Consider the following 57,037-nt stretch of genomic DNA (forward strand, 5'->3'; position numbering starts at 1 on the left):
GGTGAAAGCCCGTGTTGGCAAGTGGATCGAGTTCTACAACCGCAAACGCCCCCAATCCGCCCTTGGCGGCAGACCTCGGGCCGTGGTCTATTGGCTGAGAAAGACAAAACCCAACCCGATCAGCAGGAGCAGAGAGTAGCTTAAGTTACGCCGGATCTTGTCCAAACATTGGGGAGTAGCTCAGTAGTGCCAATCGATGCATGTATCCTGCACCCACTTCAGAATTGCCATGCTCGCGAACTCGGTACAATTATCCGAGACAATCGTCTTCGGCATGCCACGCTCAGAGATGCTGCGGTCCAGCTCACGCGCAACCGGTTGGCCCGACAATGATGTATCCGCAACCAGTACAAGGTCCTCGCGGTTGAAGTCATCGACAACCGCCAAGATGCGGAAACGACGTGCGTCTGCCAGTGCGTCTGACACAAAATTTAAGCTCCAGCGTTGGTTTGGGCCATCCGGGACCACCATCGGCTTTCTCGTGCCTAAGGCGCGTTTCCTGCCGCCCCTGTGCGGTACTTGCAGCGTCTCTTCGATATAAATCCGCCTCACCTTCTTATGGTTCACAGCAAAACCTTCCCGCGTGACCATCACTTGGACACGGCGGCAACCAAACCGCCGCCGTTCCCTCGAAACGCGCTTGATGGCATCCCTTAGCTCGGCATCATCACCACGGAGCGACAGGTATCGCGCCGAAGACCGATCGATTTGCAGCACTTTACACGCCCGCCGTTGGCTGACCTGATGAGCCTCCATCAAATGCACCACAGCTTTTCGCTTACGCCCATGTTTGCCCAACGCCGACGCCAAAACCATCTGGGATCCAGAAAACGGCGCGACGTTCTTAGCATCTGTCTTTGAGCATGCGCGCAGCCTCAAGCACGTAGATGCGCCCTGGGTGCACATCTCCAAATCAGCACAAAGGCTGAAAATCAGCCCCGCACCGATCATTCGTGCCATACAGACGGGCAGGTTTGCGCACCTGGGTTATTCAGCGCAACATACTGGATACGCGGCGCTTTTTGTCGATCACGGCGAAGTATCCAGCTTTCTCAAAGCACAAAAGAACAGGGCCGGGCAAATCCAACCCAGCCCTAAACTCAAGAAACGCCTTGACAGTCAATTGGCACGCTTATGCCCAAAACGGGCACTGTTATGCTGTAAGAACAACACCCCGCCGCTACATCAGCCACATTTGGAATGACCGCAACTGGTGCAGGTCATACAGCCTTCGACCATCTGCAAGGTAAATTCACCACAAGCTGGGCAGGCTTTACCGCGTGGCGCGTCTAGGTTCACGACCTGTGCCTGCGGATCCGTTTTCAACCCCATGCCCTCACCTTCGATAAAGCCGATTTTGACCATATGGGTTTCAATCACACCGCCAATAGCCGCCAGGATAGAAGGAATATACTTGCCCTTCACCCAGGCTCCGCCGCGCGGGTCAAACACCGCTTTCAGCTCTTCAACAACAAACGACACATCGCCGCCACGACGGAACACCGCCGAAATCATCCGCGTCAGCGCCAGCGTCCAGGCGTAATGCTCCATGTTTTTGGAGTTGATGAACACTTCAAACGGGCGCCGATGACCGCCAATGATGATGTCGTTGATGGTCAGATAGATCGCATGTTCGGAATCTGGCCACTTCAGCTTGTAGGTCGACCCCTCCAGCGACTGCGGACGATCCAGCGGTTCAGACATGTAAACCACTTCTGCGCTCTCATCAGATTGGGGTGCCTCTGCCCCCTCGCCTGGTGCCTTTTCCGAGCTTTCCGAAACCGACAGAACCGATCCGGTCACATCATTGGGACGGTATGTAGTGCAGCCCTTACAGCCCTGATCCCACGCCTGCATGTAAACGCCTTTGAAATCATCAAAGGAAATGTCTTCGGGGCAGTTGATGGTTTTGGAAATCGAGCTGTCGATCCATTTCTGCGCTGCGGCCTGCATTTTGACATGCGCCGCTGGAGACAGCGTCTGCGCGTTGACAAAATACTCTGGCAATTCTGCATCTTCACCGAATTTCTCACGATACATTTTGACCGCGTAATCCGCCACTTCTTCCTCAGTCCGGCTGCCATCCTTTTGCAGCACCTTGCGCGTATAGGCATAGGCGAAGACTGGTTCGATCCCGGATGAAACATTTCCTGCATAAAGGCTGATGGTGCCGGTGGGCGCAATCGAGGTAAGCAACGCGTTGCGAATACCGTGTTCACGGATCGCATCACGCACGTCATCGTCCATGTTCATCATATTACCGGACGCTAGGAATTTCTCGGCGTCAAACAAAGGGAACACGCCTTTTTCCTTCGCCAAATCCACCGACGCCAGATAGGCGGCGCGCGCGATAGCATGCAACCAGCGCTCGGTCTGACGCGCTGCTTCGTCCGTTCCATATTTCAACCCAAGCATCAGCAAAGCATCCGCAAGCCCGGTAACTCCAAGCCCGATGCGGCGTTTTGCCTGCGCTTCCTGCGCCTGTGCCTCAAGCGGGAATTTTGAGACATCAACCACATTGTCCATCATGCGAACTGCGGTGGCGACCAGCTTCTGCATCGCCTCTGGATCGAGCTCTGCATCTGCCTCAAACGGGCGTGCAACCAACCGCGCCAGATTGATAGAGCCTAGAAGACATGCGCCGTAGGGCGGCAAAGGCTGTTCACCGCAGGGGTTGGTTGCGCAGATATCCTCAATGTAGTTCAGGTTATTGGCTTTGTTGATCCGGTCGATAAAAATCACGCCGGGTTCCGCATAATCATAGGTGGCCTGCATGATCTTGTTCCAAAGATCACGCGCCTGCACCGTGTGATAGACCTTGTCGCCAAACACCAGCTCCCAGGGGCCGTCGGCCTTGACCGCTTCCATAAACGGATCGGTGACCAGCACCGACATATTGAACATCCGCAAACGGGCCGGATCAGATTTTGCGGTGATAAAGGCCTCAATGTCCGGGTGATCGCAGCGCATGGTCGCCATCATAGCGCCCCGGCGCGAGCCTGCCGACATAATGGTGCGGCACATCGCGTCCCAGACATCCATAAACGACAAGGGGCCCGACGCATCCGCAGCCACGCCTTTGACATCGGCACCACGTGGGCGAATGGTCGAAAAATCATAACCGATGCCACCGCCCTGCTGCATGGTCAGAGCAGCTTCTTTCAACATGTCGAAAATTCCGCCCATGCTGTCTGGCACCGTGCCCATGACAAAACAGTTAAACAGCGTCACCTGACGCGCGGTACCTGCCCCTGCGGTGATCCGACCTGCGGGAAGGTATTTGAAATCTTCCAAGGCAGTATAAAACGTCTTTTCCCAGGCTTCGGAGTTGCTTTCAACCCGTGCCAGATCACGGGCGATGCGACGCCAGCTGTCTTCCACCGTCAAATCAATCGGCGTGCCATCCGCCTCTTTGAAGCGATATTTCATATCCCAGATCTGTTCAGCGATGGGGGCAGCAAAGCGGGTCATGCAGAGGTTCCTATGAATCGGGTGCCAAGAAGAGACAGGGTCGATACTACAGTGTACGTCAGGATCTCAACGGGAAAAAAATGGTCAGCAGGATTTTACCGACAAGCATACCACAAGACCTTGCCCCCACCAAATCGCGACCTACAATATAAGGGCTTTATTTGGGACGACTCTGTGGGGAAGCTGTGGATAAGACCGTCAATCTGGTGAAACTGTCGGTGGGCAGCGAAAGCGTGGAGACTTTAACCGTGTGGCAGGCGCAACATGCTGCGCGTTGGCCTGATGGTCTTCCCCGCCATATTACCCGCATGTGGCCCAAACGTGAAAAAGAGCTGCTGAATGGTGGTTCAATCTATTGGGTCATCAAAGGCCAAATTCAATGCCGTCAACGCATCTTGCGGCTCGAAGAAGTGATGGGCGAAGATGAGATCCGCCGCTGCGCTATTGTGCTGGAGCCGGAAATTCACTTAACCCAGACTGCGCAGAAACGACCGTTTCAGGGCTGGCGCTATCTTAAGGTTGAGGACACGCCTGCCGATCTCAGCGGTGCGCGGCGCGAAGAAGAGGCACTGCCGCCAGAGCTGTCGCAGGCCCTGGCAGAAATTGGTGTCATCTAGGCCGTGCGGCTCAGGATGTCAGTGTCTCGTTAAGGGCGGTGTCAAAGGCCGCCCAGAGCTCTTCAACGGGCTCCACACCAACCGCAATACGTACAAAACCCGGCTCAACCGCGTCGCCCCAACGGGCGCGGCGTTCGGCCGAGCTGTGCACACCACCAAATGAGGTGGCCGGACGCAGCAAGGTACAGCTGTTGATGAACTGCTCAGCGCGTTCCGCATCAGACAGTGTTACCCCGATCAAAAAACCAAAACGCGCGCATTGCGTGCGGGCGATCTCATGCGCTGGATCAGTTGCGAGCCCCGGAAAACGCACCTGGTTTACCGCTGAATGCTCAGCCAGGCGCGCTGCAATCACCTCTGCATTGTTGCACATGCGGTCATAGCGCACTTCCAGCGTTTCCATCCCGCGGTGCAGCAACCAAGCGGTATGCGCCCCGGCGATAGAGCCAGACAGCTTGCGCCAGTCTTCCACCCGCTGCATCAGGTCCGAATTGCGGCTGGCGACATGGCCTGCCAGAAGATCCGAATGCCCACCAAGCGCTTTGGTGTCAGACGAAACCACAATATCAATGCCAAGATCCAGCGGCCGCTGGCCCAGCGGAGTGAGCGTGGTGTTGTCGGCAATAGTGATGCCGCCAGCTGCGCGCACCTGCGTTGCAACCGCGCGCAGATCCGTCATGTCGAGGCCGGGGTTTGACGGCGTCTCTACAAACACCACATCAAATCCTTCAAATCCCCCTTCGCAGAACTGCGCGGTGGGCCGTTCCACAAAAGTCACCCCAAGTGGTTCAAGGAACCGTTCAGCCAACAACCGGGTGGTGTAATAGCCATCTGAAGGCAACAGCAGACGCGCACCGGCCCGTAGCGTTGCAAACAGCGCCGCAGAAATCGCGGCCATGCCCGACGGAAACAGCAGCGCAGGCGCATCTTCCAAGGCGCCGATCATCGCCTCAGTACAACTCCAGCTGGGGTTGCCCGCGCGGCCATAGTGATAAGAACCATCAGGATCACCGGGCAGATGAAACATCGAAGCCGAGGTAATAGGCGGCGCAATAGGCGCGCCTTTTTCGAGGCTCTGGCCCCGCTTGTGTAGCAAAGCACCGCTGGCCAGGCTTGAACCCATCATTGCAGACCCTTTATCAGATGTATCGGCCATCAACGCTCTCCTTTTGAATTAGAAACATACGATAGGGGGGAGCACGGTCGCAGCGCAAGAGCTTGAACGCAAACGCTTCCGCCCCTGATCACATATTAAGATACGCCCAATACTTTGGCAGATTGAGATCAGCCTTGCAGCAAATCTCGCAGCTGGTTCAGTGTTGCTTTTTCCTCAGCTGAGTATTTGGCAACACGGCTGCGCCAAAGGGTAGCCTGAGATTTCAGCACCAGACCATCGCCAAGAATCTTCAGGTGATTGGCCCGCAGAGTTTCACCGGTTGAGGTGATATCGGCAATCATCTCGGCGGTTTCATTTTTCACCGTGCCTTCGGTTGCCCCCTGGCTGTCGACCAGCTGGTAATCCGCAACGCCCGCGTCTGTCAGGAACTCACGCACAAGCCGGTGATATTTGGTGGCAATGCGCAGACGGTGGCCATGTTTGGCCCGGAACCCCGCCGCCACCGCATCCAGATCATCCAGTGTTTCCACATCGATCCAAAACAGCGGCACCGCCAGAATAAGATCCGCATGTCCAAAGCCCAGCGGCTCCAGCTCTTCGAGCTGTTGCTCCCAACGCGGAAGTTTTTCCTGAATAAGATCAGTACCGGTCACCCCAAGGTGAATGCGGCCTTCGGCCAACTCGCGCGGAATTTCACCAGCGGATAGCAGCACAAGTTCAACACCGTCGATACCATCAACCCGACCCGCATATTCGCGATCAGATCCAGTACGAGACAGGGTCAACCCACGTTTTGCGAACCAGTCAAAGGTCTTATCCATCAACCGCCCTTTGGAGGGCACACCCAGTTTCAAGCTCATGATTGGGCCTCCGCTTCCAGAGTGAGGATCAGATCAGGGCGCAGCACGCCCCCCACGGCGGGGATTTCTGTCCCCTGCCCCAGATGACGGGTCAATGCATCATAACGCCCACCCGTGGCTACGGCCGGAAGATCAGGACGCTGGCTTGCGTAAAAGCCAAAGACAAAGCCATCATAATATTCCATAGAGGTACGCCCGTAGGAGGCCTCAAAATCCAGCATATCCACATCAATGCCCCGGGCGCGTAGTGCCGAGACCCGCTGATCAAGCAAATCCAGAGCCGGTAAAATCTGTGGCAGATCCACAGCAACATCGCGCAGCTGCTCCACCGCAAACGGGATGGTTTCACGTACAGACAGAAGGGTTTCCAGCGCGAGGATTTCGTTTTCCGAAATCGGCGCAACATCCGCATCCGCGCGCAGCGCATCTACCCGTTGATCCACATCCACTGCGCGGCGTTTACCAATTTCTGGAGCCGATGCAGACAACGACCCCTGGGTGGTGAGCAATGACCGGCGATGTTCGCTCAGCTCCGCGCGACCAGCAAATTGGTCAAGCAGTGATTTGAACCGGCGCGGCCGCCAAATGTGGCGCAGCAACGCGGCTTTGCGCAGATCAGACGTCTTCAACCCCTGCACTGCCGCCATCAGGATACCAATGTCACCACAGGCAGCCCGCACAGGCAGATCGCGCAACTGCATCGCAATCAGCGCAAAGACCTCGGCATCAGCGGCAGCCGGGTTTGTGCGATCAAACACTTCATAGCCGACCTGCATATATTCATTGGCACGGTCGGGGTCATGTTCCTGACGGCGAAAAACCTCACCCGCGTAGGTATAGCGCGCGGGCTCCGCCCCCTGACGCATATGCATTTCCACCACCGGTACGGTGAAATCCGGGCGCAGCATCTGTTCGCCGCGCAAAGCATCCGAAGTTACATAGGCACGGGCCCGAATGTCTTCGCCATAAAGATCCAGCAGCGTTTCCGCAGATTGCAGGATCGGCGGTTCGACCAAACGGGCACCGGCGGCTTCAAAATTCATCCGCAACCGCTGAGCGCGGGCCTGAATATCAGAAGGATTGGCCATGGTTACTGATCCTGACTGTCAAGAATTTCACGCACCTTCGTGACCAAATCACCACGGGCAACGGTGAACTGGCTGGGGCGTTCTTTCCACTCTTCCAAAGTGGCGTTTTCAGCGATCTTAGCACCCAGGATCAGATCCTTGATCTGGATGATCCCCTGCGCTTTCTCATCACCACCTTCGATCACTGCAATGGGAGAATTGCGCTTATCGGCGTATTTCAACTGATTGCCAAAGTTCTTGGGATTGCCCAGATAAACCTCTGCACGGATGCCCGCATTGCGCAGCTCCGAAACCATGGCCTGATAATCCGCCATCCGGTCACGATCCATAACTGTCACAACAACCGGTCCTGTTGGCGTTGCCGACAGACGCCCCTTCTCGCGCAGCGCCGCAAGCAGACGATCCACCCCGATAGACACCCCAACTGCAGGAACTTCTTGACCAGTGAAGCGCTTCACCAGCCCGTCATAGCGCCCACCTCCAGACACAGAGCCAAACTGACGCTTGCGCCCTTTTTCGTCCAGGATCTCAAAGGTGAGTTCTGCTTCAAAAACCGGTCCGGTGTAATAGCCCAGGCCACGGACGATGGAGGGGTCAATCAGCACCCGATCCGCGCCGTATTTAGATGCGGCGAGCAGCTCACCGATTTGTTCCAGCTCGGCGATGCCATCTTGGCCCACTTTGCTGTCACCAACCGCAGCGCGCAGATTTGACATTGTGCCTGCAACATCATCCGCCTTGGATGTGAGGAAGGCAATCACAGGATCAGCCTGCGTGTCGCCAAGACCAACGCCATCAATGAACGCGCCGGACGCGTCCAAACGTCCTTTGGTCAGCAACTCGCGTACGCCTGCCTCGCCCACTTTGTCGAATTTGTCGATTGTGCGCAAAACATCGTCACGTTTGGGGTCATCTTCTGCCAGCCCCATGGCTTCTAGCACACCGTTCAAAACCTTGCGGTTGTTGACGCGCACCAGATAGTCACCGCGCGGGATCCCCACGGTTTCCAATGTATCAGACAGCATCATGCAGATCTCGGCGTCCGCAGCCATCGACGCGGTGCCAACGGTGTCCGCATCACATTGGTAGAACTGGCGATAACGTCCCGGACCAGGCTTTTCATTGCGCCAAACCGGCCCCATGGCATAGCGGCGATAAGGCGATGGCAAATCATTGCGGTATTGGGCATAGACGCGCGCCAATGGGGCGGTGAGATCATAACGCAGGGCCATCCAATCGCCCTTGTCGCCTTCATCCGCCTCCTGCCAGGCAAAGACACCCGCGTTCGGGCGATCCACATCCGGCAGAAATTTTCCCAAAGCTTCAACTGTTTCCACAGCTGAGCTTTCAAGCGCGTCAAATCCGTAATGATGGTAAACACCAGCGATGGCCTGCAACATCTCTGTGCGCTGGCTCACCTCTTCACCAAAATAGTCACGGAACCCTTTGGGCGTTTGCGCCTTGGGGCGGGGCTGTTTCTTGGCTTTGGCCATAGTGGCCTCCTCGCAGGTGTCATTAGGTTACGGCTGGCGGAATAGCCCATGCACGGCCAAGCGGCAAGCCGCGCAAATGTGCCAAATCAAAACAGCGGCGAAATTAAGCACATCTTTTGCGTGTCCCCTGCCCCAATCAGAGGAAAACCCAGCAGCGCACAAAAAAACCGGCCCTCAAATGAGCGCCGGTTTCAATCTTGATCGGGATCTAACCCTTACAGACCAATATGGGTGCCCAGGGCTTCCATATCCGCCAAGAGCTTGGCCGCATCGCTAACCAGGTCGTGCTGTTCATTATCAACAGCTGCTTGGTGGGCTGCACGCGCTTCTTCAATGAAAGCGTCCAGCTGTTCGCGGGTCAGTTCACTGGTGGGTACGGCTTTCTCGGCGAGAACCGAAAGGCCCTCTACACCGATTTCCGCAAAACCGCCGGTGACCACATATTCCGAGTTTCCTTCCGGGCTTTCGACCTTCAGGAGACCCGGGCGCAGTGTGGTGATGGTCGGCGCATGCATCGGCATTGCCGTCATGTCACCGTCCGCGCCTGGGATCACAACCGCGCTCGCCGGGAGCGAAGCAAGGCTTCGCTCGGGGCTTACGAGGTTAAATTGCATGGTGTCAGCCATCGGGATACTCCTTAGGCCGCTTCAGCAGCCATTTTTTCGGCTTTTGCGAGCACTTCATCGATGCCGCCAACCATGTAGAAGGCGCCTTCGGGGAGGTGGTCGTATTCGCCAGCAACAACCGCTTTGAACGACGAGATGGTGTCTTCCAGCTGAACCTGAACACCGTCAGAGCCGGTGAACACTTTCGCAACGTCAAACGGCTGCGACAGGAAACGCTGGATCTTACGGGCGCGGGCAACGGTCAGTTTGTCTTCTTCTGACAGTTCGTCCATGCCGAGGATCGCGATGATGTCTTGCAGCGACTTGTAGCGCTGAAGGATCTGCTGAACGTCAGACGCAACTTTGTAGTGCTCTTCACCAACGATTTGCGGATCCATCAGGCGCGACGAAGAATCGAGCGGGTCAACAGCCGGGTAGATGCCCAGCTCAGAGATCGCACGGTTCAGAACGGTTGTCGCGTCCAAGTGAGCAAAGGTGGTTGCAGGCGCAGGGTCGGTAAGGTCATCCGCTGGAACGTAAACAGCCTGGATCGAGGTGATCGAGCCGTTTTTGGTTGAAGTAATACGTTCCTGCATCGCACCCATGTCGGTTGCGAGTGTTGGCTGGTAGCCAACCGCGGAAGGAATACGACCCAACAGAGCCGAAACCTCGGAACCCGCCTGGGTAAAGCGGAAGATGTTGTCGACGAAGAACAGAACGTCGGAACCAGATTGGTCACGGAACTGTTCCGCCAGGGTCAGACCTGTCAGAGCAACACGTGCACGCGCACCGGGAGGCTCGTTCATCTGGCCGTAAACCAGAGCAACCTGAGATTCTTCCAGGTTATCAGGTTTGATAACGTTGGATTCGATCATCTCGTGGTAAAGGTCGTTCCCTTCACGGGTCCGCTCACCAACACCCGCGAACACGGAGTAACCCGAGTGCACTTTTGCGATGTTGTTGATCAGTTCCATGATCAGAACGGTTTTACCAACGCCCGCACCGCCGAACAGACCAATTTTACCACCCTTAGAGTAAGGTGCCAGCAGGTCGATCACTTTGATGCCAGTTACCAGAACTTCCGACGCGGTCGACTGTTCTGCAAACTCAGGCGCTTCTTGGTGAATTTCGCGGGTCTCGGTAACCTTCAGCGGTTCACCTTCATCCACGGGCTCACCCACAACGTTCAGGATACGGCCCAGGGTTGCGTTACCAACGGGGATGGTGATCGCCGCGCCGGTGTCTACAACTTCCTGACCGCGAACCAAACCTTCGGTCGCGTCCATCGCGATGGTACGAACGGTGTTTTCACCAAGGTGCTGGGCAACTTCCAGAACCAGTTTCTTACCGTTGTTTTCGGTGGTGATGGCGTTCAGGATCGCGGGCAGTTGGTCGTCGAACTGGACGTCTACAACGGCGCCGATGATCTGGGTCACCTTACCTTTTGCATTTGCCATTTTATGGTCTCCGGTTGTCTCTTAGAGCGCCTCAGCGCCCGAAATGATTTCAATCAGTTCGCTGGTGATCACAGCCTGACGCGAGCGGTTATACTCGATGGTCAGCTTATCGATCATTTCACCCGCGTTGCGGGTTGCGTTGTCCATCGCACTCATCCGGGCACCCTGTTCAGAGGCGCCGTTCTCCAGCAGAGCAGAGAAAATCTGAGTGGCCACACCACGGGGCAGCAGGTCAGCCAGAATGGCTTCTTCGCTGGGCTCGTAGTCATATTCGGCCGCCAGACCTTCGTCGTCACCGCTTGCTTCGTAAGAAGCCGGGATGATCTGCTGCGCGGTTGGGATCTGGGTCACAACGTTCACGAACTCCGCATAGAAGACCGTTGCAACGTCGAATTCACCCTCGTCAAACCGTGTCAGCACGTCTTTGGCGATGTCCTGCGCATTGGAGTACCCAACCGACTTAAGGCCAGCTAGGTCCACATGACCAACGAACAGGTCTTCAAACTCGCGTTTCAGAGCGTCGCGGCCTTTTTTGCCAACTGTGAGAACCTTCACAGTTTTGCCTGCAGCCTGAAGCTCAGTTGCCTTTTGACGGGCAAGTTTCGCGATATTGGAGTTGAAGCCGCCACAGAGGCCGCGTTCCGCCGTCAGAACGACCAGGAGATGAACCTGATCGCTGCCGGTGCCCGCAATCAATTTGGGCGCGGTATCGCTGCCGCCGACCGAAGCCGCCAGCCCCGCCATTACGGCATTGAACCGCTTGGCATAGGGGCGTGCGTCTTCAGCAGCTTCCTGGGCGCGGCGAAGTTTCGCCGCGGCCACCATTTGCATGGCTTTTGTGATCTTCCGAGTGTTTTTCACACTCTGGATCCGGTTTTTAAGGTCCTTGAGAGAAGGCATGTCCTACTCTCTCCTTATGCGAAGTCAGCTGCGAATTCGTCGAGAACAGCCTTCATTTTTTCAACGGGCTCACCCTTCTTGAACTTCGGATCCTCAGTCTGGATCCAGTTCAGGAAGTCAGCCTTCTTGGTGCGCAGGAAGGTGAGCAATTCAGCTTCGAAACGGCCAACCTCTTTGAGGTCGATCTTGTCGAGGTAGCCATTGGTACCAGCAAAGATCACGCAGACGATTTCAGCGTTGGTCAGCGGTGCGTACTGCGGCTGTTTCATCAGCTCGGTCAGACGGGCACCACGGTTCAGCAGCTGTTGGGTTGCCGCGTCAAGGTCGGAACCAAACTGAGCAAACGCAGCCATCTCACGGTACTGAGCCAGCGACAGTTTAACCGGACCCGCAACCGAAGACATCGCATCGGTCTGCGCCGAGGAGCCAACACGTGAAACCGACAGACCGGTGTTCACAGCAGGACGGATACCTTGGTAGAACAGTTCGGTTTCCAGGAAGATCTGACCGTCGGTGATCGAGATCACGTTGGTCGGAATAAACGCGGAAACGTCGCCACCTTGGGTTTCAATGATCGGCAGCGCGGTCAGCGAGCCAGCACCGAAATCTTCGTTCAGCTTTGCCGAACGCTCCAGCAGGCGGGAGTGAAGATAGAAAACGTCACCAGGATAAGCTTCACGTCCGGGCGGACGACGCAGCAGCAGGGACATCTGACGATAAGCAACCGCTTGCTTGGAGAGATCATCATAGATGATCAGCGCGTGACGGCCGTTGTCGCGGAATGCTTCGGCCATTGCGGTCGCGGCATAAGGTGCCAGGAACTGCATCGGCGCCGGGTCGGACGCGGTTGCAGCAACAACGATGGAGTATTCCATCGCGCCGGTTTCTTCCAGCTTCTTCACCAGCTGCGCAACAGTAGAGCGCTTCTGGCCAACCGCAACATATACGCAGTACAGTTTCTTGTACTCGTCGTCGCCAGCGGCTTCGTTGTAAACTTTCTGGTTCAGGATCGCGTCCAGAGCAACGGCAGTTTTACCGGTCTGACGGTCACCAATGATCAGCTCACGCTGGCCACGGCCGATCGGGATCATCGCGTCAACCGATTTCAGGCCGGTTGCCATTGGTTCGTGAACCGATTTACGCGGGATGATGCCCGGCGCTTTAACGTCCGCAACTTTACGCTCGGCACCCTCAATCGGGCCTTTGCCGTCCAGCGGGTTACCCAGAGCGTCAACAACGCGGCCCAGCAGGGCGTCGCCCGAGGGAACGTCCACGATGGAGTTGGTGCGCTTTACGGTGTCACCTTCTTTAATGTCACGGTCAGAACCGAAGATAACAACACCAACGTTGTCAGCTTCCAGGTTCAGCGCCATGCCCATGATGCCACCGGGGAATTCGACCATTTCGCCGGCTTGGACGTTATCCAGACCGTGAACACGTGCGATACCGTCACCGACGGACAGCACGCGACCGATTTCGGCCACCTCTGCTTCTTGACCAAAATTCTTGATTTGGTCTTTCAGGATCGCAGAAATCTCTGCAGCTTGGATACCCATTTATCCGACCTCTTTCATTGCATTCTGTAGGGAGTTGAGCTTGGAGCGGATCGAGCTATCGACCATCTTCGAGCCCACTTTGACAACGAGACCGCCGATGATACCTGCATCGACGCTTGCGTTAATGGTAACTTTTTTGCCCACGCGCTCAGCCAAAGTCTTGGCCAGCTTTTCGCTTTGGGTCTTGGTCAGCGCCTTGGCTGAGATCACTTCTGCGGTCACTTCACCGCGGGCCTCAGCGAGGCGCGCGCGCAGCGCTTCGATCAACGCAGGCAGCACAAAAAGACGGCGTTTTTCTGCCATCAGCGCCAGGGTGTTGCGAACAGTGGGTTCAATACCCATCTTGTCTGCTACAGCGATGATCGCTGCCCCCTGCTCGGCGCGGGAAACGACCGGGGATGTGATCAGCTCAGACAGCTCGGGGCTGCTGGCCAATGCGTCGGCCAGATCGTTGATGCTTGTTTCAAGGCTGTCGAGAGACTTACTCTCTTCTGCAATCTCAAAGATCGCAGTGGCATAGCGCGCAGCAATACCTGCGGAAATCGAAGCTGGTTCGGACACGTCCACCCTTCCGATATTTAGGCCCCGGTTGGCAGGTGCAAACCAGCGTCCGGGGGCGTGAGGTAGCCCCTCCAGAGGTCGGCGAGGCATCGAAATCAGCGTGGATGTAGCAGAGCGTTACCAACCTAGCAACTGCCTTAACATCTTATTTCCGAGAGGTCGTTCACGCAATTTCAAGGAGTTAGGCGATATCTGTAGGTTTTCGTCAAATTAGTTTCGTGAAAAAGCTCATTTCGTAGCGTCATTTTTCGTGAACTGCAGTCGCTAACATGTGTCTTTCTTGCATGGAAGACCACTGAATTTGCGCCTCTCTCGCATTCCGGGAATCAGTTTTTGCTGCTGCACCACCTTCTGATTGCAGCGAAGCGGCGTCCTAACGCCCACATGTCCATGCTGGTTCCGGCAAGGGATTCGACAACCCCTCCAAAACCCGGATCCGACTGGGCTTGCTCGATTTGACCCGGCTTCCCGACTGCGGATAGGCTTGCTTGCGCACTTCGACCAAAAACACCCCCCCTGCGAGCACGGTCGGCAATTTTTGTCCGAAACGCTCGATCATCTGCGCAGATCGCAGCCAGAACCTCTTTTCGCTTGGCGGCAAATGCAGCGCAGATACATGGGTCTCAACTTCAAACTGATGACTGCGCAGCTGATGTTCGAGCTGCCCAAGCGTATAAGGACGGCCAAATCCAAACGGCGTGCGATCAGAACGCACCCAAAGCCCCGCGCGGTTGGGCACGATGAACATCGCGCGCCCTCCAGGGCCAAGCACACGCCAGCATTCCTCCAACAATTTACGCGGGCGCTCCGAGGTTTCCAGCGCATGCATCACAACCAGCCGGTCCACATGGCCTGTTTCCAACGGCCACATCGCCTCTTCGCACAAAACCGATACATTGGGCTGGCCCGCCGGCCATTGCATCACTCCCTGCGGTCCCGGCATCAAAGCCACCACCCGGCGTGCCTGGTCCAGGTAAGGTCTGAGCAGCGGAGCCGCAAACCCAAACCCGGCAACGGTTTCTCCGTGCGCGTCTGGCCATAGCTCCAGCAGGCGCGAACGGATCGACGCCTGCACCAAACGCCCGAGCTTGCTACGATAGTAGAAGTTTCTCAGATCTTGAACGTCGAGATACATTGCAGCCGCGCGCTCCTTTGGCCAAACTGACCCTAGTTTAGCCATCTTGAGACGAATGACCATGCCCCTGGAAATCCTAACCGTTCCCTGTCGCACAGATAATTACGCATTTTTGTTGCACAATGACGAAACCGGGGAAACCGCGCTCGTCGATGCTCCAGAAGCGGCCCCGATAGAAGCCGCGCTTTCTGCGCGCGGCTGGACCCTCGACTATATATTGATCACCCATCACCACTACGATCACGTTGATGCCGTCGAGCCATTGCGAAACCGCGACAACGCGCAGGTCTACGGCGCAGCAAACGATGCGCATCGCCTGCCCCCGCTCGATCAGACACTTAATGATGGAGAAACACTCAGCCTTCTCGGTGAAGAGCTCCGGGTAATGGATGTCTCGGGGCACACGATCGGCCACATCGCATTCCACTTCCCGCACTCAAAAGCGGTTTTTACGGCTGATAGCCTCATGGCGCTTGGCTGTGGGCGGCTTTTTGAAGGCACGCCCAAACAGGCTTTTGACAGTCTTTGTGCTCTTGCCAGTCTGCCAGAAGACACTATTGTATATTCAGGGCATGAATACACCCAAGCAAATGCAAAATTCGCCCTGACGATCGAAGCAGACAATCCGGCTCTTATTGAACGCGTTGCAGATATCAACGCCGCGCGTGAATCTGGTCGCCCAACGGTGCCATCTTCTCTGGTATTGGAGCGCGCGACCAACCCGTTTCTGAGAGCCGATCAGCCAGGGATCAAAATTGCCTTGGGTTTGGAAGACCAGGATGCGCTTGCCGTGTTTACCGAGATTCGGCAACGAAAGGATAACTTTTGACCCGTTTTCGGGGGCGTGAAACGCAATCAAAAGGTTTTGTGACCGTAAAAAGTGAGAAACCTCTTGAAGCCGCCGCTGGATCAACCAAACTCTAACAATATGGAGACAAGGTTGAATGAGGGCATATTGGTAAATACCTGTCAGTATGCTCAGCAACCCAAGACAGAGGAGCACGCCCGTGCCTTCATTCTCGAACACGCTTGAACAGGCCATTCACGCAGCGCTAGCGCTTGCGAATGAGCGACGTCACGAATTTGCCACGCTGGAACACCTGCTTCTGGCTCTGACCGATGAGCCCGACGCCGCCCGCGTCATGCAGGCCTGTAGCGTCGACCTTGGCGAATTGCGCAGCGCCCTGCTTGAGTTTGTCGATGAAGAATTGTCAAATCTCGTCACCAGCGTCGAAGGCTCTGAGGCCGTGCCCACGGCTGCTTTCCAACGGGTGATCCAGCGTGCAGCGATTCATGTGCAATCTTCTGGCCGCACTGAGGTCACCGGTGCCAATGTGCTGGTGGCGATCTTTGCCGAACGTGAAAGCGACGCGGCCTATTTCCTGCAGGATCAGGAAATGACCCGCTATGACGCGGTGAATTTCATCGCCCATGGCGTGGCCAAAGATCCAGCCTTCGGCGAGAGCCGCACTGTAAGCGGCTCCGAAGAATATGAAGAGACCTCACAACAGCAGCCACAAGCAGAGGGCGGCGAGAAAAAAGAGAGCGCGCTTGCCAAATATTGCGTCGATCTCAATGCCAAGTCCCGCGATGGTGATATTGACCCCCTGATCGGTCGTTCCCAAGAGGTTGAGCGTTGCATTCAGGTGCTCTGCCGCCGTCGCAAGAACAATCCGCTCTTGGTGGGTGATCCTGGCGTTGGTAAAACCGCCATCGCCGAAGGCCTGGCGCGCAAGGTCGTACAGGGCGAAGTGCCTGAAGTACTCTCTGAAACCACCATCTACTCGCTCGATATGGGCGCGCTTTTGGCGGGCACACGCTACCGTGGTGATTTTGAAGAACGTCTCAAAGCAGTGGTCACCGAGCTGGAAGATCACCCTGACGCGGTTCTGTTCATCGATGAAATCCACACCGTTATTGGTGCGGGTGCGACGTCTGGCGGCGCAATGGATGCTTCAAACCTGCTGAAACCCGCTCTGCAGGGCGGCAAGCTGCGCACCATGGGCTCCACCACGTACAAAGAGTTCCGCCAGCACTTCGAAAAAGACCGCGCGCTCAGCCGCCGGTTCCAGAAGATCGATGTGAATGAGCCTTCGGTCGAGGATTCGATTGCGATCCTAAAGGGGCTGAAACCTTATTTCGAAGACCACCACGGCATCAAATTCACCGCAGATGCGATCAAATCCGCGGTGGAGCTTGCCGCGCGTTATATCAATGATCGCAAACTGCCCGACAAGGCCATTGATGTGATCGACGAAGCCGGTGCTGCCCAGCATCTGGTTGCGGAAAGCAAACGTCGCAAGACCATCGGCGTCAAAGAGGTTGAGGCCGTTGTTGCCAAGATCGCCCGCATCCCACCCAAAAGCGTTTCCAAAGACGACGCCGAGGTTCTGAAAGATCTGGAGAAAACCCTGAAACGGGTTGTCTTTGGCCAGAACGACGCGATTGACGCGCTCTCAAGTGCGATCAAACTGGCACGTGCGGGCCTGCGAGAGCCGGAAAAACCCATTGGGAACTACCTGTTTGCGGGCCCCACTGGTGTTGGTAAAACCGAGGTCGCCAAACAGTTGGCTGATCAGCTTGGTGTTGAACTGCTGCGCTTTGACATGTCCGAATACATGGAAAAACACGCCGTATCACGCTTGATCGGTGCGCCTCCTGGCTATGTCGGCTTTGATCAGGGCGGCCTACTGACTGATGGCGTTGATCAGCACCCACACTGTGTGTTGTTGCTGGATGAGATCGAGAAGGCCCACCCCGACGTCTTTAATATCCTGCTGCAGGTCATGGATAATGGCCAGCTCACCGATCACAACGGCCGCACTGTGAACTTCCGCAATGTTGTGCTGATCATGACGTCCAATGCTGGTGCGTCCGACATGGCCAAATCCGCAGTGGGCTTTGGCCGTGACCGTCGCGAAGGCGAAGACACCGCCGCAATCGAACGCACATTCACACCGGAATTCCGCAACCGTCTTGATGCGGTGATTTCCTTTGGCGCGCTGCCAAAAGAGGTGATCCTGCAGGTTGTTGAGAAATTCGTGCTCCAGCTCGAAGCACAGCTGCTGGATCGCAATGTCTCGATTGAGCTTACCCGCCCTGCTGCAGAATGGCTCGCTGACAAAGGCTATGATGAGAAAATGGGTGCGCGTCCTCTGGGCCGTGTGATCCAGGAATACATCAAAAAGCCCCTCGCCGAGGAATTGCTCTTTGGCAAGCTCACCAAGGGTGGCCTTGTGAAGGTTGGCGTCAAGGATGGCAAACTGGACCTACGCATTGAAGGCCCAGCAAAGCCTCGGATCTCTGGCAAAAAACCCCCACTGCTCACTGCGGACTAACGCAATGAAATACGCATTGGCTCTGGCCATAACGCTCGCCTCCCCTCTGGGGGCGAGCGATTTTTCTGCGCCCTTGTTGGATTGGCCGGTGGATTGCGTCCTCAACCACTCCTGCCATCTGCAGCAATATGTGGATCACGACCCCGGCCCCGGCGCAAAAGACTTCCGCTGCGACGCTCTCAGCTATGATGGCCATAAGGGCACTGATATCGCTCTGCCCTCGCTTGCTGCAATGATGGCGGGCGTCAGTGTTCGCGCAGCCGCAGATGGCATCGTCGCAGGGCTACGCAATGACATGGCCGATCTACGATACGAAAACGGCACTGACCTACAAGGGCGTGACTGTGGCAACGGCGTGGTGCTGCAACACTCTGACGGTTGGGAAACCCAATATTGCCACCTGAAACAAGGCTCTGTTCAGGTTACGGTTGGCCAGTCCATTGCGGCAGGCACCGCCCTTGGTGAAATCGGCCTGTCCGGCAAAACACAGTTTCCACATCTTCACCTGTCCGTCCGCCACAACGGTGCAGTGGTGGATCCGTTTGCAGCGACTTTCAACACATGCGACGCAGCACAACAGAGCCTTTGGAGCACCTCTCTACCCTACGAGCCAGGTGGCTTAATCTCCGTTGGTTTCAGCCAAGCCGTCCCCAGCTATGACGCAATTCGTGCAGGCACCACCCGCGCAGATCTCACCACCACCTCACCTGCGATGGTGGTTTGGGGCTATCTCTATGGCGCACAAAAAAATGATGTGGTGCAGCTACAGATACACGGCCCCAAAGGGGAAGTGATCGCCCATTCTGATATCTTAGACAAAGATCAGGCCCAGCTCTTTCGCGCGGCAGGAAAACGTCTGCGGGCCCCAAACTGGCCGCAGGGCATCTACCACGGCACCGCCCGCCTCATCCGCGACGGGGTCCTGGTCGACAGCAAAACGATAGAGCTCACCTTGAACTAAGGTGAAACCGCCTTGCGCAGCAAGGCCACGCCCAACCGGTGCACTGCCCCAAAGGGGCACAGCGCACTGGGCGGGAGTTCTCCCCCTAGACCTTGCGCCCCACTAGTCAGCACCCAACACTCAACGCTCGGTAAATTTCAGCTCGATACGGCGGTTCTGCGCGCGCGCCTCAGCGGTGTCACGTGGGTCCACCGGTTGGAATTCGCCGAACCCATTGGCTGAAAGCCGCTCGGGCGGCAGGCCCAGGTTTTCAACCATATACCGTACAACCGACAACGCCCGCCCCTGGCTCAGCTCCCAGTTATCTTCAAACTTCGGGTGGTTGATCAGCGGATCATTGTCAGTATGCCCATCGACGCGGATCACCCAGTTCAGCTCAGATGGGATCGCAGCTGCAACGCTTTGCAAAATCCCTGCCACCTTTGCCACTTCGGCCCGGCCCGCCTCAGACAGATCCGCGCTGCCTGGATCAAACAATACTTCGGAGGCAAACACAAAACGGTCGCCCTGAATGCGCACCCCGTCTTGATTGCCCAACAGATCACGCAGCCGTCCAAAAAACTCGGAGCGATAGCGCGCCAGATCTTCGCTTTCGGCCTCCAGTGCCTCCGCCTTTAACGCCAGTGCCTCGGCTTCGTCCTCGGCGCGCTTGCGCTCTTCTTCTTCCAACAGACGGCGCTTGCGCTCTTCCGAGGCCGCCCGCGCCAGTGCAGTGTTCAGATCCTGGCCAAGGCTTTGCAACTGAATGGATTGCGCCGCATCCCGATCCTTGAAATCATCAAGCAGCGCTTGCAGACCACCAAGCTGCCCACGCAGGGCTGCAACCTGTTGATTGAGCAACGCTGCTTCGCGTTGTGCCTCAGCGGAAACAGCTTCTTCATTTGCAAGCGCAGCATTGGCTTGCGCCAGCAATGCAGCCTGCACATCCGTGGCATCCAAGGCTGCTGCCTCAGCCGAGCGCAATCGCTCCAATGCCTCGGAAAGATCACCTGACAATGTTTTTTCAGCAGCCTGCGCCGCCGCCAGCAATGTCAGAGTGTCCTCAGCAGCCTTGCGCTCCGCCTCAAGCGACAATGTCATTGCGGTCAGTTCCGCATCGGCATTCTGTAAACGCTCCTGCAACGCTTTTGCCGCCGCAGCCTCAGCCAAACGCGCGGCCTGCTCTTCTAGGCGCGCCGCTTCTTCGTCGCTCAGCTGGGTGTTCAGCTCAGCAATCTCGCTGTCACGCGCAGCCAGATCCTTTGTGCGTTCAGATCCTTCGCGCTCCAGATCCGCTACCAAAGCCTGCAGCGCTTCGCGTTTGGCCGCATCCAGTCGCGCAGCCTCTGTTTGGGCGTCTATTTCACCACGTGCTGTTGCCAGTGCAAGGTTGAGCCGCTCTTGCTGGCTCAGCAGTTCCACTTCTCGGGCGTCTTGATCGGCGCGCTCCGCAGTTAAGGTCGAAACCTGGCGTTCCGCATCATCACGGCTACTGATCAACGCCGCCACCTGCGCCTCAAAGCCCGAGATCCGGCTTTGGGCAATTTCCAATTCAGACGCGGTCAGATCCTGCTGCGCTGTCAGTTCCGCCAACGCCCGATTACGCGCATTCAGCTCAGACCGGGTGGAGGACAATGTTGTGTTCAGCGCACCAAGACGCGTTTCTAAACCGGTGCTTTTACGCTCTTCCAGTCCAAGCGCGGCAGCCAGTGCCCCAACTTCGCCTGCAAGGTCATCCAGTTCGCTTTCTTGACCGGAAATAGTTTCGCGCAACACAAATTGCACCATCATAAAAATGGTCAGAACAAACATCAAAACCAGCAACAAGCCAGTCATTGCATCCACAAACCCCGGCCAGATCGAAGCCTGAAATCGCTGACCCGTGCGCCGAGACAGAGCCATGGATCAGGCCCCTTCCTGCGGTGGCCGTGTTGTGTTCACCCGAGGTGGGTGGGCAAAGGCCTTGATCATCAGGTCGATATCTTTGCGCAGTTCAGCAAGGCTCTCTTGGCGCCCTGCCGAAATCTCCTCGAGGATGCGCAGCATCTGCACATCAATCGAGCGCAGCCGCATCCGGCTTTCGGCGTCAATGCCCACATCGCCCTGTGCGCGCATGATTTCGACCAGTGCCTCTTGCCCCACGGCGATCCGTTCGATCGAGGCAGACAAAGATTCGGTGCGGTCTTGGCGCGCATTCATCTGGGAAATCACTTCGATAAGCGCATCCATCTTGCGATCCACCTCAGCGCGCGACTGGGCCGTATCCATGAACATCGCCTGTAGCGCGTCCATTTGCTCAGCCATGGTATCTAGAACCTGACTGACCGCGCCACCTTCGCCGGTCGAATCTTCCGACGACAGGCTCACGCGGGTAAACGACGATAACCACTCTTCCAGTTCGCGGTAAAACCGGTTCTGGCCGTGCCCTGCAAAAAGCTCAAGCAACCCAACAATCAAAGATCCCGCCAAGCCCAGAAGCGATGAAGCGAAGGCCACGCCCATACCGCCAAGCTGGCTTTCAAGCCCGCTCATCAAACGATTAAAGACGGCGAGCCCTTCTTCGCCTTCCTGCGGCGCAAGGCTGCGAATGGTGTCCACAACAGCAGGAACTGTGGTGGCCAACCCATAGAAGGTTCCCAAAAGCCCCAGGAAAATCAGCAGGTTGACGATATAGCGTGTAACATCACGCTCTTCGTCGATCCGAGTTGCCACTGAGTCCAGAATGGAGCGTGTTGAGGAAGACCCCAGCTGCATTCGCGCTCCACGTGAGCGCAACAAAGATGCCAAGGGGGCCAACATCGACGGCGTGCGATCATCATCATATGTCTCGCCGCTGGCAAAACGTTCAATCCAACGCACAGACCCAATCAGCTGTCCCACCTGCCAGAAACACGCAAGCACCCCGATAACAAAGACAAACAGGATAAACCCGTTCAGCCAAGGATTGGCCTGAAACACCGGCAACACCCGCGGCAACGCCACAAAGGCGCCAAATCCGGAAAGCCCAAGCGCGATCAACATCATGATCACCTGTCGGACGGGTTGGGAAAACTGCGGTCTGGCCTCGCGCCCTGTTTGCGCCATCTTGGTCGGCTCCTGACACCTAATTTCTGCTCGCGCTCAACGGGTAGCCTATAAGGAAAGTGCCAGAACTGCCAAGCGTTTATACGCTCAATTCACGCACCCGTTGGGCCAGCCAGTTCAAATCGTGATCTTCCAAACCGATCTCAGCCAGATGCTCGGCAGTATTGTACAGATACTCGGGATTTGGCCCCCGTCCGCCCACCGCATGGGCGATCACATTGGCCTGCCGCTCAAGGCTGAGCCCACCGCAATATTGTTCGTGCTGGGGATCAATCACATAGGTCACCGCAGTCACACGTTCACCGCTGGCGAGTGTCACTTCAAGATCACGTTCCACATAGGCAGATGAAATCAGCTCGCGCTCACGCAAAGCTGCGAGCGTTGCCTCTTCGTGGCCAGCCTCAACCGAAAGTGCCATACCGGTGCATTCCGCGTCATCGGCCGCGTCCAGTGCCAAAACCAGACCCGGTTTTTCCTCGCTGCCCCGATGGTGGATCGACCACATGCAAAACGAACGGTGATAGCCCGCTAGCGTCGCTGCCTCACGCCGCGCAACTGGGAACCCGGGGTTCCACAGCAGCGATCCATATCCAAACACCCACATTGTCATCTTGCTGGTCCTTTTTGCGACCAGCTTATAAACAGCATTTCACAAGCGCGAAAAGGGGTGTGGCATGCGCAGGCTAATCAAATGTCTTATTGTGGCGTCCGTGCTGTGGGGGGGCTATTGGGGTCTGGCGGCCTGGGCACTGCGCCAAGGGTTTGAAACCTGGTTTCAGGAACGTGTCCGTGAAGGCTGGCATGCGGAATTTGAACAGCTTGATACCGCTGGTTTCCCCAATCGTCACATCACAACGATCGCTAATCCCGCACTGGCAGATCCCGGCACCGGCACCGCCTGGTCGGCTGATTGGATCAGCTTTGACAGCGCAGCTCTTTCCCCGACGCATCAAAACCTGCGTTTTGCCGAGACAGCCCAGCGCCTGTCCTATTTTGACCAAACACTGACGCTTCTGGCGCAGGGTCTTGTCGCCAGTCTGGATCTGGCTCCGGGCACCGCGCTTAGCCTGCAAGAGCTCCGCCTCGCCTCAGATGCTATCGCTCTGACGGATGCAACAAACTCCACGATTTCCGCCGAAGCGCTTGCGTTTTCGATGGTCGAAAGCGATGCGACGGCAACCTACGATATCTCAGGCGAAATTACCGGCTTCGCGCCGCAGGGTCTTTTGCGCGAACAGCTTTTGCCTGCCCTGCCTGCACAGGTTGACCGCCTCGCCCTGTCCGCCACCGTGGAATTTGACACGGAATGGGATCGCCGTGCGCTGGAACTACGTCGCCCGCAACCGCGCCAGATCTCATTACACGAAGCAGAAGGCAAATGGGGACCGATGCGCATTCGGGCCACTGGTGCGCTCACGATTGATGAAACAGGGCGTGCGGAAGGCGCCATCACGCTGCAGGCCGATCATTGGCGCGAGATGCTGACGCTTCTGGAAGAAAGCGGCGTGCTCGCCGCCAAAACCCGCAGCAATCTGGAACGGTTGATTGCCATTCTGGCCGGACGCAGCGGCCATCCGGACAAGCTTGAGGCAAAACTCGGCTTCAGTCGTGGTCAGATGCTTTTGGGGCCGCTCCCTTTGGGCCCTGCCCCGCGGTTCATCCTGCGCTAAAATCACGCTTGACCTAAACCATGGTTGAGCTTCCACAAACAGATCGCACTCACATTGGTGCGATTTGTTTTATAGGATCTCAATCATGCATGTCTTAACCGTTCTGGATCACCCGGATCCCAACTCCTTTAGCGCAGCACTGGCACAATCATTTGTCGAAGGCTGCAAAATCGCAGGTCACAGCACTGAATGCGCCGACCTTCATGCGGAAGGATTTGACCCACGCTGGACCCTGGCCGACGCCAAAGGCACGCCGCAAGCCGATATCATCGCAGAGCAGGATCGGATCGCGCGCGCCGATGCGATCTGCTTTCTTTTTCCGCTGTTCTGGTGGGGCATGCCCGCTATGAGCAAAGGCTGGCTTGAACGGGTCTGGGCCTGGAAATGGGCCTATGATCAACTCGATGATGCGGAAAAATCATTGCAAAGACCACGTTCGGGCCTCCTGCTTGTGCCTGCGGGTGCGCGCGAAGATGAGGTTGTTCAAAACGGCTACCGCGCCGCGCTTGATCGCATATGGCTCGATGGCACCTTTGGCTATTTCGGCTTTGCGCCGCGTCGGCTGGAACTGCTGTGCGGCGCTGAAGGCTCAGCCAAGCGCCGCGAAGGATTGCTCACACGTGCCCATGAACTTGGCCGTACCTTGCCAACACCTGCGCACAAATCATAAACGCCCGGCCGGAGCGCAACCGCACCACGCGAAAAGCGTGGTGCTCGGCCCAAGGCTCGAATGGGGCGCAAGCCCCCTTGAGGCGCGGGAGCCCGCCCTTAGCGGCAATAGGGCCCGCTGCGATGACTGGCCGTATCGAAATGGAAGTGATCTTGATGATACCGGTCTGCACGTGGTCCCAAAACAGTGCCAAACGGGCCACAGGCTGCTTTCCACACCTTTTCCAATTGCTTGCGGGTTTTGCGCTTCTTCCAGCCCTTCAGAACTGTAATGGTCTCGCCGTTTTTCAGAATGAAGCCGGAAATGTCGATTGCCTTCCCGCGCCCATGTTCTGAGATCTTCGCGCCCGGACGATTGTTGCGGGTTCGGCAGGAATAATGTGCTGCCACACGCAGCCCAACCACTTTCTTGCGAAACGCGGGCTGCACCCCTTTTTCGACCCAGGTCTTCAGCGCTTGTGCGGTCTCGCAGGTCATAACCGAATGCTGGCTGAGGCTGACACCAGACACCGCGCTGATGCGCACGGCATCCTGCGCTCCGCAGCCCTTTAGTTTTCCAGGCACAGATCCAACCACTTCACCGGTCAAATCGGGATCGCCACAGATCGCATTGCGCTTGCGTTTGCGGCGACCAAATAATGCGGGTTCTGAACCTTGATATGGCAAAATGCCTGTCGCGGCAGGCGGCGCAATCGCGGCCACATCAAACAACGGCAGGCTCTCCTCCGCAAAAAGCGGACCCGCCATCAACACCAATGCAGCAATCAAACGCGCTTTCATCAGGTGCTTTCCCGGCCAAAGTTTGGCTCGGCCGTATCCTGCCCCGCTTCAATAATGCCACGGCGAATGGCACGGGTGCGGGTGAAATAGTCGTGAAGATGCTCCCCGTCGCCGGTGCGAATGGCGCGCTGCAATGCAAAAAGCTCTTCGGTAAAACGGCCAAGTATCTCCAGCGTGGCTTCTTTGTTGGTCAAAAACACGTCGCGCCACATGGTTGGGTCCGACGCGGCGATCCGGGTGAAATCGCGAAAGCCCGCGGCTGAGTATTTGATCACTTCGCTGTCAGTCACCCGGCGCAGATCATCGGCCACGCCTACCATCGTATAGGCGATCAGGTGCGGCGCATGTGATGTGACCGCCAGCACCAGATCATGGTGATCGGCGTCCATCTCATCCACATTGGCACCCATCCCCTCCCACAATGCACGCAGCTTTGCGGTGGCTGCCGGGTCTGTGCCTTCAACAGGAACGAGAATGCACCAGCGGTTGTCGTAAAGCTCTGCAAAACCGGATTCAGGTCCGGAATGCTCGGTTCCTGCCAGCGGGTGCGCGGGTACAAAATGCAACCCCTCGGGCAGATGTGGGGCAACTGCATCAATGACATGGCGCTTTACGGATCCCACATCGCTGATGGTTGCGCCCGCCTTCAGGTGTGGTGCGATCTCTGCCGCAACGGGGCCCATGGCACCAACGGGAACACAGAGCACCACAAGATCTGCATCTTTCACAGCCTCAATCGCGCTGTCACAGATCCGGTCACACAGGCCAATCCGGCGCGCGGTCTCACGTGTTTCTGCGCTGCGGGCATAACCTGTCACTTCGCCAGCAAGCCCTGCACGTTTCATCGCCCAAAACATTGACGAAGCAATGAGCCCCAGACCAATCAGCGCAACGCGCCCGTAAACCTCGCTCATGCGCGCGCACCTTCCTTGAATGCTTTGATTGCAGCCGCCACCGCGCGGCAGCCTTCTTCGTCGCCGACAGTGATGCGCAGCGCTTCGGGTATGCCGTACCCTGCCACCTTGCGCACAATCACCCCACGCGATTGCAGCACTGCATCGCAGGCATCAGCCTCAGCCTGATCCGCAAACCGCGCCAGAATAAAATTGGTTTGGCTCTCATCTGATGCCACGCCAACCGCGGCCAGCTCTGCCGCAAGCCAGTCGCGCCATTTGGCGTTTTCCTGCTGGCAATGCGCAAGGTAGTCGCGGTCCAACAGTGCTGCCTCAGCCGTGGCCAGAGACAGGTTCGACAGGTTGAAGGGCTGGCGCACCCGGTTGAGCACATCAATGATTTCTCGCTGGGCATAGCCCCAGCCAACACGCAGACCACCCAGCCCGTAAACCTTGGAGAAGGTACGCGTCATGATCACATTGGGATGCGCATCGACAAAGGCCGCACCCCCATTAAATGGCACATCACCCCGTACAAATTCCGCATAAGCACCATCAATCACCAACAGCACATGCTGCGGTAGCCCCTCGATCAGCCGCGCCACTTCTGCATCTGAAATCATGGTGCTGGTGGGATTGCCCGGATTGGTCAGAAACACCAGCCGCGTGCGCTCTGTCACCGCGTTCAGGATATAATCCACATCCACACGGCGTTCCGTTTCCGGCACGCACACAGGCGTTGCCCCCGCCTGACGGGCCAGGATCGGATACATGGAAAACCCGTGTTCGGTATAGATCACCTCATCACCGGGCCCTGTGTAGGACTGCGCTATAAACTGCAGCACCTCATCACTACCAACACCGCAGATCACCCGATCGGCATCAAGCCCGTGCACGTCACCAATGGCTGCGCGCAGGGATGCGTGATCCGTGGTTGGGTATCGATGCAGATCCGGGGCCGCCGCCTGTGCTGCGGCAATTGCCTTTGGGCTTGGGCCAAGCGGGTTCTCATTTGCACTGAGCTTGATAACCCGCTCCTGTCCGGCCACATGGGATTTGCCTGCCTGATAGAGGGCAATCTCCATGATTCCGGGCTGCGGTGTGATCTGCGTCATAGCTTGGGCTCCTTTAATCGCCCCACTCATATCGACACCGCCGCAAATGGGAAAGCAGCAAGAGCACGCTTCCCCGCAATCTTGTGAAATTTAGCCGCGCCTGTTGCGCAAGTTAGTGACCAAAGACTGAATTTGGCACCCAAGTCACCCGCTTGCCGGCTCCTCCCATTCGCATATGCAGACAGGCGGTATTGAGGCGCTGAAAATAAAGTGCTTCCAGCGGATACCAGCCCGCCTTTGGCACTTCGACATCCACTGCAAACGTGGTGTCACAGGACTGGCGACCATCAAATTCACCCACAACCTGGCCGCCAACTTTGGCCAGCAGCCCATCATTGGTCAGGAAATCAATGGTATAGGTCCCGGCCGCCTCAAAATGCATATAGCCTTTAATGTCAGCAACCACGCGCTCTGAACGTTTCGAGGTCATCACCTTTTCACCGATGGCGGTGTCAGAATGATCAAGCCCCGCGATCGGAGCCCCCGCCTCGACCTGATACCGCAGTGCATTGGCAGCAGATTTCAGGCTCTTCACATCCGACGGATAGGCATATTGCACCGCAAGACCCGGTTTCAGATTGCTGGGTTGTGGATCCGCAGGCTCAAGCTTCAAAGGCGCGGCCAATGCCATCTGTGCACAGCCCAGCGCCCCCAGCACAAGGGCTATCATTTTCTTGGTCATATCATCTCCCCTTGGACGTGTTTCAGGCCAACCGGCCCCACCGTCTCTCTGTACATCCCGTTCGAGATTAGAAAGCCTATTCGATTTTGGCAAACGCCAAGGGTTGCGGCGCGAAAAACCGCGTATAGGTGCAACCGTCAAGGCACAGGGTGTGGACAGGCCGCCGTGCACGGGGCGCGCACAGGTTACCCAAAAGAAAAAGGGCCGCACCAAGGCGACCCTTTCGAAATCTTTTGAACGTCGGCGAAGATTAGTTCTTCGCGTAGAATTCAACAACCAGGTTTGGCTCCATGATGACCGGGTAAGGTACATCCGCCAGGCCAGGCGCGCGAACAAAAGTCGCGGTCAGCTTGGAGTGGTCTACCTCAACGTAGTCAGGCACATCACGCTCTGCCAGCTGAACAGCTTCCAGAACAACAGCCAGCTGCTTGGATTTGTCGCGAACAGAGATCACGTCACCTTCTTTAACGCGGTAAGACGGGATGTTCACTTTCTTGCCGTTTACTTCCACGTGGCCGTGGTTCACGAACTGGCGCGCCGCAAATACGGTCGGCACGAATTTCGCTCGGTAAACAACTGCGTCCAGGCGGCGCTCCAGCAGACCAATGAGGTTTTCACCGGTGTCGCCTTTTACACGCTCAGCTTCGGAGTAGATGCGGCGGAATTGCTTCTCGGTCAGGTCGCCGTAGTAGCCTTTCAGCTTCTGCTTGGCGCGCAGCTGGATACCGAAGTCGGACAGTTTGCCCTTGCGGCGCTGACCGTGCTGGCCGGGGCCATATTCACGACGGTTCAGCGGGGACTTCGGACGGCCCCAGATGTTTTCGCCCATACGGCGGTCAATTTTGTACTTGGCAGCGGTACGTTTAGTCATACGCTGATCTCCTTCGATAAAACGAGGCCAGAAAGGCCACTATGAAGGGCGTTGTCCTCTTGGGCAGATCTGAAAGACCCCATCCCATGACAGGCATCCCCTTGCGAGGGCCACCAACACCAATGAAGTGGCGCTTTTATCGGAAAGTATGGGGGAGTCAACAGCTATCTAGCTGCAACATCAGCGACTAACAGGCGGCATATGCCAGCACCGCGCTGGCGCCGCAGTTCAGCCCCCGGCGCGCATGACCGAAATTTCGGCGCGCCAGCACGTCAGCGAGGCGTGTAATGGTCCTGATCAGTCAACATTTTCAGATCCGCGTCACCGGGATTAAAGCCTTCGCTTTCCACCCCATCGGCCCCGATCAGCCTTCCTGCACAAACCGCCCCTGCTGGCCCTTAAAGAACGCAAGCGCTTCGCCATCGTCACGCAGGCTCGCGCGCAGCACCTTACCGACAAAGATCGCATGATCACCGCCATCATAGGTGGCATAGCTGCTGCACTCAAACCGGGCGAGCGCGCCATCAATCAACGGCACCCCCTCGCTATTTTGCGCAAGATCCATGCCCTGCAGCGCCTTGGCGTCTTTGGCCACCTGCCAGCAGAGATCACATTGATCAGCGCCAAGGATATGGATCGCAAAATGGTCTGCAGCTTCAAAATAGCCAAACCGGCCCGCCTCCCGGCTTCCGGACCACAGTACCAATGCCGGATCCATCGACACGGATGAAAAACTATTGGCGGTGATCCCGATCGCCTTGCCTTCATGAGAGGCTGTAATGATGGTGACACCGGTGGCGAAACGCCCAAAGGCATCCCGCAGCAATCGGGCGTTTTCCGCATTGGGAGTAAACTGCAGCATAACCGGCACCAAACCTCAAAGTTCCAACATTGGACATGATAAATCAGGATTCGCCCCGCACGACTAGAGCAAGCAGGCAGGTTTTAACACCAATTGGCATTTTCTCGACTGTAAGGCTCGGATATATATCGCTTTTGTGCTCGAAGATGTCGCTATCGCGCTGCGGTCAATGGGATGGCTTCCGGGTGATCCAGCGCCCCAGCCATGTGGCGTGACAATTTATCGATTGCCGCCATCAAACCTTCCAGCTCCTGCGGGCTCAAAATGTCTTCGAACATCTTCTGACGGGTCTCAAAAAACGGCTTTTCCCGCGCCAGCGCCGCCTGCCCCATTTTACTGAGGCTCAAAAGCTTGCGGCGACGGCTGCGCGGATCGCCACGCTCTAACAAATGCCCAGCGCGGATCAAGGCCCCAACTGATCGGCTGATCTGCGCCCGATCAATCACCATCAGACGCGAAAGATCCGCCGCACTGGTTTCACCAAACAAGCTAAGCACCAAAAGGATACGGTAATCGGTCAGATTGAGATCGGATTGCGTCAAATTGCGTGTGGCATGCATATCCAGCAGCTTGTTCAACCGTGACAGACGAAAGGACAGGTGCTCTTCCAACTGCGCCAGCGCGGCTCGCCGCGTCTCATCCATTTCTTGATGATCTTGTGTCATGTCGCGCGCCCTCTCCTCCTGATCCCGCCCCGCTGTAGCATTCAAGCGGGCAGGACAAAAGCCAAAGAACCTCCAGAGGCCAGGCGCGCGCGTGTATTTGTCAGGAGAACATGAGGATATTCGAAAAGCCGGGATTAGAAGTATTGGCAAATCTGAGTGGCGGGCCGAATGGGATAAAAGTGAGAACTACTATGCCGTTGAAATTAAAAAGCCTTTCCCGTGGGAGAATGTCCGTTCACCCAAATTGAGCCTGCAAAGAACAGAGGCCGAGAGGCTGGTTAGAAAACTGGGTGTCGAAAAAGCCCTGGCCGCCAGAAAGGAAGTAGTAACAGAAGTTCAAAGAGCCACAGGTGTGAGTAGAACGCAGGCGAGGAACGCGGTGGACAAGGCCATCAGGAATGCCACGGGCTGAAAATTCCGAACGTCAAGTGAAGGCGTGCTTGCTCATGGGTGCCCAAAAGCTCAGTACAACTCTGTTGGAAGCCAGATAGTTCAGCTTAACTGCTAACCCAGATTTACCTGCGCTCGAAAGGAACTTTTCGGTGACTGATCTGGTGCTGTTTCAGAAGGGCTTTTATTTCGCCAGGCGGATCAGTTTCTGTAACCAGTATCGCTTCAACGGGTACATTCTCACGCACATCCATTGCGGCCTTAACAGCACGATACTTGACGCACTGGAACACTCCGCGCCGGAGGTCCACGTCATTCGAGATCCGCGACTTGACTTCAAGTACGATTGTTCGATCCTTGAGATGGTAAACGACATCGATGCGATCGCCAGAATCCAGTGCGACTTCGGTGTCGGTTCGAGCACCAGAAAATGATCCCCGAATTTTTTGCGGGTTCCTGGTCACCCAAAGGCGAAGCTCCTTATGGAATTTGCTTTCGCCACAAGATCCATATTTTCTGTCTCCTGCCCCGAAGTCATCCTCTTTGCCGTTTTGGCGTTTCCTCCGTTCGATCGCAATCTCACCTTTGGACAACTCCTCGTCGAAAACCCTCTCATATAGCTGCGCCCACTCTTCGCCCGACGTGGCGTACACCTCCGCAGCGGCACGTTCAAAGTAGCTCCGCCACTTTTCAGGTGAGCACTGTTTGTAGTTTGAGATTCTGAGTTTTGGTTTCTTGAACCGCGCAGCCATGAAAGAACCGGCACCTTCGCTCGGCATTCGATCTTCTTGGTTCACCACCAGAACGTTGATAAGCGGCGCATTGGCATCCACTTGCTGAATTCGCTCCATCAGCGTGCCAGCTACAAGGCCAATTCGTGTCGCAAACACTGTCGAAAAACCTTCTTCAGCCTCGAGTCTTGCTTTGACCGCGCCATAGGTCATGGTCGAACCATCAAGCGCCGTCGCAATCAACCAACGCATAGTTGGCGCGAGCGCATGCTGGAAAAGGTTTTCATTAGTAGCAGAAAGCTCTTGGGAACCCATTTTGATAGCTCTTCTTCGCGCAGCAAGTTAAATTCAAAAAAATTACGTGTGACCCACGTCACCCAGCGGCGTTTCGTCGAAATTCCACACCTTTGTATTTTCAGGATCTAAATATCATTTAGGCATCTTCCTCTTTCGGAAATTGAGCTTGCTCCCATTGTTGGTAGCTCTGACCTGTATCGGCAACCTTCCAGTCTGTCGTCCCGCGCACAGTTCGTCCCGCAATGACCGCGCCCGCCGCACTTGGACTTGAGAATCTGTAGTCAGCAGCAAAGCGAAGTACATCCCCGTCCGGTACCAATACCCCTTGCTTTATAAGGCTTTCGTGGAGAGCCGAGTAACTCAGATGGCTTTCTGGGCTCTGCCACTCTTTTTTCGCAGTAGATTCCTGCAATACAATGAAATGCCCGCCTTCTCGCACGGCTCTTGCAGCGACACCTGATTTCTTTACCGCGAAAACGAACTCAACCCGATCGGTTCTTTCAGCTTCAGAGACTTTTAGGAGCTCCGAGCGATTGGTTCGATCATCCAAGAAATGGTACCCCAACGCCTTTAGGATCATTTCAAGGTTATCCAGGAAGCCGTCCATATGCGCTTGCGCTGCTTTGCTGAGCGGGCTTTCGGTCGTGGTCTTCGCGTTATCGACATTGGCCACCCCAACGTTCAGAGCCTTTGTGTGGACCTGATACTCGAGATAGCGAGCATGTGCCTTGTTCAAGGGTTCACCGATCGCCGTTACGAAAATTGCGTCATCCCACCAATCTTTTTTTCCTTCCTGAATATGTTGTTTGATCCGCTTTCGGATTTCGTCGGTCTCCCCAACATAGAGGTTGGGGCCTTCAGTGGAATTTCCGCTTAGGATGTAAATTCCCGGCTGGTTGGCTTCAGGTTCCTTCAGCCCTTCATCAATTTTTCCGCGTGGGACACGGAGCACGTGCCCGGTCCATTGAAAGGGAATGGTAGCTGTCACCATGCCATCTGGATCACCATCGTGGAAGAATAATTCAATGGACCGACCTTTCCTCGGGCTCATGCGATCGCCTTTCTATTGCGGGTATTGCGTAGCTCAAGCCGCCTCTGCGCGGTTGATCGATTGCACAATTTTGATGATCTCCTGAGCTTGAGAAGCGGAAAAAACTCCTGCGATTCCCATATCATCCAGGTCTGTGAATGGGCTGTCATAAAACAGCCTTGGGTCAATCGAACCGTTCTCGCAAAGGAAATCAATCAGCAAATCGATGAACTCGTTCTGATCCCCGCTGAGTTGGTGGTGAGAGGCGAAGTCAGAGAACGCGGACTTGGCAGCTGAGCGATCAAGACCAGTCAACGATCTCAAAAAGCTTGCCAAGCCGCTTTCAGCCTTGATCTGTTCCAAATTGACTTCTTCGGCTACGCCCAACTCAACAAGCATTCCCTCAAGCTCGCTGAGATCCTGTTCCGTCACTGGGATCGCTCTCCTGATCCGTTGAAGAGCTACATGATCGGAGTGTTCTTCGATAAACCGCCGCACCTTCATCTTGAAGCGCGCCTTGTCGAAACCGCTGCCGACATCAGGCAAATCGATCTGATCACCGCGCCCAATTTCGTCCTCAAAGTCAGTGATGACGATTTTGCGTTCCTGGGGTTTGATAAGATCTGCAAGCAGGCGAAGTCGTCTCCTGATGTCTTCCAGCATCTCAACGGTTACATCGACCCAAAATTCATCCGTTTGAATTTCCAGGATGAGCTCCATTTCCCGAGAAACCGCAGGTACATTGGTCAGCGTCGCCAAGGATGTCGCAAACTTGACAATCCGGTCCTGGAGGCGGGCAAACCCTGTGTCCGCACGCAGAAGCATAAGTTGGGCACTGAGAAGCAACAAATCGAACTGTTTAGCCGGCAGCCCATCATCCTTAAAAGAACTTGGCAGCCCAGCGACATCATCGCAGAGCGTCATCCGATCGTCCAAACTGAGGTGCTCCCAATTCTCCGAATTCTGGAATTCCTCAACGGCACGCCGTTTGGCGCGAACCAGGAAATTTTCCGTGTTCATGCCCCGCACTTCATCAGACAACCGGGATTTCAATCCGGAAATTAGTTCTTCGTGCGGTTCGTCCTGGTCCTGAATTTCGCCTATCAGATCGACCCTTGCTGTGAACAAACGTTCTCCTATTGGTCTTGCCACCGCTGCGTCCATCGCCTTCGGGTTTTCGCGGAAAAATTCCAGGTTCTGGCAAAAGTCAAAAATCAGAAATTCCTGCTTGTCCTCCCCCGGCCCGAACAAGTCCGGACACAAGCGTGTGCCTCGGCCAACCATCTGCCAGAACTTCGTCTTGGAGCGAACAATCTTGAAGAATACGAGGTTTAACACTTCAGGAACATCGATACCGGTGTCCATCATGTCGACTGAAACGGCGATGCTTGGGTTTTTCTCAGCCTCGGAAAAATCGTCAATCAAAGACTGAGCATAGGGAACGCTATAGTCTATTAGCTGGGCAAATTTTCCCTGGTAGTGCGGGTAGTTGGCATTGAACCTTTCGACGAGAAACTGGGCATGCTTGCTGCTCTTGGCAAAGACAATAGTTTTTCCGAGCCGATCCCCACCGGAGACTTTGATACCATTGACCATCAGGTGTTCCAGAACCTTGTCCACGGTATCTTTGTTGAACAGCCATTCGTTCAAATCTCCGGCATCAACGTGGTCAGGAACATTCCCTTCCTCGTCCCACTCAAGGTTGTCCCACTCGTCTTTTTCTTCTTCGGAAAGTTCGTCGTAAGAAATGCCGCTTCTCTGGAACTTCAAGGGAACAGAAATTGATTTAGGTGGGACAAGGTAACCGTCGGATACCGCATCATCCAGATCATATGCATCCGTAGGAACTCCCCGCTCAAGCTGGAAGAGTGAGTATGTATCCCGATCGATCTCGTCCCTTGGGGTAGCAGTAAGCCCAACCAACAGACTATCGAAGTACTCAAAAATTGCTCGGTACTTCCGGTAAACTGAGCGGTGGGCTTCATCGATGACGATCAGATCGAAATGCCCTGGTCCGAAGTGTTTTTCGCCCCCTTTCACCTCATCGATCAATCCCATCATAGTCGGATAGGTTGAAAGCATCACGCGCGCTCCGGCGTGATCGTTTTTTGAAGGATCATGGCGCTCCAAGAGGTTCGCGCTTGGAGCAGAAGGCAAATGGGTTTTGAAAGCGCCATGAGCTTGTTTGACCAGAGCCACCCGATCCGCGAGGAACAACACCCGACGCACCCAGTTCGCGCGCATAAGCTGGTCAATCAAGGCGATGACTGTCCGGGTCTTTCCGCTGCCGGTTGCCATGACCAGAAGGGCCTTGCGTTGCCGGTCTTTTTCGAATGCCTCCCCGACGCGACGTATGGCCCGCTGCTGATAGAAGCGACCTGCGATATCTTCGTCTACAGCAATCTTCCCGAGGTTTTTCCTGGTCGCACGCCGTTGCTGAAGAAGGACCAGCTCGTCTTTCTTCAGGAAACCCGACACCTGTCGAGGCGGGTACATTTTGTCATCCCAGAACCAGTGCTCATACCCGTTCGTCGTAAAAATGGCCGGACGCTGACCGTACATCTTCTCAAGGCAATCCGCATAAAGTTTTGCCTGCTGTTGCCCAATTCGGCTGTCTTTCCTGGTCCTCTTCGCTTCAACAACTGCCAGGGGCTTTCCATCATCGCCCCATAGCACGTAGTCAACAAATCCTTTGCCTGATTGGTTTGGCATGCCAAGAACTGGAAACTCACGGTCACGTTCCTGGTCGAGAGGCCAGCCTGCTTCCGAGAGAAGAAGGTCGATGAAAGAATCCCTTGTTGCGGCTTCGTCATAATCATGAGGATCAGGAATTGCCTGATTGGCTGCACGTGCAGCAGCGACCTCAGCCCTCAGAGAGGCCAGCTCCTCCTCAAGAGCCTTCCGCCCTTCCTCCGAGGCCTTACGGGCTTCTTCGGCATCCTCCAGAGCTTTCTGGGCCGCTGTGTGCTTGTCACCAAGTTCCTTGATCTGCTGAACAGTGCTCGCTGTGATCGTCAGCGTCTTTTCGAGCTTGCCTGTGTCAAACTTCAACGCCGGGTCAGGCTTTGCACCTTTCGCGTAAGTCCGGGCTATCCAGTAGCAGATATGGAACAACTCTCTGACAGTCGAAGCCGCATCCTGGGAGCTGATCTTTTTTCCGCTGTCGTGGGCCGCTCGGTTGCCCTGATCTTTGATGTACCGCGCTTTGGCGACAATTCCTGGCCCAGTCAGAGCTGCAAGGCTTGGTTCGGCAATCAATGCTGCAAGAGTAGCATTGTAGGGCCTCCTCAACGCGGGGTCGCGGCGGTAGAGCCATTTCATGGCTGTTTCAAGTGTCAGCCGCGCCCAGAAACATGCCCCACGAGGATCCGAGAGAGCTGCAGATTCAGCCTTGCCCGACAGCTCAAACAACTGGGAAAATTCTGCTTCGAGAAAACGAAACTGGCTCATATCGCCAAACCCTCTCCAAGTGGCCGATTGAGTGATTGGCGAACCAAGCCAATCACGTATGGCAGTTGCTCAAGGTCTGTCATTTTGACCTCTGTGTTTCCGTTTGCCCCGCACGCAGGATATCATCCCAGAGCTGTCGGCATTCTTTCTCGGTCCAAGAATATGTGCGCTGGAAGATCGGAATCACAATCTGCGGGGCCGCGTTAATAAAGGCTAAGAGGTTTGCGTCAGTTGCTTTCATGAATAATGTCTCAAATACCGTTCTTAAGATCAGGAAAAACCTGGCAGAAATGCTCTTTCACTTTTTCCATGACGACTCATCGATCGGCCTCCTGCAATGCACTTTATTCAGAACATCATAATCGACACTTTTCAACGTATCGGCGAGTTTCTTTTCCAGGGCGACGACGACATCCCGTCTCGGTCAGTGCGCCTCAAAGTCATCCACCTCGGAAAAGTTGATCCATAGAAGGAGAAATCCCAATGGTCGATCAGCGCCGGTTCGTCGTCGAAACCCCTTCCTGCTGTGTTCAGAAAATGGCACAGGATCCTGAGGCTGACCAGGGTCACAACCACCATTGCGACGATGATTGCCAAATCCACGTAGCTCGCATTCTGAAAAAGTGTCACCTTTCACATCGCTCTCTGAAACCAGGCACCAGCACACCACTTTGCAGAATAAGCATATCAGGTTTCCAGGGGTGGCAGACTCTACATCATGGTGAGGGATTTCGCGGGTGGACAGGTCATGAGAGTTCGACCTTCATTTCGCTGTCCCGTCCATTGTTAGATAGTGTCCAGCGCTGAAATCTGAGGATGCTTCCATCGTCACATATGGTCTTGGTTAATGTCGATTTTGATTCAGGATGCAATACGATCCAGAGGAGGCCAAAGGCTGCCTCTCGCTTGCCGTGATCAATACCGTGCATCTTCAGAATTTTGTTAATTTCGTAAATCCGCGCTCTATCATCCATCGCTCATCCTTCCTCTACTCTCATCCCCAGTCCGCCCAACGTTGAGCAAAGTCGCTGAGCCGACCCGCTGCCGTCACATGTATAGCCAGAAACCGCGTTCCAACATGGTTCCAGGGAGCGAAAGGGAATGCGGTTCTGGTTCCAGCATCAATCATTCCGCAAAGATGGCATCCGCGTTCAAAAGATCGGTCAGGTATGGTGTGAAACCGGCCAGGACAACGGTCATCGCCACCATGTCTCGCATATCGATTTCACGAAGGCGGCTTTCAGGATTGCCGGCATGGCGGATACCAGGATAGTTCGACGCAAAACCATACAGGTTGCTGATTGCCGCGCGAACGGTGGCATGGGGCCAACTATCAATGTGATGTGTCATTTGCCCCAATGAATCCCGCTCTACTCCAGGAACTTTTGCCGCCAGTTCCTCGAGAAGTTTGAACTCGGCTTCGATACATTGCCGAATGCGCCGAGAGGAACGATCATCCTTCAAATCCCTGATGGAATCTTCGAAGTCGGTTATGAGCAAAGCCAGGGCCTCATCTTGGCTCGTTGCCGTCCGCAGGTCTCGAACAAGTTTAGCAAATACACCTGGCAATGTTGGATGCAGGGTCAAGCCATTCCCATTGGCTGGACGACGCAGGTCATACCTCAAACTGAACTTATCAAGGAAACTCTCAAGAGTATTGAAGTATTCATTGGCAAGAGGATCCCCACCAAAATCTTCCACTACATCAAATGAAGCCTCCAAGGCCTGCACAATCTGAAGCTCGGTGGTCTGCTCGTCCGCATAGAAGGATTGCAGATAATCCCAAGCAAGATCCTCACGAGATGAGGCATCATTGTAGGCTTCAAGCTTTTCCTGGAAAACTGCAAATGCCATGTCATAGGCTTCGCGCGCCTCTACATCGCCCGGCAGAAAAATCTCTCCCTCTTCATTGAGTTCTGAAGGTTGCGGCTCCTGCGGCGCAGAAGGCCTTGGAACAGTATCCCTAAACAAGTCCAAGAATAGTGAGCCATCAACTTCGTCGGAGTCTTCCAGGGGGAGAAAGACACCCTCGATGATTTCGGAACGAACACCACAGAATTCTCCTCTCATGTCAGAGCTCTCCCCGGAATGCGCGGCTTTGCAGAGATGCAAAAAGGCAATCTAATTCCTTGAGCTGCAAACGACCGCGCTGCTCCTGTTCCGAAGCCGTTCTATATGCTGAATTGAACTGGCTCCGGACTTCAGGTGGTGGCAGCTTGAAGCGAAAATTCTTAATCTCAACCGGGGAAATATGAGGCACGGTTGTTTCCGTGGGGCGGCAATGTTTCTGGAACTCAACACTGCTTACAAGGGTATGTAAAAAGGCCCGATCCTCGGTTTTCTTTGCTCGAAATCTGGCAACCCTTTGGACCAAATAGCTCGGAACATCTTGTTCACCGATCACAGCTACTTTGAATCCGGTTGAAATCCATGGGCGATCCATCGCCAACACAATGTCACCTTCGAACAGTTGAAATTGATCGAGTCCGGAAAGCTGATTAGTTCGATATTTCACTGTGTTTGACCAGTCAACATATCCGGGCAAGACATTCGCTCCGCGGCAGAGGCGAACACCGTCTTCCTCTTCGACATAAAGCTTGCTTTTGAATGGGTGGCCAACTTGAATGTTGGCAATGGCTTCGAAACCTACCTCGTCGCCTTCACTGAACTCTTCTTTCATCTCATGAAAGATCGCGTGGCCGAGGGTGTTGAGTTTGTCGAGGGCGCGGGTACGAAGGCGGCGCAGGACGTCCGCCTGATCCAGAAGCCCCGCAATCCGCTTCTGCTCCCCCAATGGCGGGAGGGGGATTTTGAGTTCTTCAAGAAAACTCTTGGGAACCCTTCTTTGCCCTCCGCTTCCAGTCATTCGCCGTTCGCCGGCTGTACGAATGTAATCCTGGCGCAAAAAATGTGTCAGATAGTCGGGATCAAGGGCTTCAGTGTTCGTTCTAATAACGTGGAATTCTGTGGAGCCGAAGCCATAGCTCGTTTCAATCGTCGACTTGGCAATTTTGTTGTTTTCATAACAGGGCGTGATTTTAGCGACGAGCACATCACCCCTTTTGAAAGCTGTGAACCCTTTGCTGACATCGGAGTATGCGCGGCTTTCAGTGACATCCATATGTCCCTTCTCGGAAACAGCGGCCATGGGGACGAAGTCCAGTACTTCGTCTCTGCCAATTTCACCGCGAGCAGGACCTTTGGGATTTATCGTGCTGATTTCGCCTAATGAAACATTGGGAACACTCATCCAAGCATCCCCTCAAGCGCGTCCAACCCCTCTTCAATTTCTTTTTCGATTTTCCGCAGTTCGGCGATGATCTCGGCAGGAGCCTCATGTTCGACCTCTTCGTGCTCGATCTCTTTGTAGCGGTTGAGGCTCAGATCCCAGCTGCCGGTGGCAATGATATCCTCTTTGGGCACCAGGAAACTCTGTGCCGTACGGGGACGCTCTGCCTCGCCATCCAAGTTTTCCCATCGTGCCAGAATGTCCGGCAGGTTGTTCTTGGTGTGCTCATCTTCTGACAGCTGCGCCTGAACGCCCAGCTTGTCGTCATCCAACAGCGGTATGCGCTTGTCGTCCAAGCTGAATCCATCTGCCGCCATGTCGTAGAACCAGACGTTTTCCGTACCGCCGACGGTGGTCTTGGTGAAGATCACAATCGCACAGGATACCCCGGCATAGGGGCGGAACACGCCCGAGGGTAGCTTGATGATGGCTTCGAGCTTGTGATCCTCGACCAGCATTTTGCGGATGTCTTTGTGAGCCTTGGAGGAGCCGAACAGCACGCCATCCGGCACAACCACCGCGGCCCGGCCACCGGTGCGTAGTAGCCGCAGGAAGAGCGCCACAAACAGCAATTCGGTCTTCTTGGTCTTCACCACCTTCAAAAGATCCTTGGCGGTGGTGTCGTAGTCCAGCGAGCCCGCGAATGGCGGGTTTGCCAGGATCAGCGAATAGGCTTCCTTGTCGCTGCCCTGCTCCTCGGCCAGGCTGTCCCGGTAAGACACATCCGGATTGTCGACCCCGTGCAGGGTCATGTTCATCGCCCCAATCCGCAGCATTGTGGTGTCAAAGTCGAAACCATGGAACATGCCGTTGTGGAAATGCGCGCGCTGTTCCTTGTTTCGCAGCATCTGAGGATAGGTATCCCGCAGGTATTCACCCGCCGCCACCAGGAATCCGCAAGTACCCGCCGCCGGGTCACAAATGACATCCTCAGGCTTTGGCGCCATCAGGTGAACCATCAGCTGGATGATGTGGCGCGGCGTACGGAACTGTCCATTCTGCCCGGCACTGGCGATCTTGCCGAGCATGTATTCATAGACGTCACCCTTGGTGTCGCGGTCGTCCATGTCGATCTCGTCGAGCATCCGGACCACCTTGTCGAGGAGGTTCGGACTGGGAATACCCAGGCGCGCCCCTTCCATGTGGGCGGCAAAAGAAGACCCCTTTTGGCCAAGCGAGCCCATGAAGGGAAAAACATGTTTGTCCACGATCCGGAACATCTCGCGGGACTCGAAGTTCTTGAACCGGGACCAACGCAGATGGTCGTACGGTCGGTCTTCGTAGTCATCCAGATCCGGATCATCCGTCAGTTTGTACTTGAATGTCCCTTCCGGAAAAATCCTGCGCTCCATCTCGACACCAAGTGTCTCTGCCTTGCTTTCCTCGCGGGTATGAAGCTCGTCCAAGCGTTTGATGAACAACAGGAAGGTCAGCTGTTCGATCACAGAGAGCGGGTTGGACACGCCTCCGGACCAGAAGGCGTTCCAGATTTGGTCGATTTGAGTGCGGATGGCGCCTGTCAGCATGGAATCACGTTTTCTCTATTTCTTGTTGGCGCCCAAGCTATTGGCAGGGGCAGCCATTCGCAATCAGGGACTGTGCAGACCTGGAGGGCCAGCCCAGGTTGGGCCCTGGGCAGGTCACTTAGACTGTTTTTACCTTGCGGTTTCCTGGGTCGCCTGAAGGCAGTCGGCTCTGAATTGAAGTGATCGAAAAAGCCCTGAAACTAATCGATCAGATTCTGCTGATCGATGTGAGCATTAACATACCAACACACTGCGTTCCTGTTGGCGAATTCAGCTCGTATTTTCCGGCTCAGATCATCGCATCGTGCAATTCTGCTGAGCCCAGCAGTGACTACGACCATCTTCTGGTCTTGCCGTGACTTCAGGAAATCCATCATGCTCTGGAGGCCAGGTCGGTCGCCTTCTACGCCGCTTCCTATGTCTTGAAAAATTCTCTCAACCTGGAGCCCAGAACCATCGGCTCTGTCTTTACACTCCGAAATTTGAGCCTGGATACCAGCAGGGTTTTCGGTGGCCGATCGTGCGTAGATTACAGCGTAACGAATTTCGTCTGACATATATGTACCTCATCTGTTGCAAACATCTTGACGCAGGTGGCCGTGTTTCCGGGACCACAGGCTTCAAGAGGGGGTTTTGTTGAATCACTGCCTATTGGACAGGATGGGCCAGTCAGTTGACAGACGAACGCGCCTGTCTTTCTTTGAAGCGCATCCAACGAATGGCTGTCAGTCGATCCTGTACCAGGCTGTGCTGGTAGACCAACTCTACATAGCAGACCATCGCATGATGCAGGTGCCTCAGCTCACGGTCCATGATGTCATGTGCATCCGAAAAGCGGGAGAACTCCTGGTCACCAAACCCGGGCCGCAGCCGGTTCATAGCATCTCGGATCAGAACACAAAGCTCTTCGAGTGACTGAAGCTCCTTGATACACAGGATCTCACCTTCGTGGAGACGTTCCATCAGATGATGAAAGTCCCGAACCATTTCGTCCGGGACTGATATGTCGGCCTGCTCACAGGCATTGGCGAGTTGCCGACCGACACGCAGGCAATTGAATGCCAATTCTTCCAAAGTTTGCTCGAACATAGATACTCCTTTCGCAATTGGTCAGGCGTAAGACCTGCCCTCAAGAAGCCAGCCGAAATTGCAGCTGGCCCGCGCCTGCGTCAGGCAACCATCAGGTAATCAGCCAAAGGCTGACCGGGATCGAGTTCGAGCCGATAGAGAATATCCGTAAGTGCCTCGGTCAACAGGCAGATATCTTCGATGAAGGGGTCGCAAAAATCGATCTCAGCAAAATACGCGGCTTCAATACGATCGGGATCGTGCGCATGATAAAGCGACAGCAGCTTGTGAATATCGACGATGCCCACCTGCAGCCGCCGAGTGATTGTTCGGGAACTGAGGATATCGTCCAACAGCGATTGAACACGCTTGAGGGCAAACGGCCCCGCAAGCAAAAGCGCTGCATTCTGAAGACCCTCATAGTGAAAGCGGGCATACTCCTGGAGTTCAACGAGGGAACGAGGAATGGTTGAGCACATAAATTTCTCCTGTGCCTATGGCACACCAACAGCTGGTGGCCTTCTATCAAGAGCGCTGTCTCTCTCCTTTCTGGCGCCATAAGGATGTGATTGAGCGAAACCTTCATGGGGTTCACAACAAAACCCCTTAAGGTTCGATCATCTCACATCAGCTTTTCCGGGCTTTTGCCGCAGTCGATGCTGATCCGCGCGCTGTTTTCACGAGCAATGATGTTGATCACGCGATCTTTTACCACAACACTGTCCAGAAACGCTTGGATGTATCTTTTTCGAAAACCAACGGGACCGGCCAACAGCACCTCGCTGAGGAAGTGGCCAAACTGGGCCACCTTCTCCGGGGACATCTGCATGCGCATACTCCGGTTTCGGGTCAGGGCCTCGATCTTAGCTTTTATAATATCCCGCTCTGAACGGGCGGTTTGGTATTGCACCTGGAACAGTTCGTCGTCGAGGTCGAACAGCCCCTTCTCGACACCCTGAAAAAGGCGAGTCACAGCCTGTTCTTTGTCTTTCAGAACGCGCCGAAGCTCGGCTGTTCGTGACTTTTCGTCAACGTCCCGAGCATCCATCCGCTGATTCAGCGCCTCGAGCACAGCTTGGCTTCGCTCGGTATCATCGAGTGCCAGGATCAGCGCATCAGTCACGATGTTGTCGAGTTCCTCCATCGGTACATTTTGTCCCTGGCACACAGATTTGCCTTTTCGCTTGTGATTGCTGCAGGTGTAGTATCGATACCGGTTACTCTTTCCAGTCGCCAAAACCATGCCGCCACCGCAGTGGCCACAGCGGGCTGTGCCGGTGAGCAGAACCGGGCTACTGACTTGTCGGGGGGCCTTAAGGATTGGATGGTGTTCGCGCAGTCGCGCTTGGACCCTGTCGAAGGTAGGAGCATCTATAATCGCTGGCACCTTCACGATGACCTGTGAATCCTTTGGCTTCTTCTTCCCAAAGAGGTAATCCCCTACATATACTGCATCGGTCAGGAGCCGGTGAAGTTGACCCGTGGTCCAGTTCCTCCCTCTCCGAGAATGACCATGAGAGTTCATCCATTGCGCTACTTTCTTGACGCCCATGGGGCCGGTTTTGCCGTCACCGTCGAGATATAATGTGAAGATCAGCCGCACGTCCTCAGCTTCGTTAGGGTCTACCGCCAGTTTTTTCTTTACCTTCTTCCCCCGCATACCGGCGACAGCCGCGACGTAGCCAAAGGGCGGCAAACCCCCGTTCCAGAAGCCGTGCTCGGCGTTGAACTTCATAGTTCTCGTGACATGCTTGGCGATTTCGTTCGATGTATACTCATCGAACACATTGATCATTTGGCGTAGCAGGCCACCTGTAGGTGAATCTTCGATGGGCTGCGTGATGCTGACGATCTGCACACCGAGTTTTTCCAGCTCTCGCCAAAGCCATTCAGCTTCGTAGGATTCCCGTGCCAAACGACTGAAGGAATGCACGATCAGCTGATTGATTGTCACAGTGCCGGACTTGATTATGTCCAATATCTCTCCCAGAGAACGCCTATCCAATGAACGTCCAGAACGGGCATCAGAGAACTCATGCGCGACAGTGATCCCCGCCTGTCGACAGTGTTTTCGCATGCTCTCCATCTGATCAGGAATGGATAGATCCGATTTAGCCTGCTCGGCTGATGACACTCTGGCGTAAAGGATCGCGTTAAGCTGGGTACCAGGGAAGTCTTGGCCGAAGGGATAACTCATTTACGTCCCCCCTTCTTGTCATTCAGCAGATCACTCATATCCTTTTGGTAAAAGGTTTCGAGCGCACGGATCTCCTCTTCTGTCACGAACCGAACCGACTTGAGTTCGTTCACGACAAAAAACCGGGACGTTTCCCTGAAACGGCTTTTCTGCGTCCTCGCGTCCGCCGAAAGCGCGTCTTTCGGCAGATCATGTGTGTATTCAGACATTGTGTCTCATCTCCATAGCTTTGGCGTTCCAGCCGAAGCCGGTTCGCAGTTGACTAATGAGACCGACCGATCGGCAGGCCCCAGTGCAGGAAGAACCCTGCTCAAGAGATGGACACATTGGCATCGCCGTTGTGCACCAGTTAGGTGGCCTCAGGCTACAAGCCGCTCAAGGCCCACAACAAGCTGTTTTTTTTAGATTTTTGCTCTTCGGATCTCGTGATTTCGGCCAACGCACGCGCGCGTTGAAGCAGTGAGCCTGGGGCTTTTTCTTGGTGCGTTCAAATTGAAATGCACCAAGAAAAAGTATCCAGCGCTAAGGGCTCAATGGGAACAAACGCGAACATTCGCTTGAACCTTGATTCGTACACTGGCTATTGTTGGAGCCGATCCAGCACACATTTTTCGCCTCGAACGCGATTCCATGGAAGGGTATTGCCGTGCAAAAGCAGTTTGTCGCCTCACCAGGCAGCCGCGCCGTTATTTATCTGAGAGTTTCGACAGGCAAGCAGGCCCAAAAAGATCTTTCAATTCCAGATCAGCGCAAACAGCTCAAGGCATATTGCAAGCATAGCGCTTACAGCATCGTCGGTGAGTTCAAAGACGCCAAGAGTGGCACAACCGACAAGCGGCCAGGCTTTCAAGCCATGGTCGATGCCATCCTTTACGGCGGGCTTGAGTGTGAGCTTATTGCTGTCCACTCCTACAGCCGTTTTTTTCGGGATCAGGTCGTCGGCGAACTCTACATCAGATCGTTGGCCAAGCGAGGTGTTCGTGTGGTCAGCCTGACTCAGCAAACCGATGAAAGCCCTGAAGGCAATTTGATGCGACGCATCCTGGCTATTTTCGATGAATATCAATCACTGGAGACAGCAAAACATGTCAGGCGCAGCCTCCACGAAAACGCCCTGCAAGGTTACTGGAACGGCGGCAGCACCCCCTTCGGGTACAAAGTCGTAGAAGTCGAACGGCGTGGAAAGACCCGGAAAAAAGGTTTGGTGATTGATGAACGCGATGCAAGCGTGGTGCGTCGCATGTTCGATCTTGCCCTCAAGGGTGACGGGTCTTCCGGGCCCATGGGTATCAAGGCAATCGTATGCTGGCTAAATGAAAGAGGGTATCGCACGAGAAGAGGCAACAAATGGGGCGTGAGCGGCGTTCATCGCCACCTTACCGATCGGACATATACGGGCGAGTTTACGTTCCGCAGCGGTGAAAATGGAGGTGTGGAAATCCCGCTGCAAGTGCCGACAATCGTATCTGAAGATGAATTCCTGCAGTTGCGCGATTTCCTTGATGCCAGGAACCCGAAGAAGACCCCGCCGAGAGTCGTGACCGGCGATGTCCTCCTAACGGGTCTCGTTACGTGTCCGCATTGCGGCAATGGGATGACCACGCAAACAGGAAAGGGTGGTCGCTATCGCTACTACTCCTGTTCCAATCATATGCGTACGGGTAAGTCAGGTTGCCAAGGTCACCGTGTACCCATGGGCGCACTTGACGAGCTGGTTCTTCAGCATGTTCGAGCAGATCTGCTTACCTCCGAGAAGGCGAACGCACTTCTCGACCCATTGCGCACACGCCAAGAGAAAGCCGAAGAGGATCAAGCGGAGCGGCTGGCAGCTCGTAACGCCGAAGTGCAAGCGGCCAAGAAGAGCCTCGACGCCTTGTATGACATGATCCGGCACGGGTTGGTGGACCTTGCCGAAGAAGACTTCAAGCAAAGATTCCTGTCAGCGAAGGAACATCACCTACGCGCCCAAAAAGAACGGGATCAGGTTGCCGCTGAACTCGCACCTGAAGCTCGCGTCGGCCATCAAAAGGTCTCAGCGTTTGTTTCCGGGATCCAGGAGGCCCTTGCGCAGCCATCAATAGCCGGAAAGCGGGGTTTCCTTCGGGCGATCATTGACGAGATCAAAGTAGGTGCAGATCAAATTACGATTTTGGGTCGCAGGTCACAATTTGAGCGAGCCATAGTGAGCGGCGAAGCGATCGCTTCCACAGTTCCCACTTTTGTTCGTAAGTGGCGGGGAGACAGGGATTCGAACCCTGGGAACGCTCTCACGTTCAACGGTTTTCAAGACCGCCGCATTCGACCACTCTGCCACCTCCCCGGTCTGGGGGCGGGTTTAGGGCCTGTGCGAAACTGATGCAAGCGGGAAATTACCTTGAAATCCACTTTACTAGGGTGACGCCCGCAAAATCATCGACAGATTATTGCCGAGGAACGCGTGCATCCCGTGCACAGGGTTTTCTTGTGGGTTGCTTCTGTCTATGGTGAACGCAAATAAAACGGTCGGACAAACGACCAATGCAGTTTAGGCACATATTCAGGCAAGGACACAGCAGCATGCAGACCGCCCCCTTTTTCATGCGACGTGGTATTAGAACTCTGCTGCCCTTGGCGGCGATCTTGACACTTTCCGCCTGTCAGGGTGGCAGCGGCTTTAATCTGCCCTTCCTAGAAGCGCGCAGTGAGGCCGGTGAAACAGGCGGCTTCAGCAGCGGCACCCGTACTGAGCTGATCGAACATGACGTTGAAGCCCCCGATGTGTTTCAGGTGACTGAGGCGGGTCTTTGGGATGGTCGTCCGTCGCTTGGTGGTGTTTGGGTGGCACACCCGGATGCGCGTGACCCAGAGCGCGTGATCATTCGCAACAACGCCAACGGTAAATTTGTCATCGGCGCATTGTTTCGCCGCGAACGTGAGATCCCCGGACCACGGGTGCAGATTTCTTCTAATGCTGCCGAAGCGCTGGGCATGCTCGCCGGTGCCCCGGTTGAGGTAAACGTCACCGCACTGCGCAAAGAAGCGGTTGAAGAGCAAAGCGAAGAAGCCGCTTTTGAGGCGCTGCAAACCTCAGCCCTTGAAACCACGCCGCTGGAAACAACACCTTTGGAAACCACCCCGCTGAGTGACGATCCCATTGCAGGGGCCGCCGCCGCGATTGAGGCAAGTGCGCCAAAGCCTGCTACGCCAAAACCCGCGGCAAAACCCGCGCCAAAGCCAAAACCAGCCGCTGTTAGTTCTAAACTGGAAAAACCCTTCATCCAGATCGGTATTTTCAGCGTAAAGGCCAACGCAAAACGCACCGCAGATATTATGCGCAATGCGGGCATAATCCCCGCTACGCTTGAAGGGTCTTCCAACGGCAAACCTTTCTGGCGCGTGGTTGTTGGCCCTGCCAACACCAAAACCGAGCGCAGCCAATTGCTGAAACAGGTCCGCGACACAGGCTTTACCGACGCTTATGCTGTCACCAACTGATCCCAAAGGGAGACCATAAATCATGGACTGCTTCACCCCCTTTGCCCGTTATGGCCTGCGGACTGCTGTTGCCACGGTTCTGTCTGCCGCGCTGCTGTCGACTTCTGCGCTCAGCGTGGCTGCCTTTGATACCAAGGCGCGCGCGGCCTATGTGCTCGATCAGGGCACCGGCACAGTGTTGATGTCAAAAGATGCTGACGCACCACTTCCGCCCGCATCTATGTCAAAGCTGATGACGCTTTATATTGCGTTTGAAGCACTGCGCGATGGCCGTTTGACCCTGGATGAACGCCTGCCCGTTTCGCAACATGCGATGAGCTACAAGGGCTCAACCATGTTTCTCAACACCCAGGACCGCGTCCGGGTTGAGGATCTGTTGCGTGGCGTTATCGTTCTGTCCGGCAATGACGCCTGCGTGGTGATCGCCGAAGCACTGTCCCCGGATGGAACCGAGGCCGGCTTTGCCCGCTATATGACCCGGCGTGCACAGGATATGGGGATGGAGAATTCTACTTTTTCCAACTCAAACGGCTGGCCCGCCGCAGGCCACCGTATGTCGGTGCGTGATCTGGCTATTCTGGCCGAGCGTCTGATCGAAGATTTCCCCCAATTCTATCCGATGTTTGCCGAGCGTGATTTTGCCTTTGACGGTCGCGCACCTTCAAACACGCGCAACCGCAACCCGCTGCTACGCCTTGATATTGGCGCAGATGGGCTCAAGACCGGCCATACTGAGGAAGCAGGATATGGCCTTGTGGGCTCGGCCAAGCAGGATGGACGTCGGGTGATTTTTGTGCTCTCGGGACTGAACTCCACCACCCAGCGCGCCGAAGAGAGCGAGGCGGTTGTGAATTGGTCCTTTCGCCAATTTTCCCAAAAAACCATAGTGAAAGCCAACACGCCGGTGGCTGAGGCCGAAGTTTGGATGGGGGCCAACAAAACCGTGGGCCTCGTCACGACTGAAGATATGGACGTGCTGTTGCCCGCGCTTCACCGCAACGAGCTCGCCGCAGAAGTTGTTTATAACGGCCCCATTCAGGCCCCGGTAAAACAAGGAGACCAGCTCGCTGAACTGGTTTTCCAACCCGAAGGCCTGCCAGAAATGCGCCTGCCGCTGGTTGCGGAAAATGATGTGGCAATTGGCGGCTTTCAGGTGCGTGTCACCACTGCTGCCAATGTGCTGATCAAACAGTTCTTAAATGGCCCCGAGACAGCCCAGTGACATCCACTCCCTCCAATCAAGGCCTGTTTCTGACCTTTGAAGGCATCGACGGCTCCGGCAAATCCACCCAATGCAAACGTCTGGCTGAGGCGCTCAGCGCGCGTGGGCTGGAGCCTGTTCTCACCCGTGAGCCCGGCGGCTCCAAAGGCGCAGAAGAAATCCGCGCGCTGGTGCTGGAAGGGGATCCTGATCGTTGGTCCGCTGAAACTGAACTTTTGTTGTTCACAGCCGCGCGGCGTGATCATCTGGAACGGCTTATTGCCCCTTCGGTTGATGCAGGAAAGATCGTGATCTGTGACCGTTTTGCAGACAGCACCCGCATGTATCAGGGCCTGTCGCGCGGCGATCTGCGTGCCACGGTTGATGAGCTTCATGCGCTGATGATCGGGCGTGAGCCGGATCTGACCATCCTGCTCGATATGGATCCCGAGATCGGCCTCGCCCGCGCTAAGGGACGGCAGGGTCATGAAGAACGTTTTGAAGATATGGGGCTGGAGCTGCAGCAGAAAATGCGCGCGGGCTTTCTGGCGCTGGCTGACGAATTCTCGGATCGTTTTGTCGTGATCAACGGCAATCAAAGCGCCGATCAGGTTGCCGAAGAAGTGCTTGCAGCGACGCTCAAGGCGCTCGCATGAGATCGCGCGAGATCAACGAAGACGACGCGCTTCCGCGTGCTGATCAGGCTCCGGGTGCGCCACACCCGCGCGAAACCGCGCGCCTGTTTGGTCAAGACGTGGCTGAGCGGGATTTCCTGCAAGCCTATACATCAGACCGGCTGCATCACGGCTGGCTGTTGATGGGGCCGCAGGGTGTGGGCAAGGCCACATTGGCCTGGCGCATTGCCCGTTTTTTGCTGGCGACACCCCCTGCCGAGGATGGCCTGTTTGGTGCACCGCCCCCGCCTAGCACGCTTGATATTGACCCCGAGCACCCGGTTGCCCATCGCATTCAGGCACTTGCAGAACCGGGCCTTGCAGCCATCACCCGCAGCTACAATGATCGCGAGAAATTGCGCGATCAGATCGTGGTGGATGATATTCGCGCGCTGAACCGCTTCTTTGGTCTTTCAGCCACCGATGGTGGGCGTCGTGTGGTGATTGTGGATGCCGCAGATGACATGAACATCAGCGCAGCAAACGCATTGTTGAAGATGCTGGAAGAGCCGCCTGCGCGCACCACGCTGCTGCTGCTGTCGCATCAGCCTTCGCGCCTGTTGCCCACGATCCGATCACGCTGCCGCACATTGCGGCTGTCGCCCCTGTCTGGCGAAGATATGCAGGCAGCGCTTGCACAGGCAGGCGCAAGTCTTCCGCAAAACCCCGATCATCTGAACGCGCTGGCGCAGGGCTCCGTTGGCCAAGCCATGCGACTGTTGTCGCTGGGTGGTCTGGAGATATATGCCGAATGGATGCAGGTGCTTGCATCGCTGCCGCGCCTTGATCGTCCGCGCGCACTCAAGCTCGCAGAGGCCTGTGCGCAACCCGGCGCTGGTGAAAAGTTTGAACTGCTGCTGACACTGATTGAAACAAGCCTTGCACGTCTTGCGCGCACTGGGGCCATTGGCCACCCTCCCCTACCCGAAGCGGCCCAGGGCGAGGCAGAGGTGTTGCAACGCCTGTCGCCAAATGCACACAAAGCCCGCGCTTGGGCCGACCTCGCCGCAACAGCTTCTGCGCGCGTACGTCACGGCCAGGCGGTGAACCTTGACCCGGCCGCGCTTGTCCTAGATACGGTTTTCAAGATGCAAGACTGCGCGTCGCAATAGATCTGCAGACGCCTAACATTCCTGAGGCCCCCATGACGCACCCGCATATCACCGATAGCCACTGCCATCTGGATTTTCCGGACTTTGAAGGCCAGCTCGATCAGGTGATCCAAAACGCCAAAGATGCGGGCGTTGCACGGATGGTGACAATCTGCACCAAGCTGCGCAATGAACCTTCGGTCCGCGCCATCGCCGAAGCACATGCGCCGGTGTTTTACGCCGCGGGCACCCACCCGATGAGCGTTGCAGATGAACCCATGGCCACCGTCGAAGAACTGGTGGCGCTTGCGAAACATCCCAAGTTTGTTGGCATCGGTGAAACCGGGCTTGATTATCACTACACCGGCGAAAGCGCCGAAGTGCAGAAACGCTCGCTCCATATCCATATTGAGGCGGCGCGCGAAACCGGCCTGCCGTTGATCATTCATTCCCGTGCCGCCGATGATGACATGGCGCGCATTCTGGGTGATGAAATGGCCAAGGGTGCCTATACCTGCGTGATGCATTGTTTCTCATCTTCGGCTGAACTGGCCCGCGCCTCGGTGGAAATGGGCTGTTATCTGTCGATGTCGGGCATTGCCGCCTTCCCCAAAAGCCGCGAACTGCGGGAAATCTTTGCCGCAGCGCCGCGTGATCGTATTCTGGTGGAGACCGACAGCCCCTATCTTGCGCCGCCGCCCCATCGCGGCAAACGCAATGAACCGGCCTATACCGCGCTAACCGCCAAAATCGCAGCTGAGGCCTTTGGCATGGATTACGCTGAATTTGCCGCCCAGACCGAAGCAAATTTTGATCGCCTGTTCTGGAAGGCCGCCGATTACAACAAGGCGGCCGCCTGATGGCAGAGTTACGTTTCACCATATTGGGCTGTGGCTCTTCGGGGGGCGTTCCGCGTCTTGGCGGGCTTTGGGGAGCATGTGATCCAGCAAACCCCAAAAACACCCGGCGCCGCTGTTCAATGCTGGTCGAGCGTGAAGGCAAAGATGGCACCACCAGCGTGCTGATTGATACTTCACCCGATATGCGTAGCCAGCTGCTCGACACGTCGACCGCGCGCCTGGATGGGGTTGTCTACACCCATGCCCATGCCGATCACGTGCATGGCATCGATGATCTGCGTATGATTGTCTTTAACATGCGTGACCGGGTTAAGGTTTACGCTGACGGCGACACGCAAAACGCGCTGCTGTCACGTTTTGGCTATGCGTTTGTTCAGCCTGAGGGATCGCCCTACCCGCCTATTCTGGATCTGCACGCAATTGATGGACCGGTTGAAATTGATGGCCCCGGCGGCACAATCACCCTGCGCCCGTTTCGCGTCGCACATGGCTCTATTGATGCGCTGGGGTTCCGGATCAATGATCTTGCCTATCTGCCCGATGTCTCAAGCATCCCGGATGCGGCACTGCCGGAACTTGAGGGGCTGGATTGCTGGGTGATTGATGCGCTGCGTCGCGATCCCCATCCCACCCATTTCTGCCTGCAGGATGCGCTGAACTGGATTGAACGGATGCAGCCACGCCGCGCCGTTCTGACCAATCTTCACAATGATCTCGACTATGCCACGCTGCAGGATGAAACCGCGGATCATATTACGCCGGCCTATGATGGTATGGTAATCCGCTACGCTGTCTAACCGCAGAAATTCAAAAGGGTAAGCCATGCTGAGCACGCTGATCAATGTGATTGCGCCGGTGTTTCTGGTGGTCGGTGCAGGCTATGCAACCACCCGTGCGGGCATGTTTCAGCAAAGCCATATTGATGGGCTGATGGCCTTCACCCAGAAGTTTGCAATCCCTTGCCTGCTGTTTGGAGCCATTGCGCACCTAGACCTGTCGCAAGGGTTTTCGCTGCCGCTGCTCAGCAGTTTTTACATCGGCGCGTTCAGTTGTTTTCTGCTCGGGTTGTTTGGCGCAAAGATCCTGTTTGGTCGCCCCTGGACGGATGCCACAGCAATTGGATTTTGTTGCCTGTTTTCCAATTCTGTCCTGCTCGGCCTGCCCATTACCGAACGCGCCTTTGGCGTGGATGCCCTGGCGGGTAACTACATGATCATCGCGTTTCATTCGCCGTTTTGTTACGGCATCGGCATCACCGTGATGGAAATTGTCCGCAATCAGGGCGCGGGATTGTTCCAGACCATTAAACGTGTGCTGACGGCGATGTTCAAAAACGCACTGATTGTTGGGATCGCGCTTGGATTTGTGGTGAATCTATCAGGCGTCGTGATCCCTGCGGTGTTTGATGAAGCGCTATCGCTGCTGACGCGCGCAGCACTCCCCGCAGCGCTGTTTGCGCTCGGCGGCGTGTTGACCCAATACCGCCCCGAAGGTGATATGCGGGTGATCCTTTATGTCTGCGCGCTGAGCCTTTTGGTGCATCCTTTGATCGTGATGAGCCTTGGCAGCCTGCAAGGGTTGGATGCGACATTGCTGCGATCGGGTGTGATGAATGCGGCAATGGCCACAGGTATTAACGGCTACATCTTTGCCAATATGTACGGCTGCGCCAAACGGGTTGCGGCCTCTGCTGTGCTGCTGGCGACCGGGCTTTCGGCGCTTACCGTTTGGATGTGGATAAGCGTGTTGTGAGCTGATCACGAGGCTTGGTCTGCTCCCACTTTGAAGCAACGCAGCCGCTAAAAATCCACCCCGTAGCGCAGCATAATTGTCTCGCTGCCGGGGCGCTTATTTTTCATATCCAGATCCAGCAGATGGTCCAGCGTCACCGACAATCGATCACGCTCTGACAGATGCACCCCCAGCCCAAGCGAGCTGCGAAACAGTGTGCCATCATGGTGGTCAGTAGACGTTCCACCCACATCGTAATGACCGACGGCCAGGCTTGCCTCCCAGAAATAGCGCTGTTGTTGGCCGAAGTTGGTCCGGTTGTGGACACCAAAACCCGCAAAGGTATCGTTGTCCTTATCCACCTGAACCACCCCCATCAGGGAGAGATTTAGAATGCGCCCTTCGTAAAAAGGCTCAGTGTGATACTCAAATAAGAAGGCAATACTTTCACGGCCCTCCTTGTCGAGCAGATCATCCCCACCGATTCCTAAAACCAATTCTCCCGCGCTCGCAGCCTGTCCTAAAAACACAGCCACGGCGATTGTTTTCAACATATCCCCATCCATGACAAAAAGTGTCACATGCGCGCAAAATTGGGTCAATTCTTGAACTTAACCCGTGTCGCGCTAGATCTGGCACATGAGAAATGGGTAGCAATGCCCCCCCTCTGAGGCTCACTGTGGGGGCTGCGTGTCTCTATTTGCCGCTCGGGCTTGGCGTGCGACTGAAATAACGTCGGGCACGATTGATCCGACGCATGATCACCTTTCCCATATCGATAAAAGGGCGTTTGTAAATATCAACGATGTTTGATGCGCTGGCTTCATCTGGCTGCAAACCATAGGTGAGCTTTTGGTCTTTTTCTGACAGATGGAGCGAGCCATACAGCCAATCCCAGACCGCCAGTGCTACGCCGAAGTTCTTATCGTGATGGCGGCGCGCGATGGAATGATGCACCTGATGTTGCGCCGGTGAAATCAGCAGATGTTCCAGCCAGGCCCAATAGCGGATGCTGATGTGAGAATGGCGCAGGTTAGAGCCCGTCACATGAAACACAAAGGACAGCACGTTGACGCCCACAACCGTCACCAGATCGATGGCCTCCCCAAAGAAGAAGAGAAACACCGCCATGGTGACCCCTTGTGCCACAGCGCTGCGCATCGCATAGAGAATACCTTCAAGCGGATGCACCCGGTAGACTGTGATCGGCGTCATGGTTTCTGCGGAATGATGCACTTTGTGGATCGACCATAAAAGCGGCCAGACATGCATCCAGCGGTGCAGCAGAAATTTGGTATAATCGTCCACCATAAAAATCGTCAGGGTAAACAGCCCCACAATCAACGCAACTGGACTGCTCGCAAACAATCCTTTTTGGAGAAACTCGACCGAATGCAGCGCGTAAAACAGCGCCGTAGCAACGGCCAGCTGGCTGATCAGAAGCGGCGACACAAACAGCGTGAAAACACGGTTGATAAGAAAAATCTTATAGTCTGCCCTGGCCGAGGCTGAAAAAAACACCTTGCGATCAAAGATCTCAGACAAAGCAACGCCCAATTTGCGCCGACGCACACAGACAAGCCAAAGAAGCGCCAACACAATGGTGAGCAGCAGGTAGCCCCAGAACACCCGTTTTTTGGGGTTCACGAAATCCAAAAACAGCGTTGGGATATATTCAAAAATTTCCAAAACAGCCCCCCGTGCACATCCGGCTTAAAACATAGTCGGGCGATGCCTAACGCACCGCCCGACCATAAATTCAGATCCGTTCAAACCGATTAGTCGGTTTCGGCGGCCTCGGTGATGCCAAGCTTGTCAGCAATCGCCTGCAGTTCTGCGGTTGCGTCATTGGCGCGACCCTTGATGCCGAACTGATCAATCAGGATCTTCTGAACTTTCAGCATGTTGTGCTGATACTCGGTCAGGGTCATGTCACGACCGCGAACAAAATTGCCGTCTGCGTCAATGTCAGACACCATTTTGCCATCGGGCATTGCCGGGCCAAAGCCGATCAGCCAGTTCAGATCCAGAGCGGTTGCACCGAGGTTATTTTTACCGCTCTGCAGCGCCATGGAGAAGCCTTTCAGCTCACCCCAGTGCTTGGCGTAGTTGCGCAGCACTTTCTCTTTGTCTTCGCCGGACTGGATCTTGGAGATGTCTTTGTAAACAGATCCCGCATATTTGAAGGTGGCTTCCGCAATCACCTTCTCCCAGTTGCTTTCGATCACGTCGGCATAGGCTTTCAGCTCAGCGCGCTGCGCATTCGTCAACGCTTCACCTTTGGCAGAGGTGATCAGCGCACGACCATCGTAAAAAGCGGTAAAGATGGTTTCCATGTAGTTGGTGGACTTAGAACCACCTTTGTCGGCGCCAGCAGCGTAGTAAGCCGGGCCAAATACATACTCGGACTTCAGGTCAACAACACCATCACCATTTGCATCAGCAGCGGCCAGGTCTTTGCCTTTTGCCACTGCGTAGTTTTGCGCGGCAGTGAGGTTCACCGAGTGTGCAGCCGCACCGAAGTAGCCGAACGCCTCATCCCAGGAATGCTCTTTCCCGGTGTAATATGCCCCGTCTTTATAAGGCTTGTTGTTAGGCTTATTGTCCGCTTCCAGCTTTTCGTCGAGGTAGTTATCAACCGCCTGATTGTAGGCCATCCCACCCAGGGTGAATTTGGAGATCAACTGGCCCCAGTCATACCCGTTTTCGGCGTCATAGCCTTTGGTAGACGCGGCAGCGTAGGTGATGAACTCACGGGCAACATCAACACCGTTCTTGTTGCCAGGCCACGCAGGCATTGCGCCTTTGTAGAATTTGCCAGAGATGTTTTTGCCTTTGGAGATCTCGTTCACAGTGGCCTGTTTCACCGGGTAGCCGTCCTTGGAGGTTGGCGCGATGATTTCAAGATCTGTGTCGGAACCATCAAAGTAAGACAGCATCAACGCTTCGAGTTCCGCAGCATTGGCCCCACCGTCGCCCTTGCCCGCCAGTTTCTTCAGACTGTCGTGCAGCACATGGCGCGCGGCCTGACCAGAGTAGGATACGGAATTGGTTTTGTCGCCTTCGTACCCTTTTACCGTGATCGGAAAAGGACCATAGGTGGTCTCGGCAACCGCAGCCCCTGACGCGATGCATGCAACAACCAGAGCGGTGGTGAATTTCAATTTGGATTTGAGCATTATGCTTCCCCCGTTCCCAAGTTAAACTGTCAACTTTTTTCGAAGGGAACCTCGTGCGTTTTGGGGGCCTCTGTCAAGCGCTTTTCCGAGTAAAACACTAGGTTTAGCTGGAATGCGTCATATTTATGATCGAATTACCCATAAGCGAAGCTTTACGCCATTCAACCATGAGCTACGGGGCGATGTTTGGGCGGGGTGGTGCGTAATCTGTGGATGTGGCGCAGGCTCGCAAACAAGTGCTCATTCACCGTCACATTGACGGCTAGCGCAGTTGTTCTTTGCCCGTTTTTTGTATTTTTCAACCTGCGGAATGCAAGACGGCTCGCTTGCTTAGCGGGTTTGTTTTTTTTGTGTGGGTATTTTATTTGGTTGCGGGAGTAGGATTTGAACCTACGACCTTCAGGTTATGAGCCTGACGAG

Annotated in this window: 51 protein-coding genes, 1 tRNA gene and 1 pseudogene; 15 read left to right on the forward strand and 38 right to left on the reverse strand. The window is 55.4% G+C overall.

The window, feature by feature from the left end:
* Positions 1 to 180: 180 nt before the first annotated feature.
* Together GG681_RS16890 and GG681_RS16895 are read right to left on the reverse strand one after the other, a co-directional pair.
* A complete protein-coding gene (locus GG681_RS16890) occupies positions 181 to 960 on the reverse strand; it encodes a DDE-type integrase/transposase/recombinase (protein ID WP_153549217.1) in 780 nt (259 codons plus the stop codon).
* A 225-nt stretch (positions 961 to 1,185) separates the two neighbouring features.
* A complete protein-coding gene (locus GG681_RS16895) occupies positions 1,186 to 3,471 on the reverse strand; it encodes an adenosylcobalamin-dependent ribonucleoside-diphosphate reductase (protein ID WP_153549218.1) in 2,286 nt (761 codons plus the stop codon).
* A gap of 185 nt (positions 3,472 to 3,656) precedes the next feature.
* On the opposite strand from GG681_RS16895, the gene GG681_RS16900 reads away from it, so the two are divergent.
* A complete protein-coding gene (locus GG681_RS16900) occupies positions 3,657 to 4,088 on the forward strand; it encodes a DUF1489 family protein (protein WP_328593432.1) in 432 nt (143 codons plus the stop codon).
* A gap of 10 nt (positions 4,089 to 4,098) precedes the next feature.
* Here the strand turns inward: GG681_RS16900 and GG681_RS16905 are convergent, their stop codons facing one another.
* The 10 genes from GG681_RS16905 to GG681_RS16950 form a co-directional block, all read right to left on the reverse strand.
* Positions 4,099 to 5,244: a cystathionine gamma-lyase gene (locus GG681_RS16905; protein ID WP_235900054.1), complete on the reverse strand. Its 1,146-nt coding sequence runs from the start codon at positions 5,242 to 5,244 to the stop codon at positions 4,099 to 4,101.
* Between the two features lie 128 nt (positions 5,245 to 5,372).
* The gene (gene hisG, locus GG681_RS16910) at positions 5,373 to 6,065 is read right to left on the reverse strand and encodes an ATP phosphoribosyltransferase (protein ID WP_153549220.1); all 693 of its coding nucleotides are present in this window, start codon (positions 6,063 to 6,065) and stop codon (positions 5,373 to 5,375) included.
* Positions 6,062 to 7,153, reverse strand: a complete 1,092-nt coding sequence (locus tag GG681_RS16915) for an ATP phosphoribosyltransferase regulatory subunit (RefSeq protein ID WP_153549221.1) — start codon at positions 7,151 to 7,153, stop codon at positions 6,062 to 6,064. The genes hisG and GG681_RS16915 overlap by 4 nt, the downstream gene beginning before the upstream one ends.
* 2 nt (positions 7,154 to 7,155) lie before the next feature.
* On the reverse strand, positions 7,156 to 8,646 hold the full coding sequence (gene hisS / locus GG681_RS16920) for a histidine--tRNA ligase (protein ID WP_153549222.1): 1,491 nt from the start codon (positions 8,644 to 8,646) through the stop codon (positions 7,156 to 7,158).
* Positions 8,647 to 8,861: 215 nt separating this feature from the next.
* The gene (locus tag GG681_RS16925) at positions 8,862 to 9,272 is read right to left on the reverse strand and encodes a F0F1 ATP synthase subunit epsilon (RefSeq protein WP_153549223.1); all 411 of its coding nucleotides are present in this window, start codon (positions 9,270 to 9,272) and stop codon (positions 8,862 to 8,864) included.
* A gap of 11 nt (positions 9,273 to 9,283) precedes the next feature.
* Entirely contained in the window at positions 9,284 to 10,708 is a 1,425-nt protein-coding gene (gene atpD / locus GG681_RS16930; protein ID WP_153549224.1) for a F0F1 ATP synthase subunit beta, read from the reverse strand.
* 21 nt (positions 10,709 to 10,729) lie between these two features.
* Complete coding sequence (locus GG681_RS16935; protein WP_153549225.1) at positions 10,730 to 11,608, reverse strand: F0F1 ATP synthase subunit gamma; 879 nt, start codon at positions 11,606 to 11,608, stop codon at positions 10,730 to 10,732.
* A gap of 14 nt (positions 11,609 to 11,622) precedes the next feature.
* Entirely contained in the window at positions 11,623 to 13,164 is a 1,542-nt protein-coding gene (atpA, locus tag GG681_RS16940; RefSeq protein ID WP_153549226.1) for a F0F1 ATP synthase subunit alpha, read from the reverse strand.
* A complete protein-coding gene (locus GG681_RS16945; protein ID WP_328593433.1) occupies positions 13,165 to 13,725 on the reverse strand; it encodes a F0F1 ATP synthase subunit delta in 561 nt (186 codons plus the stop codon).
* Between the two features lie 373 nt (positions 13,726 to 14,098).
* Positions 14,099 to 14,860: a class I SAM-dependent methyltransferase gene (locus GG681_RS16950; RefSeq protein WP_153549228.1), complete on the reverse strand. Its 762-nt coding sequence runs from the start codon at positions 14,858 to 14,860 to the stop codon at positions 14,099 to 14,101.
* 55 nt (positions 14,861 to 14,915) lie between these two features.
* Here GG681_RS16950 and gloB point away from each other — a divergent pair, with 55 nt between their 5' ends.
* The 3 genes from gloB to GG681_RS16965 all read left to right on the forward strand — a co-directional run bounded on the left by gloB (position 14,916) and on the right by GG681_RS16965 (position 19,159).
* Positions 14,916 to 15,689, forward strand: coding sequence for a hydroxyacylglutathione hydrolase (gloB, locus tag GG681_RS16955; RefSeq protein ID WP_153549229.1), 774 nt, complete (start codon positions 14,916 to 14,918; stop codon positions 15,687 to 15,689).
* Between the two features lie 178 nt (positions 15,690 to 15,867).
* Positions 15,868 to 18,198 (forward strand): ATP-dependent Clp protease ATP-binding subunit ClpA, encoded by a 2,331-nt coding sequence (gene clpA, locus GG681_RS16960; protein ID WP_328593434.1) that lies wholly within the window; start codon positions 15,868 to 15,870, stop codon positions 18,196 to 18,198.
* A gap of 4 nt (positions 18,199 to 18,202) precedes the next feature.
* Positions 18,203 to 19,159: a M23 family metallopeptidase gene (locus GG681_RS16965; protein ID WP_153549231.1), complete on the forward strand. Its 957-nt coding sequence runs from the start codon at positions 18,203 to 18,205 to the stop codon at positions 19,157 to 19,159.
* Positions 19,160 to 19,279: 120 nt separating this feature from the next.
* Here GG681_RS16965 and GG681_RS16970 read toward each other — a convergent pair whose 3' ends face one another.
* The 3 genes from GG681_RS16970 to GG681_RS16980 all read right to left on the reverse strand — a co-directional run bounded on the left by GG681_RS16970 (position 19,280) and on the right by GG681_RS16980 (position 22,832).
* Entirely contained in the window at positions 19,280 to 21,040 is a 1,761-nt protein-coding gene (locus GG681_RS16970) for a peptidoglycan -binding protein (protein WP_153549232.1), read from the reverse strand.
* 3 nt (positions 21,041 to 21,043) lie between these two features.
* Positions 21,044 to 22,222: a biopolymer transporter ExbB gene (locus GG681_RS16975; RefSeq protein WP_153549233.1), complete on the reverse strand. Its 1,179-nt coding sequence runs from the start codon at positions 22,220 to 22,222 to the stop codon at positions 21,044 to 21,046.
* Between the two features lie 79 nt (positions 22,223 to 22,301).
* Entirely contained in the window at positions 22,302 to 22,832 is a 531-nt protein-coding gene (locus GG681_RS16980) for a gamma-glutamylcyclotransferase (RefSeq protein WP_153549234.1), read from the reverse strand.
* 64 nt (positions 22,833 to 22,896) lie between these two features.
* Between GG681_RS16980 and GG681_RS16985 the strand changes: the two genes are divergently transcribed.
* Together GG681_RS16985 and GG681_RS16990 are read left to right on the forward strand one after the other, a co-directional pair.
* A complete protein-coding gene (locus tag GG681_RS16985) occupies positions 22,897 to 23,892 on the forward strand; it encodes a DUF2125 domain-containing protein (RefSeq protein ID WP_153549235.1) in 996 nt (331 codons plus the stop codon).
* An 85-nt stretch (positions 23,893 to 23,977) separates the two neighbouring features.
* Positions 23,978 to 24,562 carry an NAD(P)H-dependent oxidoreductase gene (locus GG681_RS16990; protein ID WP_153549236.1) on the forward strand — a complete coding sequence of 195 codons (585 nt, stop codon included), beginning with the start codon at positions 23,978 to 23,980 and terminating at the stop codon, positions 24,560 to 24,562.
* Between the two features lie 98 nt (positions 24,563 to 24,660).
* Here GG681_RS16990 and GG681_RS16995 read toward each other — a convergent pair whose 3' ends face one another.
* The 7 genes from GG681_RS16995 to GG681_RS17025 all read right to left on the reverse strand — a co-directional run bounded on the left by GG681_RS16995 (position 24,661) and on the right by GG681_RS17025 (position 30,429).
* Positions 24,661 to 25,341 (reverse strand): extensin-like domain-containing protein, encoded by a 681-nt coding sequence (locus GG681_RS16995; RefSeq protein ID WP_153549237.1) that lies wholly within the window; start codon positions 25,339 to 25,341, stop codon positions 24,661 to 24,663.
* Positions 25,341 to 26,255 carry a prephenate/arogenate dehydrogenase family protein gene (locus GG681_RS17000; RefSeq protein ID WP_153549238.1) on the reverse strand — a complete coding sequence of 305 codons (915 nt, stop codon included), beginning with the start codon at positions 26,253 to 26,255 and terminating at the stop codon, positions 25,341 to 25,343. Before GG681_RS17000 ends, GG681_RS16995 begins: the two co-directional genes overlap by 1 nt.
* On the reverse strand, positions 26,252 to 27,349 hold the full coding sequence (gene hisC, locus GG681_RS17005) for a histidinol-phosphate transaminase (RefSeq protein ID WP_153549239.1): 1,098 nt from the start codon (positions 27,347 to 27,349) through the stop codon (positions 26,252 to 26,254). The genes GG681_RS17000 and hisC overlap by 4 nt, the downstream gene beginning before the upstream one ends.
* Before the next feature lie 112 nt (positions 27,350 to 27,461).
* Positions 27,462 to 28,031, reverse strand: coding sequence for a PA14 domain-containing protein (locus GG681_RS17010; RefSeq protein ID WP_153549240.1), 570 nt, complete (start codon positions 28,029 to 28,031; stop codon positions 27,462 to 27,464).
* A gap of 250 nt (positions 28,032 to 28,281) precedes the next feature.
* Entirely contained in the window at positions 28,282 to 28,902 is a 621-nt protein-coding gene (rpsD, locus tag GG681_RS17015; protein ID WP_153549241.1) for a 30S ribosomal protein S4, read from the reverse strand.
* A 364-nt stretch (positions 28,903 to 29,266) separates the two neighbouring features.
* A complete protein-coding gene (locus tag GG681_RS17020; protein ID WP_153549242.1) occupies positions 29,267 to 29,764 on the reverse strand; it encodes a flavin reductase family protein in 498 nt (165 codons plus the stop codon).
* Positions 29,765 to 29,916: 152 nt separating this feature from the next.
* Positions 29,917 to 30,429, reverse strand: coding sequence for a MarR family winged helix-turn-helix transcriptional regulator (locus tag GG681_RS17025; protein ID WP_153549243.1), 513 nt, complete (start codon positions 30,427 to 30,429; stop codon positions 29,917 to 29,919).
* Positions 30,430 to 30,520: 91 nt separating this feature from the next.
* Between GG681_RS17025 and GG681_RS17030 the strand changes: the two genes are divergently transcribed.
* The gene (locus GG681_RS17030) at positions 30,521 to 30,841 is read left to right on the forward strand and encodes a hypothetical protein (protein WP_153549244.1); all 321 of its coding nucleotides are present in this window, start codon (positions 30,521 to 30,523) and stop codon (positions 30,839 to 30,841) included.
* A gap of 103 nt (positions 30,842 to 30,944) precedes the next feature.
* On the opposite strand, the gene GG681_RS17035 is transcribed toward GG681_RS17030, so the two are convergent.
* From GG681_RS17035 to GG681_RS17090, 12 genes are all read right to left on the reverse strand, one after another.
* Complete coding sequence (locus tag GG681_RS17035) at positions 30,945 to 31,865, reverse strand: hypothetical protein (RefSeq protein WP_153549245.1); 921 nt, start codon at positions 31,863 to 31,865, stop codon at positions 30,945 to 30,947.
* A 118-nt stretch (positions 31,866 to 31,983) separates the two neighbouring features.
* A complete protein-coding gene (locus GG681_RS17040) occupies positions 31,984 to 32,898 on the reverse strand; it encodes a GIY-YIG nuclease family protein (protein WP_153549246.1) in 915 nt (304 codons plus the stop codon).
* Positions 32,899 to 32,931: 33 nt separating this feature from the next.
* Complete coding sequence (locus tag GG681_RS17045) at positions 32,932 to 36,327, reverse strand: DEAD/DEAH box helicase family protein (protein WP_153549247.1); 3,396 nt, start codon at positions 36,325 to 36,327, stop codon at positions 32,932 to 32,934.
* Positions 36,328 to 36,406: 79 nt separating this feature from the next.
* Positions 36,407 to 36,568, reverse strand: a complete 162-nt coding sequence (locus tag GG681_RS17050; protein WP_153549248.1) for a GmrSD restriction endonuclease domain-containing protein — start codon at positions 36,566 to 36,568, stop codon at positions 36,407 to 36,409.
* Between the two features lie 884 nt (positions 36,569 to 37,452).
* The gene (locus tag GG681_RS17055; protein WP_153549249.1) at positions 37,453 to 38,397 is read right to left on the reverse strand and encodes a hypothetical protein; all 945 of its coding nucleotides are present in this window, start codon (positions 38,395 to 38,397) and stop codon (positions 37,453 to 37,455) included.
* Between the two features lies 1 nt (position 38,398).
* Entirely contained in the window at positions 38,399 to 39,577 is a 1,179-nt protein-coding gene (locus GG681_RS17060; protein ID WP_153549250.1) for a restriction endonuclease subunit S, read from the reverse strand.
* Positions 39,574 to 41,142 (reverse strand): type I restriction-modification system subunit M, encoded by a 1,569-nt coding sequence (locus GG681_RS17065; protein ID WP_153549251.1) that lies wholly within the window; start codon positions 41,140 to 41,142, stop codon positions 39,574 to 39,576. Before GG681_RS17065 ends, GG681_RS17060 begins: the two co-directional genes overlap by 4 nt.
* 200 nt (positions 41,143 to 41,342) lie before the next feature.
* Positions 41,343 to 41,699 carry a recombinase family protein gene (locus GG681_RS18120; protein WP_153549252.1) on the reverse strand — a complete coding sequence of 119 codons (357 nt, stop codon included), beginning with the start codon at positions 41,697 to 41,699 and terminating at the stop codon, positions 41,343 to 41,345.
* 112 nt (positions 41,700 to 41,811) lie between these two features.
* The gene (locus GG681_RS17075) at positions 41,812 to 42,231 is read right to left on the reverse strand and encodes a hypothetical protein (protein ID WP_153549253.1); all 420 of its coding nucleotides are present in this window, start codon (positions 42,229 to 42,231) and stop codon (positions 41,812 to 41,814) included.
* 80 nt (positions 42,232 to 42,311) lie between these two features.
* Positions 42,312 to 42,689, reverse strand: coding sequence for a hypothetical protein (locus GG681_RS17080; protein ID WP_153549254.1), 378 nt, complete (start codon positions 42,687 to 42,689; stop codon positions 42,312 to 42,314).
* 143 nt (positions 42,690 to 42,832) lie between these two features.
* Entirely contained in the window at positions 42,833 to 44,407 is a 1,575-nt protein-coding gene (locus GG681_RS17085) for a recombinase family protein (protein ID WP_153549255.1), read from the reverse strand.
* Positions 44,404 to 44,616 carry a hypothetical protein gene (locus tag GG681_RS17090; protein ID WP_153549256.1) on the reverse strand — a complete coding sequence of 71 codons (213 nt, stop codon included), beginning with the start codon at positions 44,614 to 44,616 and terminating at the stop codon, positions 44,404 to 44,406. The genes GG681_RS17085 and GG681_RS17090 overlap by 4 nt, the downstream gene beginning before the upstream one ends.
* A 437-nt stretch (positions 44,617 to 45,053) precedes the next feature.
* Between GG681_RS17090 and GG681_RS18125 the strand changes: the two are divergent.
* Positions 45,054 to 46,127 (forward strand): annotated as a pseudogene (locus GG681_RS18125) (recombinase family protein); the annotation flags it as partial.
* 510 nt (positions 46,128 to 46,637) lie between these two features.
* Here the strand turns inward: GG681_RS18125 and GG681_RS17110 are convergent.
* Positions 46,638 to 46,727 (reverse strand) — tRNA-Ser (locus tag GG681_RS17110).
* 236 nt (positions 46,728 to 46,963) lie between these two features.
* On the opposite strand from GG681_RS17110, the gene GG681_RS17115 reads away from it, so the two are divergent.
* From GG681_RS17115 to GG681_RS17145, 7 genes are read left to right on the forward strand one after another with little or no spacing between them, the layout of a single operon-like run.
* Positions 46,964 to 47,881 carry an SPOR domain-containing protein gene (locus tag GG681_RS17115; protein ID WP_153549258.1) on the forward strand — a complete coding sequence of 306 codons (918 nt, stop codon included), beginning with the start codon at positions 46,964 to 46,966 and terminating at the stop codon, positions 47,879 to 47,881.
* A gap of 22 nt (positions 47,882 to 47,903) precedes the next feature.
* Positions 47,904 to 49,103 (forward strand): D-alanyl-D-alanine carboxypeptidase family protein, encoded by a 1,200-nt coding sequence (locus GG681_RS17120; RefSeq protein WP_153549259.1) that lies wholly within the window; start codon positions 47,904 to 47,906, stop codon positions 49,101 to 49,103.
* Positions 49,100 to 49,738, forward strand: coding sequence for a dTMP kinase (gene tmk / locus GG681_RS17125; RefSeq protein WP_328593435.1), 639 nt, complete (start codon positions 49,100 to 49,102; stop codon positions 49,736 to 49,738). The genes GG681_RS17120 and tmk overlap by 4 nt, the downstream gene beginning before the upstream one ends.
* Positions 49,735 to 50,868, forward strand: coding sequence for a DNA polymerase III subunit delta' (locus GG681_RS17130; protein WP_153549260.1), 1,134 nt, complete (start codon positions 49,735 to 49,737; stop codon positions 50,866 to 50,868). The genes tmk and GG681_RS17130 overlap by 4 nt, the downstream gene beginning before the upstream one ends.
* Positions 50,869 to 50,900: 32 nt before the next feature.
* Positions 50,901 to 51,707 (forward strand): TatD family hydrolase, encoded by an 807-nt coding sequence (locus tag GG681_RS17135; protein WP_153549261.1) that lies wholly within the window; start codon positions 50,901 to 50,903, stop codon positions 51,705 to 51,707.
* Positions 51,707 to 52,504: an MBL fold metallo-hydrolase gene (locus GG681_RS17140; RefSeq protein ID WP_153549262.1), complete on the forward strand. Its 798-nt coding sequence runs from the start codon at positions 51,707 to 51,709 to the stop codon at positions 52,502 to 52,504. Before GG681_RS17135 ends, GG681_RS17140 begins: the two co-directional genes overlap by 1 nt.
* A 25-nt stretch (positions 52,505 to 52,529) precedes the next feature.
* Entirely contained in the window at positions 52,530 to 53,459 is a 930-nt protein-coding gene (locus GG681_RS17145) for an AEC family transporter (protein ID WP_153549263.1), read from the forward strand.
* 47 nt (positions 53,460 to 53,506) lie between these two features.
* Here the strand turns inward: GG681_RS17145 and GG681_RS17150 are convergent, their stop codons facing one another.
* The 3 genes from GG681_RS17150 to GG681_RS17160 form a co-directional block, all read right to left on the reverse strand.
* Positions 53,507 to 53,989: an acyloxyacyl hydrolase gene (locus tag GG681_RS17150; protein WP_194287219.1), complete on the reverse strand. Its 483-nt coding sequence runs from the start codon at positions 53,987 to 53,989 to the stop codon at positions 53,507 to 53,509.
* Between the two features lie 145 nt (positions 53,990 to 54,134).
* Complete coding sequence (locus GG681_RS17155) at positions 54,135 to 55,127, reverse strand: sterol desaturase family protein (protein ID WP_153549265.1); 993 nt, start codon at positions 55,125 to 55,127, stop codon at positions 54,135 to 54,137.
* Between the two features lie 89 nt (positions 55,128 to 55,216).
* Complete coding sequence (locus GG681_RS17160; protein WP_153549266.1) at positions 55,217 to 56,617, reverse strand: DUF4856 domain-containing protein; 1,401 nt, start codon at positions 56,615 to 56,617, stop codon at positions 55,217 to 55,219.
* Positions 56,618 to 57,037 lie beyond the last annotated feature (420 nt).

Source organism: Tritonibacter aquimaris (assembly GCF_009617595.1).
Taxonomy (GTDB): domain Bacteria; phylum Pseudomonadota; class Alphaproteobacteria; order Rhodobacterales; family Rhodobacteraceae; genus Epibacterium; species Epibacterium aquimaris.

Bases quoted from the DNA above. Each gene is read 5' to 3' on its own strand.
- GG681_RS16890 (WP_153549217.1), bottom strand. From the start codon at position 960: ATGGCACGAATGATCGGTGCGGGGCTGATTTTCAGCCTTTGTGCTGAT.
- GG681_RS16895 (WP_153549218.1), bottom strand. From the start codon at position 3,471: ATGACCCGCTTTGCTGCCCCCATCGCTGAACAGATCTGGGATATGAAA.
- GG681_RS16905 (WP_235900054.1), bottom strand. From the start codon at position 5,244: ATGGCCGATACATCTGATAAAGGGTCTGCAATGATGGGTTCAAGCCTG.
- hisG (WP_153549220.1), bottom strand. From the start codon at position 6,065: ATGAGCTTGAAACTGGGTGTGCCCTCCAAAGGGCGGTTGATGGATAAG.
- GG681_RS16915 (WP_153549221.1), bottom strand. From the start codon at position 7,153: ATGGCCAATCCTTCTGATATTCAGGCCCGCGCTCAGCGGTTGCGGATG.
- hisS (WP_153549222.1), bottom strand. From the start codon at position 8,646: ATGGCCAAAGCCAAGAAACAGCCCCGCCCCAAGGCGCAAACGCCCAAA.
- GG681_RS16925 (WP_153549223.1), bottom strand. From the start codon at position 9,272: ATGGCTGACACCATGCAATTTAACCTCGTAAGCCCCGAGCGAAGCCTT.
- atpD (WP_153549224.1), bottom strand. From the start codon at position 10,708: ATGGCAAATGCAAAAGGTAAGGTGACCCAGATCATCGGCGCCGTTGTA.
- GG681_RS16935 (WP_153549225.1), bottom strand. From the start codon at position 11,608: ATGCCTTCTCTCAAGGACCTTAAAAACCGGATCCAGAGTGTGAAAAAC.
- atpA (WP_153549226.1), bottom strand. From the start codon at position 13,164: ATGGGTATCCAAGCTGCAGAGATTTCTGCGATCCTGAAAGACCAAATC.
- GG681_RS16950 (WP_153549228.1), bottom strand. From the start codon at position 14,860: ATGTATCTCGACGTTCAAGATCTGAGAAACTTCTACTATCGTAGCAAG.
- gloB (WP_153549229.1), top strand. From the start codon at position 14,916: ATGACCATGCCCCTGGAAATCCTAACCGTTCCCTGTCGCACAGATAAT.
- GG681_RS16965 (WP_153549231.1), top strand. From the start codon at position 18,203: ATGAAATACGCATTGGCTCTGGCCATAACGCTCGCCTCCCCTCTGGGG.
- GG681_RS16970 (WP_153549232.1), bottom strand. From the start codon at position 21,040: ATGGCTCTGTCTCGGCGCACGGGTCAGCGATTTCAGGCTTCGATCTGG.
- GG681_RS16975 (WP_153549233.1), bottom strand. From the start codon at position 22,222: ATGGCGCAAACAGGGCGCGAGGCCAGACCGCAGTTTTCCCAACCCGTC.
- GG681_RS16980 (WP_153549234.1), bottom strand. From the start codon at position 22,832: ATGACAATGTGGGTGTTTGGATATGGATCGCTGCTGTGGAACCCCGGG.
- GG681_RS16985 (WP_153549235.1), top strand. From the start codon at position 22,897: ATGCGCAGGCTAATCAAATGTCTTATTGTGGCGTCCGTGCTGTGGGGG.
- GG681_RS16990 (WP_153549236.1), top strand. From the start codon at position 23,978: ATGCATGTCTTAACCGTTCTGGATCACCCGGATCCCAACTCCTTTAGC.
- GG681_RS16995 (WP_153549237.1), bottom strand. From the start codon at position 25,341: ATGAAAGCGCGTTTGATTGCTGCATTGGTGTTGATGGCGGGTCCGCTT.
- GG681_RS17000 (WP_153549238.1), bottom strand. From the start codon at position 26,255: ATGAGCGAGGTTTACGGGCGCGTTGCGCTGATTGGTCTGGGGCTCATT.
- hisC (WP_153549239.1), bottom strand. From the start codon at position 27,349: ATGACGCAGATCACACCGCAGCCCGGAATCATGGAGATTGCCCTCTAT.
- GG681_RS17010 (WP_153549240.1), bottom strand. From the start codon at position 28,031: ATGACCAAGAAAATGATAGCCCTTGTGCTGGGGGCGCTGGGCTGTGCA.
- rpsD (WP_153549241.1), bottom strand. From the start codon at position 28,902: ATGACTAAACGTACCGCTGCCAAGTACAAAATTGACCGCCGTATGGGC.
- GG681_RS17020 (WP_153549242.1), bottom strand. From the start codon at position 29,764: ATGCTGCAGTTTACTCCCAATGCGGAAAACGCCCGATTGCTGCGGGAT.
- GG681_RS17025 (WP_153549243.1), bottom strand. From the start codon at position 30,429: ATGACACAAGATCATCAAGAAATGGATGAGACGCGGCGAGCCGCGCTG.
- GG681_RS17035 (WP_153549245.1), bottom strand. From the start codon at position 31,865: ATGGGTTCCCAAGAGCTTTCTGCTACTAATGAAAACCTTTTCCAGCAT.
- GG681_RS17040 (WP_153549246.1), bottom strand. From the start codon at position 32,898: ATGAGCCCGAGGAAAGGTCGGTCCATTGAATTATTCTTCCACGATGGT.
- GG681_RS17045 (WP_153549247.1), bottom strand. From the start codon at position 36,327: ATGAGCCAGTTTCGTTTTCTCGAAGCAGAATTTTCCCAGTTGTTTGAG.
- GG681_RS17050 (WP_153549248.1), bottom strand. From the start codon at position 36,568: ATGAAAGCAACTGACGCAAACCTCTTAGCCTTTATTAACGCGGCCCCG.
- GG681_RS17055 (WP_153549249.1), bottom strand. From the start codon at position 38,397: ATGAGAGGAGAATTCTGTGGTGTTCGTTCCGAAATCATCGAGGGTGTC.
- GG681_RS17060 (WP_153549250.1), bottom strand. From the start codon at position 39,577: ATGAGTGTTCCCAATGTTTCATTAGGCGAAATCAGCACGATAAATCCC.
- GG681_RS17065 (WP_153549251.1), bottom strand. From the start codon at position 41,142: ATGCTGACAGGCGCCATCCGCACTCAAATCGACCAAATCTGGAACGCC.
- GG681_RS18120 (WP_153549252.1), bottom strand. From the start codon at position 41,699: ATGTCAGACGAAATTCGTTACGCTGTAATCTACGCACGATCGGCCACC.
- GG681_RS17075 (WP_153549253.1), bottom strand. From the start codon at position 42,231: ATGTTCGAGCAAACTTTGGAAGAATTGGCATTCAATTGCCTGCGTGTC.
- GG681_RS17080 (WP_153549254.1), bottom strand. From the start codon at position 42,689: ATGTGCTCAACCATTCCTCGTTCCCTCGTTGAACTCCAGGAGTATGCC.
- GG681_RS17085 (WP_153549255.1), bottom strand. From the start codon at position 44,407: ATGAGTTATCCCTTCGGCCAAGACTTCCCTGGTACCCAGCTTAACGCG.
- GG681_RS17090 (WP_153549256.1), bottom strand. From the start codon at position 44,616: ATGTCTGAATACACACATGATCTGCCGAAAGACGCGCTTTCGGCGGAC.
- GG681_RS17115 (WP_153549258.1), top strand. From the start codon at position 46,964: ATGCAGACCGCCCCCTTTTTCATGCGACGTGGTATTAGAACTCTGCTG.
- GG681_RS17120 (WP_153549259.1), top strand. From the start codon at position 47,904: ATGGACTGCTTCACCCCCTTTGCCCGTTATGGCCTGCGGACTGCTGTT.
- GG681_RS17130 (WP_153549260.1), top strand. From the start codon at position 49,735: ATGAGATCGCGCGAGATCAACGAAGACGACGCGCTTCCGCGTGCTGAT.
- GG681_RS17135 (WP_153549261.1), top strand. From the start codon at position 50,901: ATGACGCACCCGCATATCACCGATAGCCACTGCCATCTGGATTTTCCG.
- GG681_RS17140 (WP_153549262.1), top strand. From the start codon at position 51,707: ATGGCAGAGTTACGTTTCACCATATTGGGCTGTGGCTCTTCGGGGGGC.
- GG681_RS17145 (WP_153549263.1), top strand. From the start codon at position 52,530: ATGCTGAGCACGCTGATCAATGTGATTGCGCCGGTGTTTCTGGTGGTC.
- GG681_RS17160 (WP_153549266.1), bottom strand. From the start codon at position 56,617: ATGCTCAAATCCAAATTGAAATTCACCACCGCTCTGGTTGTTGCATGC.